The sequence below is a fragment of the Microtetraspora sp. NBRC 13810 genome (genome assembly GCF_030268685.1).
Classification (GTDB): Bacteria; Actinomycetota; Actinomycetes; order Streptosporangiales; family Streptosporangiaceae; genus BSRQ01.
Genome location: NZ_BSRQ01000008.1, coordinates 113,314 through 169,611, shown reverse-complemented (window position 1 = coordinate 169,611; position 56,298 = coordinate 113,314). Strand labels below are relative to the sequence as shown.

Below are 56,298 nucleotides of genomic sequence, written 5' to 3'. Positions count from 1 at the left end.
GACACCGCTCCCTCCCCCGAACACGTCTTCGTAATGACTCGGTCACGCAACGTGAAGATTGCGGTTAAGCTGGGGCCCCAGAGTCGCATGCGAGAATGAGACTTCACCGACACTGAGAGTGGTGAGCCACGATGGCGATGCCTGCGCAGACCTCGGAGGCGCCCGTGAATGCCGACAAGCCGGCCGGAAGGCCGTTCACCCTCTGGCAGACGCCAGGAGAGCTCAGTGTCGACGAGTGGATCGAGCTCAATGCGCATGGCGACGGAAGCCGCTACGAGCTCATCGACGGGAGCCTCATCGTGTCCCCCGCCCCACCGCCCCAGCATCAATGGATCGGCGACAATCTGCGCCAGTTGCTCCATACCGCGATCGGCGACGAGCTGGCGGCCATCACGGCGACCGGAGTGCTGCTCGACGACAGCCCCGGCGTCATCCCCGACGTCATCGTCGTGGAGCGGCAGCCCATCCGTGACGGCGCCAGGCTGATCTCGTCCGGCTGGGTGCACCTCGCCGTGGAGATCGTGTCCAAGTCGACGACGGTGACCGACCGGCGAGTCAAGCCGATCAAATATGCAGAATCGGGCATTCCGCACTTCTGGCGCATCGAGATGCTTCCCTTCCGCGGCCAGATGAACAGGCGGCTGCCCGTCATCTACACGTACGCCCTGGACAAGGAAACCGGATACCAGTTGACCCATCAGGTGGCGGCGGGCGAAACGGTGGAGTTGACCGATCCTTTCAAACTGACTCTCGACCCCGCGAAACTGGCCGAGATCTGACCTCTTTGACTAGCCGACCAGTCCACACAACGTGACCCGATCGGTACCCCTTGGTTAGTCACGAGTGGCCTAACGTGCATAGCCTTGATCACCATGAAGAACGGGGACGCGGTTCCGCTCGTCAAGCTGGAAAACGTCAACAAGCACTTCGGTGAGCTCCATGTGCTGCGGGACATCCACTTGACCGTCGACCGGGGTGAGGTCCTGGTGGTGATCGGGCCTTCCGGCGGGGGCAAGTCGACGCTCTGCCGGACGATGAACCGGCTGGAGACGATCGACAGCGGTGTGATCACCTTCGACGGCCGGCCGCTTCCCGCGGAGGGCAAGCCGCTGGCGAAGCTGCGGTCCGAAGTCGGCATGGTGTTCCAGTCCTTCAACCTGTTCGCGCACAAGACGATCCTGGAGAACGTCACGCTGGGGCCGATCAAGGTCCGCGGGCAGGACAGGAAGGCCGCCGAGCAGCGCGGCCTGGAGCTTCTCGAGCGCGTCGGCATTGCCTCCCAGGCGGGCAAGTATCCCGCCCAGCTCTCCGGCGGTCAGCAGCAGCGCACGGCCATCGCGCGCGCCCTGGCGATGGATCCCAAGATGATCCTGTTCGACGAGCCCACCTCGGCGCTGGACCCGGAGATGGTCCAGGAGGTGCTGGACGTGATGATCGGCCTCGCCCGTGACGGCATGACCATGGTCGTCGTCACGCACGAGATGGGCTTCGCCCGCCGCGCCGCGAACCGGGTGGTCTTCATGGCCGACGGTCAGGTCGTGGAGGAGAACACGCCGGACGAGTTCTTCACCAACGCGCGCACCGACCGGGCCAAGGACTTCCTCTCCAAGATCCTTACGCACTGAGCTCGCATCCCGGGCACCCCCGGTACAGAGACTTCACCGTTGCACGGTTCCCCCTGGAAGAAGAGGTAAGGAAATGCGGGTAGGACGTATCAGTGCGACGCTGGCCGCGGCCGGCGCGCTCATCTTGGGGCTGGCGGCCTGTGGCGGCGGCGGCGAAACCAGCGCCGCCCCCTCCGGGGACGGTTCGGTCGTCGACAAGGTGAAGAACACCAAGCAGGTTGTCGTCGGCACCAAGTGGGACCAGCCCAGCCTCGGCCTGAAGGCCGGCGGCGGCGATCCCGAGGGCTTCGACGTGGACGTGGCGAAGTATGTGATCAAGGAGCTGGCCGGCGGCCAGGACGTGCAGATCCAGTTCAAGGAGTCCGCGTCCTCCAACCGTGAGCCGTTCCTCGCCAACGGCACCGTTGACATCATCTTCGCCACCTACTCGATCACCGAGGAGCGCAAGTCCAAGGTGACCTTCGGCGGGCCGTACATCGTGGCGCACCAGGACACCATGGTCCGCGCCGACGCCACGAACATCGCCAAGGCCACCGACCTGGCCGGCAAGCGCATCTGCCAGGCCGCGGGCTCCAACTCCTACAAGCGGATCACCGACCCGCCGCCGGACGGCGAGCTCGACCTCGACGCGCAGCTCGTGGGTGCCAACACCTACTCCGAGTGCGTGTCGAAGCTGAGCGGCAACAACCTGGACGCGGTCACCACCGACGACCTCATCCTGGCCGGCTTCGCCCAGCAGGGCGGCGGCAACTTCAAGATCCTCGGCGACCCGTTCACCGACGAGAAGTACGGCGTCGGCCTGAAGAAGGGCGACGTCAAGACCTGCGAGGCCGTCAACGCCGCGATCACCAAGATGTACACGGACGGCACCGCCGCCCAGCTCTTCGCCAAGTGGTTCGGCAAGGCGCAGGGTCTGACCGCGCCGACCGCCGCGCCGCAGTTCGAGACGTGCGCCTAGCAATCCTTGTCGCACCGCAGGCAGCGGCCGGTGACCCGGCCTCCGGGTCACCGGCCGCCGCCGTTTCCGTAAGTGGAGCACGATGAACGAACTGATCGAATACGGCCCGGCCCTGTGGGAGGGCTTCGTCCAGAACCTGAAGCTCTCCGCGGTGTGCGCGATCATGGCCCTGGTCCTCGGCACCGTCCTGGTGAGCATGCGGGTCTCTCCCACCCCCGTGCTGCGCGCCGCCGGAGCCGCCTACGTCAACATCGTGCGCAACACGCCGCTGACGCTGGTGCTGGCCTTCTCGGCGCTCGGGCTGAGCGACCAGGTGGGGCTCGTCTTCTCCGACGACCCCGCGATCAACGGCTTCTGGCTGGTCGCGCTCGGACTGTCCCTCTACACGGCGACCTTCGTCTGTGAGGCGTTGCGGGCGGGCATCAACACGGTGCCGTTCGGGCAGGCCGAGGCGGCGCGGGCGATCGGGCTCACGTTCTTCCAGTCCCTGACCCTGATCATCCTGCCGCAGGCGTTCCGGGCCGTGGTGGCGCCGCTCGGCAGCGTGATGATCGCGATGATCAAGAACACGACGGTCGCCGTCGCGGCCGGCTACCTCGCCGACGTGGCGTTCGTGATGAAGGACACCTTCGACACGACCGGTGTGTCCATCCCGATCTTCCTCGGGATCGTCGTGGCGTTCATGGCGGTCACCCTGCCGATCGGGTTCTTGACCGGCTGGCTCTCCCGGCGGCTGGCGGTGGCCCGATGAGCGGGCGGGCGAACGTCCTCTTCGACGCGCCCGGCCCGCGGGCCCGGCTGCGCAACAACGCGCTCACCCTCGTCGCCGCGATCGTCCTCATCGGACTGGCCTACTTCGTGTACGCCAGGTTCGACGAGAGGGGCCAGTGGCGCTGGGAGATCTGGCAGCCGTTCGTCGAGGCGGACACCTGGGTCAACTTCATCATCCCCGGTCTCATCGGCACGCTGAAGGCCGCGGCGCTCGGGGCGGTGTTCGCGCTGCTGTTCGGCGCGGTCTTCGGCCTGGCCCGGCTGTCCGACCACCGGTGGATCCGCGTCCCGGCGGGCGTCGTCGTGGAGGTCTTCCGGGCGATCCCGCTGCTGCTGCTGATCTTCTTCGTCTTCTACCTGGCGCCCTCGCTCTTCGGCGGCGGCGACTACACCCTGATGGCCGTCGTGATCGGCCTCACGCTGTACAACGGGTCGGTGCTGGCCGAGGTGGTCCGGGCGGGCGTGCTCTCCGTGCCCAGGGGCCAGTCGGAGGCGGCGTACGCGATCGGGCTGCGCAAGACCGGGGTGATGACCCTGGTGCTGCTGCCCCAGGCGATCACCGCGATGATGCCGGCGATCGTCAGCCAGCTCGTCGTCCTGCTCAAGGACACCGCGCTCGGCTACATCATCGCCTACGTCGACCTGCTCAACATGGGCTTCAAGATCATCCCGGCGAACCACTTCGGCAGCCTCGTCCCGGCCGCCATCGTCATCGGGATCATCTACATCGGCCTGAACGCCCTTCTCAGCGCGCTGGCCACCTGGCTGGAACGGCGCAGCCGGCGAAGCCGCAAGACCTCGGCCCGTCCCGTCGCCCCGCCCACCGCGATTCCCAGCGCGGCGGGCCCGAGCCTCCCGGACTAGGGCCACCTGGGGCGGCCGCCGGACCGGTGGCCGCCCCACCCGATGCCCGTAACCCGGGTGACCTGCGTCTCGATCCGATACCGGAAGCCCGCCGAAAACCCGCCGAATCGCGTGCCGACCGGTCGCCGCACCCAAGATGAACGCCTCATCGGCACCACGAGGCGAGAGTTTCCTGGCAGGATGCGACTATGTCCCCCGAGCACCGGCCGAGCCGAACGGCAGTGCCGTACTCCGCCTGGCCGTCGCCGATCGCCACCTCAGACGTCGCCCGCGCCGGGCTGCGCCTCGGCTTCCCCACCGTGCTGGGCGAGGAGGTGTGGTGGACCGAGGACCGCCCCTCGGAGGGCGGGCGCACCACCATCGTCCACCGCGCCGCCGACGGCACCCGCCGCGAGCTGCTCCCCGCGCCGTGGAGCGCGCGCAGCAGGGTCCACGAGTACGGCGGGCGGTCCTACGCCGTCGTGCCGGGCACCGGAGTCGTCTTCGCGCACCACACCGACCAGCGGCTCTACCTGCTGCCGCCGGGCGGCGAGCCGCGACCGCTCACTCCGGAGCCGGAGATCGCCGCCGGGCTGCGCTATGCCGACCTGGTCGTGCGCGACGGCTGGATCTGGGCCGTGCGCGAGCGCCACGACGGCGAGGGCAAGGTGGTCCGGGCGATCGTGTCCGTCCCGCTGGACGGCGGGCGGGAGCGCGAACACGTCACCGGCAGCGACTTCTACGCCTTCCCCGCCGTCTCCCCCGACGGCGTGCATCTGGCCTACGTCTGCTGGAACCATCCGGACATGCCGTGGACCGGCACCGAGCTCCGCGTCACCCGCATCGCCGACGGCACCACCTGGACGGTCAAGGGCGGCTCCACCGAGTCGGTGCTCGCCCCCTGCTGGCGTGACGAGCGCACCCTCTACCTGGTCTCCGACTGGTCCGGCTGGTGGAACCTCTACCAGGTGGACGTCTTCGGCATGGCCCCGCAGGCGCTCTTCCCCGCCGAGGAGGAGTTCGCCGGTCCGCTGTGGCAGCTCGGCGCCAGGCCGTACCAGGTGCTCGGCGACGGGCGGCTCGCGGTCCTGCACGGGCAGGGGGACCTGCGCCTGGCCGTCCTCGACCCGGCGACCGGCGTCCTGACCGGCCTCGACGTGCCCTATGACGGGTGGAGCCCGTCACTCGACGCCGACGGCTCCACCCTGGTCGGCATCGGGTACGGCCCGGCGACGCCCGCCTCGGTGGTCCGGCTGGACACCGTCACCGGGCGCGTCGAAGGGCTGCGCCGCGACGTGGACGAGCTGCCCGACATCGCCTATCTGCCGACGCCGCGCCCGGTGCAGATCGAGGGCGGGTTCGGCCGGCCGGTGCACGCCGTCCTGCACGCGCCCGCCAACCCGGAGGCCGCCGCCGAGGGCCCCGCGCCGTACGTCGTCTTCGTGCACGGCGGGCCGACCGGGAACAGCACGTCCGCGCTGGACCTGGAGAAGGCGTTCTTCACCAGCCGGGGCATCGGCGTGCTCGACGTCAACTACGGCGGCTCCACCGGGTACGGCAGGGCCTACCGTGAGCGGCTGCGCGGGCAGTGGGGCATCGTCGACGTGGAGGACACGGTCGCCGCCGCCGAGTGGCTGGCCGAACAGGGGCTCGCCGACCCCGCGCGGATCGCCATCAGGGGCGGCAGCGCGGGCGGCTGGACGGTCATGGCGGCCTGCTGCGCCTCCGGCACGTTCGCCGGCGGGGTGTCCTACTTCGGAGTGAGCGCGCTCGCCCCGCTGGTCGCCACCACCCACGACTTCGAGTCCCGCTACGTGGAATGGCTGGTCGGCCCGGAGGACCCCGAGCTCTATCGCTCCCGCGAGCCGCTCGGCCGGGTGGACGGCGTGACCTGCCCGATGCTGCTGCTGCAGGGGCTGGAGGACCCGGTCGTGCCCGCCTCGCAGTCGGAGGCGTTCGTCACCGCGCTCGCCGAGCGCGGTGTGCCGTGCACCTATCTCACCTTCGAGGGCGAGTCGCACGGGTTCCGGCGGACCGAGACCCGCAGCGCCGCCCTCGCCGCCGAGCTGGCGTTCTACCAGCAGATCTTCACCGTCTGAACCGCTCTCTCAGCGGGCGAACTCGATGGCGCGGGACTCGCGGACCACCGTGATCCGGATCTGGCCGGGGTAGGTCAGCTCCTCCTCGACCTGCTTGGCGACGTCCCGGGCGATCACCTGGGCCTGGATGTCGTCCACCGAGTCGGGCTTGACCATCACCCGGATCTCCCGGCCGGCCTGCATGGCGAAGACCTTCTCCACGCCGTCGTAGGACTGGGCGATCTCCTCCAGCCGCTCCAGCCGCTTCACGTAGGCCTCAAGGGACTCCCTGCGGGCGCCGGGACGGCTGCCGCTGATCGCGTCGGCGGCCTGGGTGAGCACCGCCTCCACCGTGCGCACCTCGACCTCGTTGTGGTGCGCCTCGATGGCGTGCACGACGTCCTCGTGCTCGCCGTACCGGCGGGCGATCTCGGCTCCGATGAGGGCGTGGCTGCCCTCCACCTCGTGAGTGAGGGCCTTGCCGATGTCGTGCAGCACGGTGCAGCGCTTGAGCAGCATCGCGTCCATCTTCAGCTCGCTGGCCATGATGCCGGCGATGTGGGCGGACTCGATGAGGTGCTTCAGCACGTTCTGCCCGTAGGAGGTGCGGTAGCGGAGCTGGCCGAGCAGGGTGATCAGCTCGGGGTGCATGTCGGTGATGCCGAGCTCCACCAGCGCGTCCTCACCGGCCCGGACGCACAGGTCGCGCACCTCGCCCTTGCTGCGCTCGTATGCCTCCTCGATGCGCTGGGGGTGGATGCGGCCGTCCAGGACGAGTTTCTCCAGGGTGAGCCGGGCGGTCTCGCGGCGGACCGGATCGAAACACGACAGGAGCACGGCCTCCGGGGTGTCGTCGATGATGAGGTTGACGCCGGTGGTGGTCTCGAAGGCCCGGATGTTGCGGCCCTCGCGGCCGATGATCCGGCCCTTCATCTCGTCGCCGGGCAGGTGCAGCACGCTCACGACGGACTCGGCGGTCTGCTCGGTCGCCACCCGCTGCACGGCCAGGGTGACGATCTTGCAGGCGCGCTTCTCGCCCTCCTTGCGGGCGGCGCTCTCGATCTCCCGGACGATGAGCGCGGCCTCGCGCTTCGCCTGGTTCTCGATCTCCCTGACCAGGTCGGCCTTGGCCTGGTCGGCGGTGAACCCGGACACCCGCTCCAGGATCGCCCGCCGCTCCGCCTCGGTCTTGAGCAGCTCCTCGCGCCGGTGGGCGAGCTCGGTCTCGGTCTCGGCCAGCTTGCGGCCCCGCTCGGCCTGGCGCCTGGCGTCCTCGTCGAGCCGCTGCTCGCGCTCGGCCAGGCGGTTTTCTCTGCGCTCCAGGTCGGAACGGAGCTCCTTGAGCTCGCCCTTGAGGACCCGGCTCTCCTCCTCGACCTCCTTGCGTATCTGGAGGGCGGTCTTCTCCACGGCCTCGGACCGGCTGAGCGCCTCGCCCGCCTCGGCCTCCGCCTTGGCCCGGATCTCGGCGGCCTGCCGGCGGGCTTCTTCGAGCTCGGCGTTGACCTCTTCGAGTTGCTCCGGTGTGGGGGCCGCCACGCGTGGACTCTGGGCTCCGGTGCGGCGCACGAGCACGACGAGAGCGGCGATCGCCACGAAGGCGAAAACGAACACCGCCACTGTCAGTGCGACCACAACCGCAGTTTCCATGCGCGCCGAACCCTCCTCGCGTCGCAGCACTCAACAGCGAGGTGCCACAAACACGGCGCGGGAAAACCAACCGGTGGCTTCACCAGGACAAATATCAACCCGCAATGGACTGGGCACCGATCGTGACGACCGGCACCGTGTCTTCTTCATCCAGTCGAGCTTGCTCGTCCGAAGTTCACCGTTATGGCAATCCGCACAGCGCGGAGTAACTCCTCACTGCCGTCGAGATTAGGTGTCAAACAGGCCACGAGCAAGCAAAGGAAGCCTGACGGGGCAGTTTCCCACGGTTCCGCTCCTTGGAACGGCACACCTCAAAGGAGACATCTGGCCACACCCTAACCTGCGGCGACCTTTGGATCTTCGCACCGTGAAACCTTGATGAAACCGTGTCTCTCTCACTCTCCGTCACTCGAAGAATTCATCCTCGGCGACTTCGGCTCCTTCGCTCTCCAGTGCCTCGCGGACCACCCGGAAAGCCAGCCCAGCGGAATATCCCTTTCGGGCGAGCATCCCGACGAGGCGGCGAGTGCGCGGCGCGGGGTCAAGGCCGCGAGTTGACGCCATCTTGCGAGCGACGAGCCGCCTGGCCGTCTCCACCTCCTGGTCGGGGTCGAGACGGTCCACCGCGTCGCGCACCGTGTCGTCGTCCACGCCCCGGTGGCGCAGCTCGGCGGCGAGGGCCCGCCGTGCCAGGCCGCGCCCGGCGTGACGCGAGCTCACCCAGGCGTCGGCGAACGCCGCGTCGTCGATCAGGCCGACGTCGGAGAAGCGGGCGAGCACCGCCTCGGCCGCGTCGTCGGGCACCTCCCGCTTCCGCAGCGCCTCCGCGAGCTGTGCCCGGGTCCGCGGCGCCATGGTGAGCAGCCGCAGGCAGATGGCCCGGGCCACGGCCTGCGGATCACCGTCTTCTGGCCGATCCGCCCCCGCTCCCCCGCGACGCCGTGACCGGCCGCCTCCCCAGCCGTCCCCTTCGGCTCCCCGCTCTTCGACTCCCCAGTCCTCGACTCCTTGTACCTTCGCTCCCCGGTCTTCGACTCCCCGCGCTTTCGCTCCCCGGCCGCGTCGCGACCTGCCGGTTTCCCGAGCACCGTCCCGCGCGCCCGCGTCGCCACCACGCCACAAGCCACCGGCATCACCGGCCTTCGCACGACCGGCCTGTGCTCCGCCACCCGCGTACTCGTCGGCTCCGAACTCCCCGGCTCCAGGCTCGCCGACTCGGGGCTCGGCGGCTTCGTCCCGGCCGAGGAACGCGTCCCACGCGCGGGACGTACCCCGCCCCGGGGTTCCCTCAGGCGCGGACCCTCGGCCACGGGCCGTCCGGCGGCCCTTGCGCTGTCTCTCCGGCTCCGGACCGGCGGCGCCCTCCCCCGGCCCGCCCCATCCGAGACCACCGCGTCCGGGGCCACCGCGTCCGGGGCCACCCCATGCGTCCGGCCTCGGCTCGTCCCACCCCGGCTCGTCCCACCCCAGCGGACCCTGTGGCCACGCCGGGGCCGAACCCTCCGGGTCGTCCGAGTCGGCCAGGTCGGCCGGGGCGTCTCGGGTTATGGGAGCCGTGGGGCCCGGTGGGATGTCGGGCCATGCTCCCCAGTCCCGTGGCCCTGTCTCGTCAGAGGGGCCACGGGGATCGCTCACCGCCATCTACGGTCACGCCGATCAGACGTCACCCGGCTTGGGCGCCGTCGCGGCGGCGGCAGCCTTGCCACGTGCGGCCGCGGCGGTGGCCCGGGGGGCTGCCGTGGCCGTGGAGGTCGCTCCGGCGGCCGGCGCGGGGACCGGCTCCGCGGGGGCGTCGATGCGCGGGCCTACGCCGAGCTTCTCCTTGATCTTCTTCTCGACCTCGTTGGCGATGTCGGGGTGGCTCTTCAGGAAGTTACGCGCGTTTTCCTTGCCCTGGCCGAGCTGGTCGCCCTCGTAGGTGTACCAGGCGCCGGACTTGCGCACGAAGCCGTGCTCCACGCCCATGTCGATGAGCCCGCCCTCACGCGAGATGCCCATGCCGTAGAGGATGTCGAAGTCGGCCTGGCGGAAGGGGGGTGCCATCTTGTTCTTGACGACCTTGACCCGGGTGCGGTTGCCGACGGGCTCGGTGCCGTCCTTCAGCGTCTCGATGCGCCGGACGTCGAGCCGGATGGAGGCGTAGAACTTGAGCGCCTTGCCACCGGTCGTGGTCTCCGGGCTGCCGAACATGACGCCGATCTTCTCGCGGAGCTGGTTGATGAAGATGGCGGTGGTGCCGGTGTTGTTGAGGGCGCCGGCGACCTTCCGCAGGGCCTGGGACATCAGGCGGGCCTGGAGGCCGACGTGGCTGTCGCCCATCTCGCCCTCGATCTCGGCCTTGGGCACCAGCGCGGCCACGGAGTCGATGACGATGATGTCGACCGCGCCGGAGCGGATCAGCATGTCGGCGATCTCCAGCGCCTGCTCGCCGGTGTCGGGCTGGGAGACCAGGAGGGCGTCGGTGTCGACGCCGAGCTTCTTGGCGTATTCGGGGTCGAGGGCGTGCTCGGCGTCGATGAACGCCGCGATGCCGCCCGCGCGCTGCGCGCTGGCCACCGCGTGCAGGGCGACGGTGGTCTTACCGCTGGACTCGGGCCCGTAGACCTCCACGATCCGGCCACGAGGGAAACCGCCGATGCCGAGCGCCACGTCGAGCGCGATGGAACCGGTCGGGATCACCTCGATGGGAGCTCGTGTCTCGTCACCGAGGCGCATGACCGAGCCTTTGCCGAACTGGCGCTCGATCTGGGCGAGTGCCGTCTCAAGGGCCTTCTCGCGGTCGTTGGCTGCCATTGGATGCCCCCAGGAGGGTCGTGGTCTGTCGTTTCCGTCGCGTGAAAGCTACGGGGTGCCACCGACATTTTCCGGCGGGCACCGGAGTCGGCCTCCCCCAATATAGCCGAACGGCTGTTCGATCGTCCGCCGAACACGCACTCCGGGACCATCCGCGGAGCGACATTCCCGGACATTGTGCTCCCGGCTGTTGTAAGCGGGCTGAGCTGGGGAGATCCTTAATGGAGACGACCTTGGGGTGCCCACGTGACCAGCACGTTCGCCGAGCAACGCCGTGTCCATCTACAAGCCTTGGCCGCCCGTCTCCCCGATCGCGGGCTCGTCGGCCGGATGCTCGGGGGCGAGACGGCCCCCGTCCTGTGGATCTGGTGCCCTGGCACGGGCAGGCAGACCATCGTCTTCGCCACTCCCTCGGCGGACGGCTGGCTCTTCCTGTGGTCGCCCGACGGCCAGGAGGGCACCGGCAATCCCGGGCAGACCGCCGATCTGATCAGGAAACTGCTCTCCGACAGGCCGTGAGCGGTCAGCGCAGCCTGGGGTCGACGTCGGCCACGGCGCAGACCGCGCGCCACACGGTCTTGGCCGACTCGCCCTCGGCCAGCGCCTGCGACACGGTGCGCCCGCCCAGCTCGGAGAGCACGAAGTCACGAGACCACGACTCCGCGTACGTCTCACCGAAGTGGGTGTTCATCCGGTTCCAGAAATCCGTCAGGCGCATCCTTCAAGTATGGGTCCGGCCGCAACGTGAAAGGGCCGTGACCCGGGACGCCTCGTGTCCGTTTCGCGGGCTTCGCGGGGCCGTTCTCGCCCGCCGTCGGAGTACGGCAGGCTTGAGGCGGGCCGCTTGGAGGGTAGACCCCACCCATGCCGAAACCGTCGCTCACAGGTGTCCTCTTCGCGATCGCCTTCTCCCCCGCGACCAGGCTCACCCGCGTGGAGAGGCTGGGGCGCCGGGCGCGGCGGCGGAGGTTCACCGCGCAACTGCGCGACGGGGTGGCCCGGGCGAAGGCCGAGCGCGCCGGGCGGCGGGCCGCCGATCCGGAGGGGGCCGGGCGGCGCTCCCGCCGCTGAGGGACGCCGGCGGGAGCGATGAGCCCGGGGGACGAACCGGGACCGGCCGGGCCGTCCGAGCCGCCGGAGGGCTCGGCGGCGGGTCAGAGCACGTGCGAGCCGTACATCTCGCCGAGGGGGTCGGCGAGCAGCTCGACGCGGGCCCCGTCGGGGTCGCGGAAGTAGATCGAGGCGCCGCTCTCGATCTGGTGCGGCAACCCGGCCGCCTCCAGCTTGCCGCGCAGCCGCTCCCAGGTGGAGGGATCGACCGAGATCGCGATGTGGTGCAGCCCGCCGAGGACCTCCTGGTAGGGGCCGAGGTCGAGACCGGGGAAGTCGAAGAACGCCAGCAGGTTGCCGTTGCCGATGTCGAAGAAGAAGTGGTTGGAACCGGGGTAGTCACGGTTTTCGAAGATCTCGGTGAGGGGGAATTCCAGGAGGTCCTGGTAGAACTCGATCGTCCGCTCGACGTCGGAGCAGACAAGGGCGAAATGGTGGAGTCCTCGCGCGCTGCTTCGTGATCGGTGGCCGTTCAGGCGTCTTGCCCTGATCCGGTCACGCGATGCCGCTATGGCCTCGTAGTCGATGCTCATACCCGAGCTGTATGTCCGCGATCGTGCTCGACGAACCTCTCAGCGTCGTGACAATCTCCTCCGCGCCCCTCCCCGTACGGCCGGCGGCCGTTTCTGTCGGTGGCGCGTTGCATGATGAAACGGTGACCGGATCGGCGCTCGACCACTTCACCGAGATGACCAGGGCATGGTTCACCGGTGCCTTCGCCGCGCCCACGCCCGCCCAGGAGGGGGCCTGGGCGTCGATCGCGCGCGGCGACAACACGCTCGTGGTGGCGCCCACCGGTTCGGGCAAGACGCTGGCCGCGTTCCTGTGGGCGCTCGACCGGCTGGCCGCCGAGCACGCCGCCGGGGAGGCGGAGCGGGAGGCGCGGCGGGGCTGCCGGGTTCTCTACGTGTCGCCGCTCAAGGCGCTCGCGGTCGACGTGGAGCGCAACCTGCGCGCGCCGCTGACCGGGATGAAGCAGACGGCGCGGCGGCTCGGCCTGCCGGTGCCGGAGATCTCGGTGGCGATCCGCTCGGGCGACACGCCCGCCGAGGACCGCAGGCGGTTCGGGGCCAGGCCCTCCGACGTCCTCATCACCACGCCCGAGTCGTTGTTCCTGCTGCTGACCAGCCAGGCGCGCGAAGCGCTCGGCACCGTGGAGACGGTGATCGTCGACGAGGTGCACGCCGTGGCGGCGACCAAGCGCGGCGCGCATCTCGCGCTGAGCCTGGAGCGGCTCGACGCGCTGCTGGAGCGACCGGCGCAGCGCATCGGACTGTCGGCCACCGTGCGGCCGGTGAGCGAGGTGGCCGCGTTCCTCGGCGGCACCCGCCCGGCGACCGTGGTGCAGCCTCCCTCCGACAAGGTCATCGAGGTCGACGTCATCGTCCCGATCGAGGACATGACCGAGCTCGACCGCCCGGTGGAGTCCGGCGCCCCCGGCGAGGAGGGGGATGCCTGGCGGCCCGAGTCCGGTCGCCGTTCCATCTGGCCGCACGTCGAGGAGCGGCTGCTCGACCTGATCGAGGCCCACCGTTCGACCATCGTGTTCGCCAACTCGCGGCGGCTCTCCGAGCGGCTGTGCACCCGGCTCAACGAGCTGGCCTGGGAGCGCACCGGCGCGGGCGGGGATGATCCGCCGCCGGAGGCGGGGCCGCCGCGGCCCCGCGGGTCGCTCGGCACGCCCGCGGAGCTGATGGCGCAGGCGGGGGCGAGCGGGGGCACCCCGCCGGAGGTGGTGCGCGCCCACCACGGGTCGGTGTCCAAGCAGGAGCGGGCGCAGATCGAGGAGGCGCTGAAGTCCGGGCGGCTGCCCGCCGTGGTGGCGACCTCCAGCCTGGAGCTCGGCATCGACATGGGCTCGGTCGAGATGGTGGCCTGTGTGGAGGCGCCGCCGAGCGTGGCGAGCGGCCTGCAGCGCATCGGCCGGGCGGGCCACCAGGTGGGCGCGGTGTCCCGTGGGGTGATCTTCCCCAAATACCGCGGCGACCTGGTCCAGACGGCGGTCGTCGCCGAGCGGATGAAGACGGGTGAGATCGAGGAGCTGCGTTACCCGCGCAACCCGCTCGACGTGCTGGCCCAGCAGATCGTGGCCATGACCGCACTGGAGGAGTGGACGGTCGACGACCTGGAGGCCGTCATCAGACGCGCCGCGCCCTACTCCACGCTGCCGCGGAGCGCGCTGGAGGCCACGCTCGACATGCTGGCGGGGCGTTATCCGAGCGAGGAGTTCGCCGAGCTGCGCCCGCGCGTCGTGTGGGACCGGGTGACCGGCACGCTGCGCGGCCGTCCCGGCGCACAGCGGCTGGCCGTCACCAACGGCGGCACGATCCCCGACCGCGGCCTGTTCGGGGTGTTCCTCGTCGGGGAGAAGGCGTCCCGGGTGGGCGAGCTCGACGAGGAGATGGTGTACGAGTCCCGGGTCGGCGACGTGTTCGTGCTGGGGGCGACGTCGTGGCGGATCGAGGACATCACGGCCGATCGGGTGCTCGTCTCGCCGGCTCCCGGGCAGCCGGGGAAGCTGCCGTTCTGGCACGGTGACGCCCCGGGCAGGCCGGCCGAGCTGGGCCGGGCGATCGGCGCGTTCCTGCGCGAGGTGTCCGGCGGCGGTGAGGATCGGCTGCGCGCCGCCGGGCTCGACGACTACGCCGTGGGCAACCTGCTCTCCTATCTCACGGAGCAGCGTGAGGCGACCGGTTACGTGCCCGACGACCGCACCCTGCTGGTCGAGCGTTTCCACGACGAGCTGGGCGACTGGCGGATCGTGGTGCACTCGCCGTACGGGGCGCGGGTCCACGCGCCGTGGGCGCTGGCGATCGGCCGGCGGCTGCGCGAGCGGTACGGCACGGACGTGCAGACGGTCCACTCCGACGACGGCATCGTCCTGCGCGTTCCGGACACCTTCGACGGCGCGCCGTCGGACGTGGCGGCGTTCGACGCCGAGGAGATCGAGCAGATCGTGGTCGAGGAGCTGGGCGGGTCGGCGCTGTTCGCCTCCAGGTTCCGCGAGTGCGCGGGCAGGTCGCTGCTGCTCCCACGCCGGACGCCCGGGCGGCGTACCCCGCTGTGGCAGCAGCGCCAGCGCGCCGCCCACCTGCTCAACGTGGCCTCGGCCTACGGCTCGTTCCCCGTGGTGCTGGAGACCATGCGCGAGTGCCTGCAGGACGTGTTCGACGTGCCCGGCCTGGTGAGCCTGATGCGTGACATCGCCGCGCGCAGGGTGCGCCTGGTGGAGGTGGAGACCACGCAGGCGTCGCCGTTCGCCGCGTCGCTGCTGTTCGACTACATCGGCGCGTTCATGTACGAGGGTGACTCTCCGCTGGCCGAGCGGCGGGCGCAGGCGCTCGCGCTGGACACGAGCCTGCTGGCCGAGCTGCTCGGCCAGGCCGACCTGCGGGAGCTGCTCGATCCCGACGTGGTCGGCGACACCGAGCGCGAGCTGGCCCGGCTGGACCGGCCGTTGCGCGACACGGAGGATCTCGCCGACCTGCTGCGCTCGCACGGCCCGCTGCTCGCGGCCGACGTGAGCGTGCGGGAGGGCGATCCGGGCTGGCTGGAGGAGCTGGAGCGGGCGCGCCGGGCGATCAGGGTCCGGGTGGCCGGGCAGGAGCAGTGGGCCGCGATCGAGGACGCGGGACGGCTGCGCGACGCGCTGGGGGCGCCGCTGCCGGTCGGGGTGCCGCTGGCGTTCCTGGAGCCGGTGGCCGATCCGCTGGGCGACCTGGTGGCCCGGCACGCGCGCACCCGGGGGCCGTTCCCGGCCGGCACGGCGGCGGCGAGGTTCGGGCTCGGCGTCGCCGTGGTCACCGACGCGCTGCGCCGCCTGGCCGCGACCGGCAGGGTGGTGAACGGCGAGTTCCGGCCCGGCGGCCGAGGTGAGGAGTGGTGCGACGCGGGCGTGTTGCGGCTGCTCAGACGCCGCTCGCTGGCCCGGTTGCGCAAGGAGGTGGAGCCGGTCGCGCCGGAGACGCTGGCCGATTTCACGCCCGTGTGGCACGGCGTCACGGTGGATCGCGGCGCGGGGGGCGCCAGGGCCGCGGCCGGGGCCGGGCGGGCGATGGACGCGCTGGTGGCGGCGATCGAGCGGCTTCAGGGCGCGGCGGTGCCCGCCTCCGCGCTGGAGACGCTGGTGCTGCCCTCCCGCGTCCCCGGTTACTCTCCCGCCCTGCTCGACGAGCTGACCGCGTCGGGTGAGGTGATCTGGGCCGGGCAGGGGTCCCTGCCCGGCGGGGACGGCTGGGTCGCGCTCTACTTCGCCGACACCGCCCCGCTGCTGCTGCCCGTGCCGGTCGAGATCACCATGACGCCGCTGCACCGGGAGGTTCTCGACCTTCTGGGCGGGGGCGGGGCGCTGTTCTTCCGTGAGCTGTCCAACCGGCTGCTCTCCGCGTCGTTGCACGGCGGGGACGCCTCCCCGGCGCGGGCGACGGCACCCGATGACGGGGCGCTGACCGCCGCGTTGTGGGATCTCGTGTGGGCGGGGCTGGTCACCGGGGACACGCTGGCTCCGCTCCGGGCGACCCTGGGCACGGGCCGGCCCGCTCATCGACCGGCCTCGACCCGGCGGCGCAGAGCCGTGCTGCCGACCCGCAGCGGGCCGCCGACGGTGAGCGGCCGATGGTGGCTGCTGCCCGAGCCCGGCGCGGACGCCACCCAGCGGGCGCACGCACAGGCCGAGGTGCTGCTGGAGCGGCACGGCGTGGTGACCAGGGGCGCGGTCGCCGCCGAGCGCCTTCCCGGCGGGTTCTCCGCCGTCTACCAGGTGTTGCGGGTGTTCGAGGAGAGCGGGCGCTGCCGCCGGGGGTATTTCGTCGAGGGTCTCGGCGGCGCACAGTTCGCCCTGCCGGGCGCGGTCGACCGCATGCGCGCCATGAGCACGTCGCTTCCCCGCCCGGGAGGGGGCGAACGTGGCGGGCTGTCCGGTGCCGAGGCGGCCGGCGGCGGGGCGGCCGACGGCGGGGCGGCCGACGGCGGGGCGGCCGACGGCGGGGCGGCCGGCGGCGCGGCCGGGGGCGGCGAGGATGACCGGGGCAGGCCGTGGGGCGGTGAGCGTGACCAGGGCGAGCCCTGGAGCGGCGGACCTGGTCGGGGCGAGCCGTGGGGCGGCGGGCTTGAGCAGGGCGGGCCGTGGGGCCGCGGGCCTGATCGGGGCGGGCCGTCCGGTGGTGTCGGGCGGGGTGGGACCGGGGTTTCCATGCCTGGGAGCGGGGTTCCCCTGCCTGGAGAGGTCGTGCGTGGCGGGGGCGGGTTCGATGATCCTTGGGCCGGGGCGTTGCCTCCGGGGGTGCCGGGTGGCGGTGCGGGGGTCGGACCGGCCGGGGGGCGGCGGGCTCGTCGGGTGGTGGTGCTGGCGGCGGCCGATCCCGCCAATCCGTACGGGGCGGCTCTGCCCTGGCCCGGGCATCCGGGTGAGGTGACCCACAAGCCGGGGCGCAAGGCCGGAGCGCTGGTCGTGCTGGTCGACGGGCACCTGATCCTTTACGTGGAGCGGGGCGGCAAGACGCTGCTGTCGTTCACCGAGGACGAGCGCGTCCAGCCCGCGGTGGACGCGCTCGCCCTCGCGGTCCGCGACGGGGCGCTGGGCAAGCTGACCGTGGAGCGGGCCGACGGCGGCGCCATCGCCGACTCGCCCCTGGCCGCCGCCCTGGAGGCCGCCGGTTTCCACCCCACGCCCCGGGGCCTGCGAATCCGCGCCTGACGGCACACCCGGCGGGGCGCCGCACCGCGTTCTGGACGTGGGCCCGGTGTCCGGTGGGTGATTGCGCCACGTGGGCTGAACTCGGTGTCGAGGGTCGGGTCGGTCGCGGGATCGGGGAGTGGGGTGGGGGGTGTGGCGATCACCTCGTCGCCCGGGGCGTACCTCCACGATCCGAGTGTGTGAGGCCAGGAGCGGGGTGGGTGAGGCCAGGGGGGGGTGGGAGGAGGGTGGTGGAAGTTCGATGCTGGGGGTCAGGTCACAGGGTCAGCAGGTGACGGGGGCAGGTCACGGGGTCGGAGGGTGTGGGGTCAGGTGACGGGGTCGGAGGGTGCGGGGTCAGGTCACGGGGTCGGAGGGTGTGGGGTTAGGGGGTGGGGGGTTAGGTGGTGGTGGCTTTGATGAGGTCGTCTACGACGTCGGGGAGGCTGGCGCGGCGGGCGTAGGCGCGGCGCTGGCGGGCGGCGCCGGAGCCGCGGGTGAGGAGGCGGTCGATGCCCTCCGCCACGAGGGGCAGGTCGCCGATCTCGGCGAGGGCGGGGCGGACGTGGTCGAGGAGCCGGCGGACCAGCAGCTCGGCGGGGACCAGGGTGGCGTGGTGCAGGTCGAGCCCTTCGCCGCGCAGGCCGTCCCTGGCCGCGCGCCAGTACGCGGCGCGCAGCACCTCGCCGGGGATCGGCGGGCCGAGGTCGCCGCGGGCGATGGCGGTCAGCGCGGTGACCACCAGGCCGCGGACGAGTCCGACGACGGTCATGCTGTCGGTCAGGTCGGGCGGCACGTCGGCGACCCGGATCTCGATGGTGGGCAGGCGCGGCGAGGGCCGTACGTCCCAGAAGACGGTGCCGCGGTCCATCAGCGCGCCCGACTCGGTGAGGGCCGCCAGCGAGTTCTCGTAGTCGGCGAAGGACGAGAAGTACGGCGGGGCGCCGGCGACCGGCCACCGGCTCCAGCTGATCACCCGCCAGGAGGAGTAGCCCGTGTCACGCCCGAGGAAGTACGGCGAGTTGGCGGTCAGCGCGATGAGGATCGGCAGCCAGGGGCGTAAGTGGTTGCCGACGTAAACGGCGTGCTCGGGGTCGGGGACGTCCACGTGCACGTGCAGCGCGCAGATGCTGATCTCGTCGTTGAGGGCACCGTAGACGCGTAGCCCCCGCTCGTAGCGGTCGCCGTCGCTGAGCGGCGGCGGCACCACCGGGCCGAGCACCGGGATGCCGCAGGCCATGACCGCGAGGCCGCGGGAGGCCGCCGCTTCCGCCACCTGTCTGCGGGTGTGTTGCAGCCGGTTGGCCAGCTCGGCCAGGTCGGCGGACGGCGGGGTGCGCGCCTCGACCTGGAGGCGGGTGATCTCCTTGGCGACGTCGTCGCCGAGGAGCGGGGCGGCGGCGCGCAGCACCTCGTGGGCGGCGGGTACGACGTGCCGGCTGCACGGGTCCACCACCAGGTACTCTTCTTCGATTCCGAGCAGAGGAAGGGCCTCGATCATCAGGTGCCACCTCTCGGCAGAAGCGGGGTCCACCTGAGATGTTCCCTTTACGACCCTTCCTCAGCCCTTGTCACGATATGTACGGCTGTGCGAATGGGCCGTACAGCGCGGCGCCGACACCGGTGGTCATCGCCCAGTAGCGGTCGCCGTAGGACCAGTGCCACCACTCGGTGGGATAGTTGACGAGCCCGGCCGCCGCCAGGGCGTCGCCGAGGATCTTGCGGTTCGACCGGGCCTCGGCGGAGATGTTCGGGGCGCCGGTGTAGCAGGCGCCGTCGCTCTCCTCCGGATTGGCGTTGACCGCGGTGCCCATGTCCAGCTCACGCGGCTCGGCGCCGTCGAGGACGCACAGCGTCAGGTCCACCGCGGCGCCGGCGGTGTGCGGCGCGACCTCGATCGGGGAGACGTACCGGCTGGCCGCCCTGTGCAACTCCTCGGGCGACATTTCAGGAAATGTCGCAGCCAAGCCGTCTTTGTAGTCGTTGAAGTACTTCAGCTGCAACGAAGACGGCCGATACCCCTCGACCACCATCAACCGGTACCCCTCGGGCAACCGGCGGTCGGCGTCCAGCAGCCGGCTGACGAGTCCTTCACGCAGATGCGCGTAGGCGCCCTGCTCGTCGGCGAGACGGTCATCGACCAGCAGCCGCCCGCGCACGTCGAGCAGTGGCTCCCCCATCTCCTCGACGGGTATCGCGGTCACACGGGGATCGGAGATCAGGACGATGTCGCGCATGGTCCGCCATTCTCACACAGCGCGGTTTCTACCAGCCCTCCAGCGTGCCGCTGAACACCTCTTCACGGGCGCGCTCCAGGGCGGCGAGCAGCGCGCCGCGCAGGACGGGGTTGCCCTCGACCTCGGTGACGGCGACCCGGGGGCGGCTGGGGCAGATCCGGGCCACGGCCTCCTCGACCCTGGCGGCCAGCTCGGCCCCGCCGGCCTTGCCGACGGCGCCGGACAGGACGATCAGCCCGGGGTCGAGCACCACCGCCACCGCCGCCACGCCGATCGCCAGCCGTCCCGCTAATTCATCAAGAAACGCCCCATAAGGGGCAGGAGGAGGGAGAATAGAGACTGCTGTGGCGATATGGGTAGTTATGGGAGCGGTGGGAAGATCGTGGGCGGCGGCGAGGTCGGCAAGGGCTTGAGCCCCTACCAGCCGCTGGAACGAGCCCGACTGGGGTTCGGTGACGTTCACCGGGAGCGGCTCGCCGGGCACGGGCAACCAGCCGATCTCGCCGGCGCCGCCGGTGCTGCCCCGGTGCAGCCGGTCCCCCAGCATGACGCCGAGCCCCTGCCCGATCCCGGCCCACATCAGCACGAAGTCCGGCACCCCGCGCGCCGCGCCGTACGCCCGCTCGGCCATCAGGGCGAGGTTCACGTCGTTCTCGATGGTCACCGGCCGCTGGAGGGTCTCGCTCAGCGCGGCGAGCACGCCCTCGTGCCAGGCCGGCAGGTCGAAGGAGAATCGCACGTCTCCGGTGCGCGGATCGACCACGCCCCGGGTGCCGATCACGCAGGCGCGCAGCCGGGTCATCTCCACCCGCGCCGTCTCGCACACCTGCCGGACCGCGCTGTGCACCACCTTCACCGGGTCGCCGTGACCGTTCGGATCGACGGTGATCTCGGCGATGACCTCCCCCGTGATGTCGGCCACGCCGGCCGTGACGCTGTCCGGCAGGACCTCCAGCCCCGCGACGTACGCGCTGGAGGGCACCAGCCCGTACAGTGCGGCGTTGGGGCCGCGCCCGCCGACCTGCTCGCCGACCACCGCCACCAGGCCGTGCGCCTCCAGCCGGGAGAGCAGCTGACCGGCCGTCACCTTGGAAAGGCCCGTACGTTCGCCCAGCTCAGAGCGGGTGAGCGGCCCGGCCGCGAGCAGCAGTTCCAGGGCGGCTCTGTCGTTGAGCTGACGCAGCAGCCTCGGTGTGCCAGGGCGTTGGGGCAAGGATCGGCTCCCCTCTCGTCACGATCCGCTAACGGGCGTTTTTTTTAAGAAAGTTTCTTGTTAGTTTAGCGGCAGTCAGCCCGCAGGCAAGCATCCGGCCTCGGGATGTCACGGCGCCGACCGCCAGCGGAGGGTGCCTTCAACAAGGCGCGCGCCGCCTCCGCCGGGCGTGCGCCCCCGATGAGCGCGACCCCCGACGCGAAGCCGGGAAGGGAGAACAACCCACAGTGAAGATCTCCAAGATCGCCATTACCACGGCCACCACGGCCGCCCTCGCCCTGGGTCTTGCCGCCTGTGGCAGCGGTGAATCCGCCACGGAGCCCCAGGCGGGCGCGACCGCCTCCGGCACCGGCCCCAAGTTCGCCGGTCAGAAGCTGACCGTGTGGCGACTGGGCGCGCCCAACGAGGTGTTCGAAAAATACATGACCGACCTGAACACCAAGTTCACCCAGACCACCGGAGCGACGGTGGACCTGCAGTGGATCCCCTGGCCGGACGCCCAGAACAAGTGGACCACCGCCCTCGCCAGCGGTGAGGGTCCGGACGTCACGGAGTTCGGCAACGACCAGGTCGCCGCGTGGGTGGCCCAGGACGCGCTCACCGACATCACCGACGTCGTCAAGTCCACTCCCGACTTCCAGCAGATCCCGCAGAACCTGTGGAGCTACGAGACGATCGACGGCAAGATCTACGCCGTGCCGTGGGGCGGCGGCACCCGCGCCGTGCTCTACCGCAAGGACTGGTTCGAGGAGCTCGGCATCTCCGAGCCCAAGAACTGGGATGAGCTGCGCGCGGCGGCCAAGAAGATCGTGGACGAGAAGGGCTCCGACGTCGACGGCTTCGCCTTCAACGGCGGCTCCGACGCCAACATGTCGCTCTCGCCGTTCGTCTGGTCGGCCGGCGGCGACTTCGCCGCCTTCGAGGGCGGCAAGTGGGTCGGCAAGCTCACCCAGCCGGGCTTCAAGGAGGGCTTCCAGTTCTACACCGACCTGGTCGCCAAGGACGGCGTGTCCGGCAAGTCCCGGCTCACGCTGAACTCCGTGGACATCTCCCAGCGGTTCGCCGCCGAGAAGGTCGGCATGTACGTCACCGGCGGCTGGGACATCGCGACGATCGAAGAGCAGAGCAAGGGCAAGGTCGACGCGGCCAAGATGGGCTTCTTCTCCCTCCCGGCCAAGGACGGCAGCGGCCCGGCCCCGGCCTTCCAGGGCGGTAACGACATCGCCGTCTGGAAGGACACCGACGCCCCCGAACTGGCCGCCGAGTACGTGAAGCTCGCCGCGGGCAAGGAGTTCGGCGGCCGGTACGCCAAGGAGAACGGCCTGCTCCCGCTCTACCCGGAAGCCCTCGCCGAGTACGCCAACGACCCGGCGCAGAAGGCGTTCGCCGACACGTTCGCGGTCGCCAAGGGCTTCCCGGCCGACTCCAACTGGGCCGAGGCCAACGACACCAAGGCCGTCCTGCAGAACGCGGCCCGCGCGGTCATCGGCGGGGACAAGGACATCGACACCGCGCTGGCGGACGCCAACAAGGAACTCGAAGACATCCTGAACCAGCAGTAGTCATGGCGCAGACACCAACCATCGCCCGGGGCGGAAACTCCTCCGCCCCGGCGCGGGGCCCCCGCAACCGGGCTGCGCGCACCCGCCGCCTGTCCCCCCGGGCGATCCCGTACCTCCTGCTCGTCCCCTGCCTGCTGGTGATCGCGGCGCTGCTGCTCTACCCGCTGGTCCAGATGCTCCAGATGTCCTTCCAGGAGGTCGGGCTCCGGCAGTTCCGGGCCAGGAACCCGCTGCCCGCCGAATTCGTGGGCGTGGACAACTTCCGCCAGGTCCTCGAATCGGAGCTGTTCTGGACCTCGCTGCGCAACACCGTGCTGTTCGCGCTGGTCGCGGTGACGATGACGCTGGTGTTCGGCACGCTGGTCGGACTGCTGATGCACAAGCTCGGCCCGAAGATGTCCATCTTCGTGGTGGTGGGCACCATGGCCGCCTGGGCGGTGCCGCCCACCGCGCAGGCCATCATCTGGAAGTGGCAGTTCGACGCCGACGCCGGCATCGTCAACTGGGCGCTCAACCTGCTGCCCGACTGGCTCTCCCAGGCGGTCTTCGGCCGCGCCGACTGGACCGGGCAGCCCTGGCTGAACGACACGCTCTCGATCTACTTCGTGCTGGTCGTCGCCGTCGTCTGGGCGTCCTTCCCGTTCATCGCCGTCTCGGTGCTCGCCGGGCTGAAGAGCATCCCCTCCGAGCTCTACGAGGCGGCCAGGGTGGACGGCGCCGGCGCCGTCCGCACCTTCTGGAAGATCACTTTCCCGCTGCTGCGGCCGGTCTTCGCGGTGCTCGTGGTGCTCTCGATGATCTGGGACTTCAAGGTCTTCACCCAGCTCTTCCTGCTCGCCGGAGGCACCAACATGCCGCGTGACGCGTTCAACCTCTCGGTCTGGAGTTACGTCGAGGCGTTCAACCCGCCGGCGGACATGGGACTCGGGGCGGCGATCGCGATCGTGCTCACCGTGATCCTGCTCCTGATCACCTCCGTCTACGTACGGCAGATCGTGAAGTCGGAGGACGTGCGATGAGCCCGACCGCCCGTAAGCGCCTGGGCCGGGTCGCCCTCAACACCGCCGGGGTCGCGGTCTTCCTGTTCGCGGTGTTCCCCGTCTACTGGATGGTCGCGACCGCGTTCAAGCCGAACAACGAGATCTTCACCACGGACTTCATCCCGTTCCCGCTCGACCCCACGTTCGAGCACGTGGAACGGGTGTTCACCAGGGGCGTGGCCGGGCACTCCATCTGGCGGTACCTGCTCAACAGCATGATCGTCTCACTGGGCGCCGTGCTGGTGGGCGCGGTCATCGCACTGCTCGCCGCGACCGCGGTGGCCCGCTTCCGGTTCCGGTTCCGCACCTCCTTCCTGATTCTGCTGCTCATCGTGCAGATGATCCCGTCCGAGGCGCTGCTGATCCCGCTGTTCCTCATGGTCAGGCGGCTCGGCCTGTACGACCAGCTGCTCGGCCTCGTGGTGATCAACATCGCGCTCACGCTGCCGTTCTCGGTCTGGATGCTGCGCACCTTCGTCGCCGCGGTGCCGAAGGAACTGGAGGAGGCGGCGTGGATCGACGGCGCGGGCCGGACCGCCACCTTCTGGAAGGTGCTCTTCCCGCTCGTCGCGCCCGGCCTGGTGGCGACCAGCATCTTCGCCTTCATCACGGCGTGGAACGAGTTCGTCTTCGCGCTGACGCTGATCAACGACTCGGGCAACTTCACGATGCCACGGGCCCTGACGTTCTTCATCGGCCAGAGATCGACCGACTGGGGCGCCATCATGGCCGCGTCCACGCTGATGACGATCCCGGTGATGGTGTTCTTCCTCCTGGTCCAGCGGCGCATGGTCTCCGGCCTGGTCGCCGGCGCCGTCAAGGGCTGACCTGCGGTACGGCTCCCGCCCACCCGGGCGGAGCCGTGCCATCCACGACTCACAGCAAAGGTGAGGAGCCATGCTCGATCTTCCCCCGGTCTCCGGCGATCGGGGACTGCGCCGTCTCGCGGCGGGCACCCTGCTGGCCGCCTTCCGCGGTACCACCGCCCCGGACTGGATCCTGCGCGAGGTGGAGGACGGCCTCGGCGGCGTCACCCTCTTCGGTTTCAACGTGGCCGACGCCGGCCAGCTCGCCGCGCTCACCGGCAAGCTCGGCACGGCGGGCGACCTGATCGTCTCGCTGGACGAGGAGGGCGGCGACGTCACCCGCATCGCCTACCACGCCGGCAGCCCCTACCCGGGCAACGCCGCGCTCGGCGTGGTGGACGACGTGCTGCTCACCCGCGCGGTCTACCACTCGATCGGCGGCGAGCTGCGGCGCTGCGGCGTCAACCTGGACATGGCGCCGGACGCCGACGTGAACACCGCCGACGACAACCCGGTGATCGGCACCCGCGCGTTCGGCGACGACGCCGCGCTGGTCGCCAGGCACACCGTCGCGGCCGTGGAGGGGCTCCAGTCGACCGGCGTGGCCGCGTGCGTCAAGCACTTCCCCGGCCACGGCGCCACCCGGCAGGACTCCCACCTGGAGATCCCGCTGGTGGACGTCGACCTCGGCCTGCTGCACGACCGCGAGCTGGCGCCCTTCCGGGCCGCCATCGAGGCGGGCACCAAGTCGATCATGACCGCGCACGTCCGGGTGCCCGCGCTCACCGGCACCGCCCCGGCCACCCTCTCCCCGGCCGCCCTGACCGAGCTGTTGCGGGGCGAGCTCGGTTTCGACGGCGTGGTGATCACCGACGCGCTGGACATGCACGCGATCACCAAGAGCGTCGGCCTGGTCGAGGGCGCCGTGCTGTCCCTCGCCGCCGGTTCCGACCTGCTCTGCCTCGGCCCGTTGCCGACCCACGACGACATCAGGGGGATCATCGACGGGGTCGTCGAGGCGGTGCGGGCCGGGCGGCTGCCGCTGGCCCGCCTGGAGCAGGCGGCCGAACGCACCGCCCGGCTGCACGAGTGGCTCGCCGGACCGCACGACGGCACCGCCGTCTCCGCCGAGGTGGGCCTGACCGCCGCGCGTCGCGCGATCAGCCTGCGCGGCGGCAGGGCGCCGCTGGTGAACCCGCTGGTGCTGGAGGTGGAGACGCCGCCGACGATCGCGGTGGGCGAGGTGCCCTGGGGGTTCGCCCCCTGGCTGCCCACCGCCGAGATTCTGCGGGTCAAGCCTGACGGCGGCCTCGCCGAGTCCCTGCTGGCCCGTGCCACGGGCAGGTCCCTGGTCATCGTGGTCAAGGACGCCCACCGCCACGAGGCCGGCCGTACGTTCGTGTCCGCGCTGCTGGCCGAGCGTCCGGACGCCACCGTGGTGGAGATGGGCCTGCCCATCTGGCGCCCGCCGTCCGCCGCGTACATCGCCACGTACGGCGCCGCCCGCGCGAACGCCCAGGCCGCCGCCGAACTGCTGACCGCCTGAACCCCGCCCCCCCTGGACCGGGTGCCGCTCAGGAGGAGAAGACCTCCTCGCGGGCCCGGTCCAGGGCGGCCAGCACGGCGCCGCGCAGCACCGGGTTGCCGGTCACCTCGCTGACCACCACCTGGGGCCGCACCGGGCAGATCCGGGCCACCGCCTCCTCCACCCGTGAGGAGAGCGCGGCCCCGCCCGCGCGGCTCACCTCGCCGGCGAGCACCACCGTGCCCGGGTCGAGCACCACGCACACCGAGGCCACGCCGAGCGCCAGCCGTGCGGCGATCTCGTCCAGCAGGGGCTCCCCCGCGGCGCCCGCCTTGACCGCGGCGGCCACGCCCTCGGCCTTGCTCGCCCCGGTGAAGCCGTAGCTCCCGGCCAACTCGGTCACCGCCTTCATGCTGACCAGCGCGGCCAGGCCGCCGGCGAGCGAGGGCGGCTTGCCGGGGAGGGCCCGCACGTCCTCGGCCAGCGGGACGCCGGGCACCGGCAGCCAGCCGATCTCCCCCGCGCTGCCCGAACGCCCGCGGTACAGCCGCCCGCCCAGCATGATCGCGAGACCGAGTCCGCGGCCCACCCAGACCAGGACGAAGTCGTCGGCCCCCTTGGCGGCGCCCGCCGCGTGCTCGGCGAGGGCCGCGAGGTTGACGTCGTTCTCGATCACGACCTCGTGCCGCAGGTCGGCGGCGAGCGACTGGTGCATGCCCTCGTGCCAGCCCGGCAGGTCGAAGGAGTACCGCACGTCGCCGCTGCGCGGGTCCACCACGCCGGGCGTGCCGATGACGACGCCGCGCAGCTTGCCCATGGCGACCCTGGCCGACCGGCACGCCTTGACCAGCGCGGTGTGCACGGCGGCGATCGGGTCGTCGTGGCCGCTCGGGTCGATGGTCACCTCGGCGGCGATCTCACCGTTGATGTCGGCGACGGCGGCCGTGACCAGCTCCGGCTCGACGTCGAGCCCGGCCACGTAGGCCGAGGAGGCGACGACGGCGTAGAGGGCGGCGTTGGGACCCCGGCCGCCGCCCTGCTCGCCGACCACCTCGACGAGGCCGCGCTCCTCCAGCCTGGCCAGCGTCTGGGACGCGGTGACCTTGGACAGACCGGTGAGCTCCCCGATCTGGCCGCGGGTGAGCGGGCCGGAGGCGAGCAGAAGCTCCAGGGCCGCCCGGTCGTTGATCTCTCTCAGCAACCGGGGCACCCCGGGACGTCGCTCCATACCCACTGCTCTCCGTCGCCGTCCGCCCGCCGTTTTCCCACCAGGTTAGCGGGGAGAACCGTCAATAAAGCTTCTTGAGAGTTTAGCCCCCGGCCGAAGGGCTTCCCGGCCCCGAACGCCCCGTCCGGGCAGCCCCTGAGCACGGCCTTCCCACTCTGCCACGCCGATCCGCCGAGGTGGGAGCACCGCGGCGGCGGGACTTCCGGCGTGAGTTGCGTGACCACGCGCCTAACCACTGTTGGCCAGGCGGGATAATTGACAACATGCGCCTATCCGCTCGAGTCGACTACGCCCTTCGTGCCGCCGCCGAGCTCGCCGCCGCGGGTGACGGCCCGACCACCGTGGGTGAGCTGGCCAAAGAGCAGGACATGCCACCCAAGTATCTGGAGAACATCCTGCTCCAGATGCGCCGAGCAGGGCTCGTGCGCGGCCAGCGTGGCCCAGAGGGTGGATACGTCCTGGCCCGCCCGGCGGGTGAGATCTCGCTCGCCGACGTCATCCGCGCCGTCGACGGCCCGCTGGCCAACGTGCGGGGCGAGCGCCCCGAGCACGTCGGCTACCGCGGCGCCGCCGAGTCGCTGCAGGAGGTGTGGATCGCGCTGCGCGCCAGCGAGCGCGCCATCCTGGAGGAGGTCACACTCGACAGCGTCGCCTCCGGCACCCTGCCCGACCGCGTCCGCAAGCTCGCCGCCGACCCCGCGGCCTGGGACTGACCCCGCCGGGCGTCGCGCCATGCCCGAGGGGGACGCGGTCTACCGGACCGCCCGGCGCCTGCGCCGGGCGCTCGACGGGCGGGTGCTGACCCGGTCGGACTTCCGGGTGCCGCGTCACGCGAGCGCCGACCTGACCGGCCGCGGCGTGCACGAGACCGTGTCCAGGGGCAAGCACCTGCTCACCCGGGTGGAAGGCGGCCTCACCGTGCACACGCACCTGCGGATGGACGGCTCCTGGCGGGTGCTCCCCGCGGGCGCGCGGCTCCCCGCGGGTGATCTGAGGACCGACGCGATCAGGCTTATCCTGGCCAACGCCGAGTGGCTCGCGGCCGGCGTACGGCTCGGCGTGGTGGATCTGCTGCCCACCGCCGAGGAGGACCGCGTCGTCGGCCATCTGGGGCCTGATCTGCTCGGCCCGGACTGGGATCTCGCCGAGGCGGTGCGCCGGCTGTCGGGAGCTCCGGCCGAGACGATCGGCGTGGCGCTGCTCGACCAGCGCAACCTCGCCGGGATCGGCACCATCTACCGCGCCGAGACGCTCTTCCTGGCCGGGGTGTCGCCGTGGCGGCCGGTGGGCGCCTTCAAGGACGCGGCATCTCTCGGCAAAGTGGTGGACCTCGCCCATCGTCTCCTGACGGCGAACCGGGACAGGGCGGGCATCGTGACCACCGGCGACGCGCGGCCGGGCCGGAGCACGTGGGTTTACGGCAGGCCGGGGCGCTCCTGCCACCGGTGCGGCACCCGGATCAGGACCGGGTCGCTCGGCGGGGTCGGCCCGTCCGAGCATGGGTGGCCGCGCAGCGGTCAGCGGCCTTCGTCATCCGAGGAGTCACGGGAGGAGTCACGGCCGGATGAGTCACGGTCATCCGAAGAGTCACGCGCTGGTGTCCGGGGCGGCATGCGGCGCACTCCGCACCAGGACCCCGTCAAGGACACACGTGGCGGGCGGCCGTCTCAGGAGCGGCTGATCTACTGGTGTCCCAGCTGCCAGCCGGCCTGACGGGCCGTCTTGCCGTGGGCCGCGACCTCAGGCCGCGACCATGTCCTTGACCTCGGGGAAAACGGTGTCGCCGATCGTGCCCGGGACCGTCTCCGTCATGGGCAGGCGCTCGCGCTCCGGCACGTCGGCCAGCACGGGGGCCGCCTGGAGCTCGGCGAGCGCGAACTGGTCGGACACCTCACGAAGCACCTGGGACAGGGGAACCCCAAGCGCACCACAGATCGACGCGAGCAACTCCGAAGACGCCTCCTTCTGACCGCGCTCCACCTCGGACAGGTATCCGAGTGAGACGCGCGCCAAAGTGGACACTTCTCTCAGAGTGCGGCCCTGCCGCACCCTCAGCCGCCGCAACACGTCACCGAGCAGCTGACGCAGCAAGACCATCTGTCGCTCCCTCCCCGGCGCGGAAGCCTTCATCACACCCCGCGCGATCGGTTCGTGCCGCCCATCCTTCGACCTACCTTCGTGCATGCTCCTCGCCGTCATCACCGTTCTCGTGGGCCCGCCGGCCGGGCTCCCGCTGTATTCGCTTTTCGCCGATGGCTTACGGACCTCACTCACAGCTCCACCGTACCCGCATCCACCGACAGCGCGGCAGACCGCGGTGAGCATGTTCGCTGGGGACGTAACACGGTAATCACCCGAAATGTTCCCTCATGTTCGCCTCCAGCACGCCGTGTAATAGATCAACCGCCTCTTTTACCGTCTTTACCCGGATCTGATCGCGTGATCCATCCAAGCGGACATTCCTGTGCCAGACGTGGCCGCCGGGTCCGCTCACGGCCACGTGGACCGTGCCCACCGGGCGGCCGTCCTGCGGCTCCGGACCGGCCACCCCCGTCACGGCGACGCCGTACGTGGCGTGTGTGAGGTTGCGCACTCCGGTCGCCATGGCGGCCGCCACCTCGGGGTGCACGGCTCCCTCGCGGGCCAGGAGGTCGCCGGGGACGCCCAGCAGGCCCTCCTTGAGCTCCGTGGCGTAGGAGATGACGCCGCCCCTGAAGGCCGCCGAGGCGCCCGGCACGGCTGTCAGCGCCGCGCCCAGCAGGCCGCCGGTGAGCGACTCGGCGACGGCGACCGTCGCACCCTGGCCCACCAGTAGCGCAAGCACCTCAGCCTCGGTCGTCACCCGCCCGTGCCCTCCTGGCCACCTGGCGCAGCCGGATCGCCCGGATCACGTAGTCGACGCCGGTGACCACCGTGACCGCCAGCGCCAGGCCCATCACGACCCAGCGCACCGGGTCCGGCACGCCGGGCAGGATGAACAGGCCGATCGCGAGGATCTGCAGCACGGTCTTGACCTTGCCGCCGTAGCTGGCGGGTATGACGCCGTGCCTGATCACCGCGAAGCGCAGCACGGTGATGCCGATCTCCCTGACCAGGATGACGAGCGTCACCCACCAGGGCACCTCGCCCAGGATCGACAGGCTCACCAGGGCGGCGCCCATCAGCGCCTTGTCCGCGATCGGGTCGGCGATCTTCCCGAAGTCGGTCACCAGGCCGTAGCGGCGGGCCAGCTCGCCGTCGAGCAGGTCGGTCAGCGAGGCCAGCACGAAGACCACCAGCGCCGTCGCCCGCCAGCCGTCGCCCGGCAGGAAGAGGAACGCCACGAAGAACGGCACCAGCACCAGGCGGACGACGGTCAGCACGTTGGCGATGTTCCAAGGGCTGACGCCACGGCCCTTCGCCGACGAGGTCGTGCCTGGCGGCTCTGTCATGGACCGGCCTTGATCCGGGCGATCAGGTCGACGCCCTCGGCGTCCATCACCACGGCGCGGACGATCTGGCCGGGGACCAGCCCGATGCCCTGGACCGTCACCGACCCGTCGACCTCGGGGCCCTGGTGGGCCGCACGGCCCTCGTAGCCGCCGTCGCCGAGGTCCTCCTCGATGAGGACCTCCACCTCGGCTCCGATGCGCTCCTCGGCCCGCTGGGCGGTCAGCTCCTCGGCCAGCTCGGTGAGGGCGGCCACCCGCGCGTCGACGACCTCCTGGTCGAGCTTGCCGTCGAAGGAGGCGGCCTCGGTGCCCTCCTCGTCGGAGTAGCCGAACACGCCGATCACGTCGAGTCTCGCCTCTTCGAGGAAGCCGACCAGCTCGGCGAACTCCTCCTCGGTCTCGCCGGGGAAGCCCACGATGAAGTTGGACCGCACGCCCGCGTCCGGCGCCTCGGCGCGGATGCGCTCCAGCAGCTCCAGGAAGCGGCTCGGGTCGCCGAACCGGCGCATCCTGCGCAGCACGCCGCCGCTGGCGTGCTGGAAGGACAGGTCGAAGTAGGGCGCCACGCCCTCGGTGCCGGCGATGGCCGACAGCAGCCCGGGGCGCAGCTCGGCCGGCTGGAGGTAGCTCGCGCGCACCCGCTGGATCCCGTCGACCGCGGCCAGCGAGGGCAGCAGCTTCTCCAGGGCCCGCAGATCGCCGAGATCCTTGCCGTAGGACGTGGAGTTCTCGCTCACCAGGACCAGCTCGCGGACGCCCTGGCCGGCCAGCCAGGCCGCCTCGTCCACCAGCTCCTGCGGCGGGCGGGACAGATAGGCGCCGCGGAAGGCCGGGATGGCGCAGAAGGAGCAGCGCCGGTCGCAGCCGGAGGCCAGCTTGAGCGAGGCGACCGGGCCGGTGCCCAGGCGCCTGCGCAGCGGCGCGCGCGGCCCGCTGGCCGGAGCCAGCCCCTCGGGCAGGTCTCCGTGCCCGGGCACGGAGACCTTCGGCGCAGCGCCGCGCTCGACCGGCGAGATCGGCAGCAGCAGCCGCCGGTCCCGCGGGCTGTGCGGCACGAGCGGCCTGCCCTCGACCACGTCGTCCAGACGGTCGCCGATCTCGGCGTAGTCGTCGAAGGACAGGACGGCCGCGGCCTCGGGCAGCGCGTCGGCGAGCTGGTCGCCGTAACGCTCGGCCATGCACCCTGCGGCGATCACCTTTGCCCCCGAGTCGGCGGCGGCGAGCAGGGTGTCGATGGAGTCTTTCTTCGCCGATTCGATGAAGCCGCAGGTATTGACGACGATCACGTCGGGATCGTCGTCCCCCAGCTGCCAACCGGCAGCCTCAAGTCGCGCGGCGAGCTCTTCGGAGTCGACCTCGTTGCGCGCGCAGCCCAGTGTGATCAGCGATGCGGTTCGGCGGGATGACATGGTGAACACTACGGTATCGGGAGTTGGCCACTACCCGCCCCACTCCCCCACCCTCTCAGGCTCGCCAGGGTGGGAAACACTCCCGAAACCGTGCCTCATCCCGGGGTCACCGCGGCTTCGGAGCACCGGGCCCGAAGGAGCGGCGCACCGTCTCTCCCGGGGCTCCCGGCACACCGAGGTCCTTTCCGTTGACCTTGAGCGTGACCCCGCCCGCGTTGCCGATAACGATTCGGACCTTGTCCCGTGCCTTCCACGTCGACGTCTTGCCCGCCGGCAGGGTGCCGGTGAACAGGCGGCGTCCCTTGGCGTCCACCACCCTGAGCCAGGACGGCGCCGTGGTCCTGACGCTCACCTCGACCATGCTCGCCTGCCCGGCCGGCGCCGCCGCCGCGGGCCGGGGAGGTGCACTCTGTCCGGCCGAGGGAGCCCCCGGCCGCTGCCGTACGTCGGCCGAGCGCTCGCCTTCGCCGCCCATGACCCGGACGATGCCGAAGATCACCACGATGGCCAGCGCGACCAGCAGCGCCATCGACCAGTTGGGTGAACGCCGCTCGCGTAGTTTGATGGGATTGTCTGCCTGGAAGACCTTGGCCGCGCGCACCGGTCCCGGCACGCCGCCCTGTATCTCGTCGTATCGCGCGACCGTGGCGTCCGGGTCGAGCCCGACCGCCTTCGCGATGTTCCTGACGTGACCTCTGGCATAGAAGTCGCCGCCACACTGGGAGAGGTCGTCGCGCTCGATCGCATAGATGAGCGCCTCCCTGATCCGTGTCCGTGCGCTCAACTGGCTCACCGTGAGACCGGCCGCTCGCCGTGCCTCCGCCAGAGTCGCCCCGATGCCCTCGCTACGCACATTCATAACCACGCCTCCCGCCCCCCGACGTTGCGTAGTGAGTCCTATTCAATCAGTAATTGACCGCAGAGCGTGCAGCGGGGGTCACTCGCCGCGCAGATCGGCTATGAGACCGGGCAGATCGTCCGGTTTCACGATCACTTCGCGGGCCTTGGAGCCCTCGCTCGGGCCGACGACGTTCCGGCTTTCGAGCAGGTCCATGAGCCGTCCGGCCTTGGCGAAGCCGACCCGCAGCTTGCGCTGGAGCATCGACGTCGAGCCGAACTGCGTGGTCACGATCAGCTCGGCCGCCTGGATCAGGAGGTCGAGGTCGTCGCCGATGTCCTCGTCGATCTCCCGCTTGGCGGTCGCGGCCGCCGCCACGTCGTCGCGGTACTCGGCCTGCATCTGGCTCTTGCAGTGGGCGACGATCTCGGTGATCTCCTTCTCCGAGACGAACGCGTTCTGCAACCGCATGGGCTTGCTGGCGCCCATCGGCAGGAAGAGCGCGTCGCCCTGGCCGACCAGCTTCTCCGCGCCCGGCTGGTCGAGGATGACCCGGGAGTCGGCGAGGGAGGAGGTGGCGAAGGCGAGACGCGAGGGGACGTTCGCCTTGATCAGGCCGGTGACCACGTCCACCGACGGGCGCTGGGTGGCGATCACCAGGTGGATGCCGGCGGCGCGGGCGAGCTGGGTGATGCGGACGATGGAGTCCTCCACGTCACGCGGGGCGACCATCATCAGGTCGGCCAGCTCGTCCACGATGACCAGCAGGTAGGGGTAGGGCTGGTAGACCCGCTCGCTGCCCGGCGGCGGCACCAGCTTGCCCGCGCGCACCGCCTTGTTGAACTCGTCCACGTGCCGGAAGCCGCTGGCGGCCAGGTCGTCGTAGCGGCGGTCCATCTCGCCCACGACCCATTCCAGGGCTTCCGCGGCCTTCTTCGGGTTGGTGATGATCGGCGTGATGAGGTGCGGGATGCCCTCGTAGACCGACAGCTCCACCCGCTTGGGGTCCACCAGCACCATGCGCACCTCGTCCGGGGTCGCGCGCATGAGGATCGAGCTGATCAGGCCGTTGACGCAGACCGACTTGCCCGCGCCGGTGGCGCCGGCGATGAGCAGGTGCGGCATCTTGGCCAGGTTGGCCACGATCGTGCGCCCCTCGACGTCCTTGCCGAGGCCGACGATCATCGGGTGGTGGTCCGCCTGAGCCACCTGGGCGCGCAGCACGTCGCCGAGCGCGACCAGGTCCTTGTCGGTGTTCGGGATCTCCACCCCGATCGCCGACTTACCCGGAATAGGCGACAGGATCCGGACATCTGCCGACTTGACGGCGTAGGCGATGTTCTTGGTGAGCGCGGTGACCTTCTCCACCTTCACCGCGGGGCCCAGCTCGATCTCGTACCGGGTGACCGTCGGCCCCCGGGTGAACCCGATGACCTGCGCGTCGATCGCGAACTGTTCCATGACGCTGGTGAGCGCGTTGACCACCACCGTGTTGGCCTTGGTCTGCGGCTTGGGCGCGGTGCCCGGCCGCAGCGTCTGCAGGTCCGGCAGCGCGTACGGCCCCGCCTGCGGGGACAGCACGAGCTGCTCGACCTTGCGCGGCGCCGGGCTGGGCGCGGGCGGCTCCGGCTTGCGCTCGGCGGCCGGCGGCTCCTCCTCCTGGATCAGGCCCGGCACGATCTCCGGCGAGTGCTCCTCCCGCTTGTCGGTGAGCACCGGCGTGTCGTAGGGCGGCTCGCCCTCCCGCTCGGGCAGGCCGTCGTCCTTCTTCTTCTCCCGCCGTTTGCGCTTCGGCGCGGCCTGCTTGGCGCCGTCCGGGCTCCCGCCCTTGTTGAAGAGCATGTGCTGGATCTCCGCGAGCCGCTCGGGGATCCGGTGCACGGGCGTGGCCGTGATGACGAGCACCCCGAAGCCGGACAGGATGAGCAGCAACGGAATCGTGATGAAGGCGGGCAGGATGCTGGACGGCGGCGCCGAGACGATGAACCCGATCATGCCGCCGGCCGCGGAGATCCGGTTCATCCCGTCGTTGGGCCCGCCCGACGGGTAGGGCGTGCCGTTGGCCACGTGCACCACGCCGAGCACGCCGACCACGAGCGCGCCCCAGCCGATGCTCATCCGCGTCGTGTCGTCGTTCTGGTCCGGGTGCCGCAGCAGCCGCCAGGCGAGCAGCGCGAGCAGGATCGGCACGGCCCAGGCCAGCGAGCCGAAGACCCCGCGCACCACCGCGTCGACGACGGTCGCGACGGCGCCCCTGGTCTCCCGCCAGATCATGGCCGCGAGCACGATGGCGCCCGCGAGGACGGCGAAGCCGAGCCCGTCGCGGCGGTGGGCCGGGTCCAGGTCGCGCGCGCCCTGCCCGATGGCCCGCGCCACTCCGCCGATGCCGTGCGCGAAGACCAGCCACACGCCGACGATCAGCCTGGCGATCAGCGTGAAGACCATGCTGATCGGGTCCTTGTGCAGCGCGCCGGAGCCGCGCGGCGGCGGCGTGCTCCTGCCTCGCGCCGCGGGAGCCCGCTTGGCGGGGGCCGCACGCGTCGTAGGTGCCGGGCGCTTCGCGGACCCCCTCTGAGAGCCTTTGGGGGTGCCCTTGGACGTACGGGTGGCCATGATGGCCAAGGTACGGGGGAGGCGCTCCGCGGGGTACGTGACACGCCGAAGAGCGGACATCCCGGGCCGAAAGCGAACGGCCGACCCCCACGTGAGAGGCCGGCCGGAGGATCCGCCGGTCAGGGGCTGATCCTCCCCACACCCGCGCCGCCGGTCACGACGGACCTGACCGAGCTGGGCGTGTCCAGGCTGTGACGGCGCCTTCGTAGCCGTCACTGAGGGTGTTGTGGTCGATCCACACCCGGATGGAGTACTGCACGTTGATCGCGTCGTCGTTCCAGCCCCTGAAGGTCAGGTTGCGGATGATCACGTTGGACGCGCGGGACACGTTGAGGCCGCAGCCGGTGATGGTCGCGCCGGAGTTGCCGGGATGGTCTTGTTCGAGCCAATGTCGATCATGCCGGAGCAGCTGATGGCGCCGGAGACCCGGACCACCGCCGCGTCGGCGCCGGAGGCGGGGGCGGCGCGCCAATGCTTGCTTCCCCGTGCTATTTGTCCGACTCCAGGGTGCCCCCGTTGGCGACGTCGGACTTCTCGATCTCCCAGAAGACGATCCGGACGGACTCCCGCCTGGCCTTGAGGATGTCCACGGCGGCCTCCGTCACCGCGGCCACGAAATCCCTGCGCTGGTCCATCGTCCGGCCGGAGAGCATTTCAACGGTGATGTTAGGCATAATGTCCTCCATTAGCATCGTTGCACGACATAACACCATATTTCACTACATGGAACAAGGAGTGATTCGTGGACGTCGTGGTGCTGGGCGAGCCGCTCGTGGAGTTCTCCGCCGACCGGTCGCTGAACGACGCGGAGCAGTTCCGCCTGTCGTTCTCCGGCGACGCAATGAACGCCTCCGTGGCCGCCGCAGCCGCCGGGGCGCAGGTGGCCCTGGTGACCCGGGTGGGCGATGACGAGTTCGGCGAGCGGCTCATCGCCTTCGCGGCCGAGCGCGGCGTCCTGACCGGCTGGATGGCCAGGGGTGAAGGGCACACCGGGGCGTACGCGGTCGGCGCCGACCCCTCCGGCGAGCGGGCGTTCTCCTACATGCGGTACGGCAGCGCCGCCTCCAGGATGACCCCCGCCGACGTGGACCGCGCCCCGCTGGCGCAGGCCCGCGTCGTTGTGCTCAGCGGCATCACCGCGGCCATCTCCGCCACCTGCGCGCAGGCCGTGCCGTACGCCGCGCGGGCCGCCTCCGGGCGGGTCGTCTACGACCCCAACTACCGCGCCAGGCTCACCGGCCCGCGGGAGGCGCGCGAGACGCTGGCGGCGGTCGCCCCGCACGCCGCACTGATCAAGATCTCCAGCCCCGGCGACAGCTCCGCGCTGCTCGGGGAGACCGAGCCGCGCGAGGTGGCCCGCGCCTGCCTGCGCCTGGGCGCGGCGGCGGTGGCCGTGACCATGGGCGAGCACGGCGTGCTGCTGGCCGAGGGCGAGGCCGAGCCGGTGGCGATCCCGGCCATGCGGACCGAGCTGATCGTCGACCAGACCGGCGCGGGCGACAACTGGACCGGCGCCCTGGCCGCCTGGCTGGCCCGGGGACGGCCGCTGGCCGAGGCCGTGCGCGCGGGCACCGCCGCGGCCACGGTCAGCCTGGCCGGCCAGGGCGGCACCGGCAGGGTCGCCGACAGGGCCGAGATCGAGCAGCTCATCGCCTGAGAGCCGCGGCGCCACCGCTCAGCCGACGGGGGCACCGAGGGCGAGGGACACCTCGCGGGCGGCCTTGACCACCTCCGGGGCGAGCGCCTCCAGCCCGGAGCGGTCCAGGTCCATGGCGAGCGCCGAGATCGAGATGCCGCCCAGCACCTGGCCGGTGTGGTCGAAGACCGGCGCGCCGACGCACAGGATGCCCGGAACGTTCTCCTCGTCGTCGATGGCGTAGCCCGCCGAGCGGACCCCGGCCAGATGGGCGATCAGGTCGTCCTCCGCGGCCAGCGTGGCCGGGGTCTGCCGGGGCACCCCGGTGCGCCCGGCGATGGCGCGCACCTCGTCCTCTGCCAGGTGGGCGAGGATGGCCTTGCCGATCGCCGTGCAGTGCAACCGCAGGCTCATCCCCACCCGCGAGGGCATCTGGTACGGCCGGCGGCCCTCCAGCTTGTCCACGTAGACCGCCTCGTCACCGCTGCGGATGGCGAAGTGCGTCGTGTAGCCGGTGCGCTCGTGCAACGCGCGCAGGGCGCTCGCGGCCTGGCGGGCCGGGTCGAAGCGGGTCATCACCCGGCCGGCGAGGGTCAGGATGCGCGGGCCCGGCTCATACCCCCCGGCGCCGTCGCTGCGCGCGAAGCCCCATTCGACGAGCGACTGCAGGATCCGGTGCACGGTCGACTTGGAGACGCCGGTCACCGCGGCGATGTCGGTCACGCGGTGGTGCTCGGCGATCGCCTCGAGCACCGCCAGCGCCTTGTCGATGGAACTGCCTTCCCTCACCACGCTCAAGAGCCTACTAACGAGCGAGCCACCCGCCGTCGACCGCCAGCACGTGTCCGTTGACGTAGTCGGCGGCGGAGGAGGCGAGGAAGACGGCGGCGGTGGGGCGCGTGGCGTGCGCGGGCGGCGAGACGAAGTAGAACGCGCCACCGGCGAAGGCGACCTCCCGCGCGCCGCGCCCGGCATAGAGGCACTCCCTCAGGCTCTCGGTGTCCATCCCGGGAATCTGGTCGGGCGCGGTGGCGTGCCGTACCTGCATCCGAACTCCTGTTTCGCTACATAGGACATAGCGTTGCTACATAGAACATACAGGAGCGGACAGGTGACGTCACTCCACGCGCGCCCGAAGGAGACCTCAAGGACGACAGGGATTCACGGGCTAACGTCGCGACTCCCGCCGGCCGCCGCGCGGCACCGGGGGGATGGCGGCGAGCGCGCACAACACCTGGTCGAGGTCGCGGCCCTCCTTGCCGTCCCGCCCGGGGGCGAGCTGCCCGCGGCCGGGTGCGGTGCCGAGCATCTGGGCCAGCTCCAGCAGCGTCTCGCCGTGCCGCATGCCGGCGGCGACGGCGTCGACCGCGGACAGCAGGTCGGCGCACACCTGCGAGGCGCGGTCGGCGGACATCTCCTCTCCCCGGCGCGGAGCGGCCCCCGGCTCGCCGGTCAGGGTCTGGTGCGGATCGGTGCGCCGGTGGTCCACCCGGTCGATGATCGCCCGGTCGGGCGGCCGGTAGGAGGCGTAGACCTCACTGGAGACGAGGTTGCGCGCGGCGGTGCGATAGATCCTGGCGAAGACGCCGACCGCCCTGGCCGGGGGCCGGCGGCCCGCCTCCGGCCAGGCCTCGTAGTCGTACAACCTGGCCCTGCGCAGGGCGGCCATGTCGGCCGCGTTGTAGGCGTCGACCACGTCGCCGGCCGTGCGGCCGTGCGCGAAGCGATAGAGCCGGAGCGGGCTGACCGGGTGGTCCAGCGCGAACACGGCGGCTATCTGGTCGAAACTGAGCCCCTGCTCCCGCAGGATGCCGCTGCGTCTGCGGCATTCGAGCAGCGTGCGGTAGCCCTCGCCGGACATCGGCCCCTCCTCCAACCAAGAAACAATGACGATCCGTTACCAACGATATACTCTTGGCCACGGGATCGGTGCTACGGGTTGGTCACACAGGGCCACCAGCCGCCCCATCGACACCACGGGAGTCGCCCGATGTCCGCGCGTCCCGGCGTTCCGCAAGCTCCCGGCGGCTGGCCGGGCATCGGCCACGCGATCCCGCTGCTCCGCAGGCGGCTCGAGTTCTTCACCTCGCTCGCGGCGCTCGGCGACGTCGTGGAGGTCAGGCTCGGCCCGACCCCGGCCTACGTCGTCACGCATCCGGAGCTGGTGCACCGGGTCCTGGTCACCCACGCCAGGGACTACGCGCGCGGCCGGTTCTTCGACCGGCTCACGTCGCTGATCGGCGAGGGCCTGGCGACCACCTCGGGCCAGACCCACCGGCGGCTGCGGCGGATGGTGCAGCCCGCCTTCCACCACTCCCGCTTCACCGCCTACGCCGAGGTCATGCGCGAGGCGGCGGAGACGATGACGGCCTCCTGGCGTCCCGGCCAGACGATCGCCGTCGACCGCGCGGTGAACGACCTGTCCCTGCGGGTGGTGGCCAAGACGCTGTTCGCGTCCGAGGTGGGCGAGCAGGCCGCCGCCCGGATCGAGCGCAGCATGCCGATCGTGATGCACGGCGTGCTGCTGCGCACGATCCTGCCCACCGTCTGGGGCCGGCTGCCCACGCCCGGCAACCGCCGCTACGACCGGGCCATCGCCGAGATCACCCGGGCCGTGGGCGAAACCATCGACGCCTACCGCGGCGGCGGCGTCGACCACGGCGACGTCATGTCCATGCTGCTCGCCGCGCGTGACGAGGGCGGTCGGCCGCTGTCCGACGAGCAGCTCCGCGACCAGGTGCTCACCCTCTTCATCGCCGGCGCCGAGACGACCGGCGCCGAGCTGGCCTGGGCGCTGTGGGAGCTGGGCCGCCGCCCCGACGTGGAGCAGCGGGTGCACGCGGAGCTGGAGGCGGTGCTCGGCGACAAGCCGCCCGCCTGGGAGCATCTGCCCTCGCTCGACTACACCGCGCGGGTCATCGCCGAGTCGCTGCGGCTGCACTCGTCGTGGCTCATCATGCGCCGCACGCTGCGCGAGACCTCCCTCGGCGGCGTCACGCTGCCCAAGGGCGCCGAGGTGATCTACAGCCCCTACATGCTGCACCACGACCCGCGCTGGTTCCCCGACCCGCTGCGTTTCGACCCGGACCGCTGGCTGCCCGGCATCGACGGGGGCGCCCCGAAGTGGGCGCACATCCCGTTCGGCTCGGGGGCGCACAAGTGCATCGGCGACTCGTTCGCCAGCGCCGAGATGCTCATCGCCATGGCGGTGATCTGCTCCCGCTGGCGGCTGCGCCCCGACCCGGCCCGCGCGCCCAAGGAGGTCGCGACCGTCACCGTCCGCCCCGACCGCCTGCCGATGACCGCCGAGCTGCGGGTTCCCGCGCCCAGCCGGGCCCGGTGACCCGCGCGGCGGGCGTCACGCCGTGGCGAGCGGCGGGCGTCACGCCGTGGAGAAGCGGTAGACCGTCGTCGAGCGGTACTCCTCGCCGGGCCGGAGCACGGTGGAGGGGAAGTGCGGCTTGTTCGGGGAGTCGGGATAGTGCTGCGTCTCCAGGCACAGCCCGGCGCGCCTGCCATACGGCGTCGCCCCCGGGTCCAGGGAGTTGCCGGTGTAGAACTGCACGCCTGGCTCGGTGGTGAACAGTTCCATGATCCGGCCGGAGCGCGGGTCCTCGACCCTGGCCTTGACGCCGTCGCCGGGGTTGAGCGCCCAGCAGTGGTCATAGCCGTCGCCGATCACGAGCTGGGGATGGTCCTGCCCGATCCGCTCGCCCACCGGGTGCGGCCGGGTGAAGTCGAACGGCGTGCCGGCCACCGGCGCGACCGCGGCCGGGATCTTGTCCTCGTCCACCGGCAGATAGCCGTCGGCGTCGATGGTGACCACGTGGCCGAGCACGTCGCCGGAGCCGGCGCCCGCGAGGTTGAAGTAGGAGTGGTTGGTGAGGTTGATCACGGTGGGCGCGTCGGTGCGGGCCTGATAGTCGATCCGCAGCTCGTGCCCGGTGACCGTGTAGGTGACGGAGACGGTCAGGGTGCCCGGGTAGCCCTCTTCGCCGTCGGGGCTGACGTAGCCGAGCCGCAGCCGCCCGTCGCCGGCCTCCTCGGCCCGCCACAGGCGCTTGTCGAAGCCGCGCAGGCCGCCGTGCAGGCTGTTGGTCCCCTGGTTGCGGGCCAGGTCGTAGGTCCGGCCGTCCAGGGTGAACCGGCCGCCGGCGATGCGGTTGCCGTACCTGCCGACGAGCGCGCCGAAGTAGCGGCTGCGTTCCAGGTAGCCGGGCAGGGTGGCGCAGCCGAGCGCCACGTCGGCCCGGCCGCCCGCGGCGTCGGGGGCCTCGACCGACTGGATGATCGCCCCGTAGGTGAGCACGCTCACCCGCAGCCCGTCCCCGGTGCCGAGGATGTGACGCTCGACGGGCTCGCCCGACGGGAGGGTGCCGAATTCTTCCTTCACGACGACCTCTCGATCGATGGTGGTGGCGCGGTCGACTCCCTGACCACCAGGCTGGTCTCCAGCGTGGTCAGCGCCGGTGTCGCGGCGTCCTTCGCCCCGACCGCCTGGAGCAGCAGATCGACCGCCGTACGGCCGGCCGCCGAGGTGGGCATGGCGACCGTGGTGAGCTTCGGCCGGTTGAGCCGGCCGGGCACTATGTCGTCCACCCCTATCACGCTGACGTCGCCCGGCACCCGCAGGCCACGCTCGTACAGCCCTTCGATGAGGCCGATCGCGACCATGTCGTTGTAGGCGAGCACGCCGGTCACGCCCGCCTTGACCACGTCGCCGGCGGCGGCCAGGCCGCCCTGCTCGGTGGGCGGGTTGGGCCCGAGGATGGACAGGTCGAGCCCGGCCTCGCGGGCGGTCGCGGCGGCGGCCTCGCGCATCTCGCCGCTGGTCCACGAGCCGCTCGGCCCGGCGACCAGGCCGATCCTGCGGTGGCCCAGCGAGGCCAGGTGGGCGACGGCGAGACGGGCGCCGTGCCCGACGTCCATGAGTACGGTGCTCATGCCCTTGACCCGCCGGTTCACCACGACGAACGGCACGTCGGCGCCCAGCCGCTCGATCGCCCGGTTGCTGAGCCGGGGGCTGCACAGCAGCACGCCGTCCACCTGCTTGGTGAGGGTCTGGATGAGCTCCTCCTCCACCAGCGGGTCCTCGTCGGTGTCGGCGACGAAGACGTGGTAGTCGCGCTCCCTGGCGTGTGCCTGGGCCGACTTGATCAGCGGCGGGAAGAACGGGTTGGCGATGTCGGCGACGATCAGCCCGAGGTTGTGGGTGCGGCCGGTGGTGAGCGCGCGGGCCGCCCGGTTGGGCCGGTAGCCCAGGTCCTCGGCGGCGGCCAGCACCCGGTTGCGGGTCTCGGTGTTGACCAGATGGGGCGCCGAGAACGTGCGGGACACCGTGGAGACGTGCACGCCGGATGCCCGTGCCACGTCCCGGATCGTCGCTGCCACCGAGCCCCTCTCCCCCTCCGCCGCGCGTCCACGCGCTTTCCGCCTGCACAATAATGCAACCGGTTGCAGCCATGTCAATCATGGAGACCGACCACGGACACCCCCTCCGCCCCACTTTAGGGGGAAATATCCCGCTAAGTCGCCCGCTATCCATTCCGGGCAAGCGTTTACCAAACTGAGTCTTGACGGTCTCGTCACACGGCTGAAATCTTGCGTGCAAGCGGTTGCAGCCCCTGGAAACACTCACCTGTTAAGGAGTCGCCGGCCATGGCAATCGCCCAGGCGTCGCTGGAACGGCGCCGACGTCGCCGGCCCGGCCATCGGCCCCGATCCCCTCGGACGCCCTACGTGCTCATCGCGCCCGCCGTGGTCGCGATGCTCGGGTTTCTGGTCTATCCGATGGCCAGCGTCGTCTACTACAGCCTTCAGCACTACAACGTCACCCAGCCGTGGGACAACGGCTTCGCCGGCCTGGACAACTTCCGCACCCTGCTGTTCGAGGATCCGCTCTTCTGGCAGAGCCTCGGCTTCAGCGTCAGATGGGTGGTCGTCGAGGTGGTGCTCCAGCTGCTGTTCGGGCTGGCGCTGGCGCTGATCGTCAACGAGACCTTCGTCGGCCGGGCCGTGTCCCGGGCGCTGGTCTTCTCCCCGTGGGCCGTCTCCGGCGTGCTCACCACGGGCATCTGGGTGCTGCTCTACAACCCGCAGACCGGCGTCTCCCGCTATCTCGCCGACCTCGGCCTGATGGAGTACGGCGCGGCGCCGCTGGCCGACCCGGACACGGTCTTCGCCGCGGCGGTGCTCGCCGAGCTGTGGCGCGGCGTGCCGTTCTTCGCCATCCTGCTCCTCGCCGACCTGCAGACCGTCTCCAAGGACCTGTACGAGGCCGCCTCGGTGGACGGCGCGAGCCGGATCCGCAGGTTCTTCCACATCACGCTGCCGCACCTCAAGGACGCGATCATCCTGTCCACGCTGCTGCGGGCGGTATGGGAGTTCAACAACGTGGACCTCCTCTACACGCTCACCGGCGGCGGCCCGGCCCACCAGACGACGACACTGCCGCTCTACGTGGCGGCCACCGCCGCCCAGTCGCACGACTTCGGCTACGGGTCGGCGCTCACCACCGCCGCCTTCCTCATCCTGACCTTCTTCTCCATCGCCTATCTGCGGCTGAGCAAGTTCGGAGCCCGCTGATGACGACCCAGACCGCCCCGCCCCGGCACGACGCGCCGCCCGCGCCGCCCCGGCCGCGGCACCGGCCCGCCTCCGCCCAGCGGGTCAGCCGCTGGCAGATCTATGTACCGCTCGGCCTGTACCTGCTGTTCACCCTGGTCCCCTTCTACTGGATGCTGGTCTTCGCGCTGCGCCCGCGCGGCTCGTCCTCGCTGATTCCCTGGCCGATCACGCTGGAGAACTTCGCGACCATCTGGAACGGCCTGGGCTTCGCGGTCTTCTTCCGGAACAGCCTGCTGGTCGGCGCGGCCTCGCTGGTGGCCACCACGGTGATCGCGCTGGCCGGGGGGTACGCGCTGGCCCGCTACGACTTCCGCGGCAAGCGGCTGTTCATGGTCGCGATGCTGTGCACGCAGTTCATCCCGGGCGCGATGATGCTCATCCCGCTGTTCGAGATCTTCCGCACGCTCGGCCTGGTGAACACGCTGTGGAGCCTGGTCATCGCCGAGACGGTGTTCCAGCTTCCGCTCTCGCTGATCCTCATCAGCGGCTTCATCAAGAACATCCCGATGGAGCTGGAGGAGGCCGCCTGGGTGGACGGCTGCACCCGGCTGCGCGCGTTCTTCGCCGTGGTGCTGCCGATGCTGCGTCCCGCCCTGGTGGCGGTCGGCTCGTTCGCCTTCATCCACAGCTGGAACAACTTCCTCTTCGCGCTGATGTTCATCAGCGACCAGGAGAAGTTCACCGTGCCCGTCGGGCTGGCGTACACGCTGGGCGAGTTCAGCGTCGACTTCGGCGCGCTGGCCGCCGGCGGCGTCGTGGCCGCGCTGCCCGTCGTGCTCGTCTTCGCGGTGATCCAGCGCTACCTGGTGCAGGGCATGTCCGCCGGGGCGGTCAAGGGATGACCACGAGGGAAGGGACGATGACGCTGGAAGCCGGATCGCGGATCCTGGTCACCGGGAGCGCGGGCAGGTTCGGGCGCAGCGTCGTGCGGGCGCTGGCGCAGGCCGGGCACGAGGTGCTCGGGGTGGACACCGCGCCGGGCACGCCGCCCACCGACATGCCGGCGGGTGTGGCGACGCTGCCCGCCGATCTGACCGACCTCGGCGAGGCGTTCGAGGTGATGGCGCGGTTCCGGCCGCGGGCCGTGGTGCACCTCGCCGCGGTGGCGACGCCGTTCAGCCGCACCGACGCCTTCACCTACCGGGTGAACACGCAGCTCGCGTTCAACGTGTGCGAGGCGGCGGCCCGGACCGGCGTGGAGCGCGTGGTGGTGGCGAGCAGCCCGACGGTCATCGGGTACGGCGCGCCCGGCGGCTGGGAGCCGGCCCGGCTGCCGATCGACGAGGGGCACCCGGTCGCGCCGTGGAACGCCTACAGCCTGTCCAAGCTGATCGCCGAGGAGGTGATGGCGTCCTTCGCGCGCAGCTCCCCCGGCACCGCCTTCGCCGCCGTGCGGCCGTGCTTCGTCATCGCCCCGGAGGAGTGGGAGGGCGCTCCGACGCAGTCCGGGCACACCGTGCGCGAACGGCTGGACCGTCCCGAGCTGGCCGGGGTGTCGCTGTTCAACTACGTGGACGCCAGGGACGCCTCCGAACTGGTGCTGACGCTGCTCGACCGGCTGCCCGGACTGCCCCCGGGTGAGGTGTTCTTCGCCGGGGCGGCGGACGCGCTGGCCCGCGAGCCGCTCGCCGAGCTGCTGCCCCGGATCCTCCCCGCCACCGCGGGACACGTGGCCCGCCTCACCGGGACCGCGCCCGCCTTCTCCTCCGCGAAGGCCGAGCGGCTGCTCGGCTGGCAGGCCAAGCGCAGCTGGCGCACCGAGATAGGAGAGATCTAGATGGACCTCAGCGGCGTCCTCTTCTTCCCCGTCACCCCCTTCACCGCGCGGGGCGGCCTGGCCGGCGACGTGCTCGCCGAGCACATCGGGCGCGGTCTGGCCCACCGTCCCGGCGGCGTCTTCGTGGCCTGCGGGACCGGGGAGTTCTCGGCACTGTCGGAGGCCGAGCACGCAGCGGCGGTGGGCGTGGCGGTGCGCGCCTGCGCGGGCGCGGCGCCGGTGGTGGCCGGGGCGGGCGGCCCGCTCGGCGCGGCGCTGAACCAGGCCGCGGCGGCCCGCGAGGCGGGCGCCGACGGGCTGCTGCTGATGCCGCCCTATCTGGCGCAGGGCCCGGCCGGCGGGCTGACCGCCTACGTCAGGGAGATCGCCGGGGTCGGCCTGCCGGTGATCGTCTACCAGCGCGGCCCGGTCGTGCTCGAGCCGGAGGCCGCGGTCGAACTGGCCCGCATTCCCGGCGTGGTCGGGCTCAAGGACGGCGTGGGCGACATCGACCGCATGCAGCGGATCGTGCTCGCCGTACGCGAGGAGATCGGCCCGGAGTTCACCTTCTTCAACGGGCTGCCGACCGCCGAGCTGACCATGCCCGCCTACCGCGGCCTCGGCGTCGAGCTGTACTCCAGCGCGGTGTTCGCCTTCGCCCCGGAGATCGCCACCGCCTACCTGAACGGCGACCACCGGCTGCTCACCGCCTTCTACGCCCCGCTGGTACGGCTGCGCGCCAAGGTGCCCGGCTATGGCGTCTCCCTGGTCAAGGCGGGGGTACGGCTGCGCGGGCTGGACGTGGGCCGGGTGCGCCCGCCGCTGGCCGAGCCGCTGCCCGAGCACCTGGCGGAGCTGGACCGGCTGATCAAGTCCGGTCTGGAGCTGGTGGGGGCGGCCTGATGCGGATCAGCGAGGTGCGGGTGAGCGCCCGCACCGTGCCGCTGCCCCGGCCGTGGGGGCCGGACGTGCCGGTCAACCATGTGATCGTCTGCGAGGTGGGCGCCGACGACGGGCGCACCGGGGTCGGGTTCTCCTGGACGCCGCAGATCGGGGCGGGCGCCGTCCGCGCGATGCTGGAGTCGGAGTGCCGTCCCGCCGTGCTCGGCCTGCCCGCCCATCCCGAGCTGGTGTGGGACCGGCTCTGGCGGCACCTGCGCGAGGCGGGCGGCGGCGGGGTGACCACGATCGCGATGGCCGCGATCGACATCGCCCTGTGGGACCTGCGCTGCGGCGAGCGCGGCCTCGCCGACGTGCTGGGCCGGCGGCGCGACAGCGTGCCCGTGTACGGGAGCGGCGTCAACCGGCACTACTCCCCCGAGGAACTGGTCGCCCAGGCGGAGCGCTGGGCCGCGGCCGGATACCCGGCGGTGAAGATCAAGGTGGGCAGGGACGACCTGCGCGAGGACGTCGAACGGGTGGCCGCGGTCCGCAGGGCCGTCGGGCCGGACACGCTGCTCATGGTGGACGCCAACCAGCGCTGGGACCTGCTGCGCGCCCGCCGGGCGATCGCGGAGCTGGAGCCGTACGGGCTGCACTGGGTGGAGGAGCCGCTGCCCGCCGACGACCTGGCCGGGCAGGTGCGGCTGCGGGAGAGCGTGCGGGTGCCGATCGCGCTCGGGGAGAGCCTGTACACCGTCTACGAGTTCCGCGACCTGCTGACCGCCGGGGCGTGCGACGTGGTGCAGCCGAACGTGGTGCGGGTGGGCGGCATCACGCCGTTCCTCCGGATCGCCGAGCTGGCCAGGGCGTTCGACGTCCCGGTGCATCCGCATCTGCTGCCGGAGATCTCCGGCCAGCTCGCCCTGGCCCTGCCGCTGCCGCCGATGGTCGAGGACGTGGAGGACGCGTCCTTCGCGGCGCTGGGGCTGCTGGCGGAGCCGTACCCGGTGCGGATCGCGGGCGGCGTGCTGCGGGCGGGCGGGCATCGCGGGCACGGGCTGGTGTTCTCCGCCCTCGACGGCGAAGGAGGCGGCCGATGACGGAACCCGTTCGCGTCGTGCTGGCGGGGGCGCACGGGCACGGCTGGTGGCACCTGGAGAACCTGCGCCGGCTGACCGCGTCCGGGCTGGTCCGGCTGGCCGGGGTGTGCGACGTGCGGCCGGTGGAGCCTGCGCTGCTCGCCGGGCTCGGCTCCCCCGAGCAGTCGGCCGACCTCGCCGAGCTGGTCGAACGCACCCGGGCGGAGATAACGATCCTGGTCACGCCCATCCACACGCATGCCGACCTCGCCGTCCAGGCGCTCGCCGCCGGGTCGCACCTGCTGCTGGAGAAGCCGCCCGCGGCGACGCTGGCCGACTTCGACCGGATCGCCATCGCCGTCGCGCGCAGCGGCCTGGCCTGCCAGGTGGGTTTCCAGAGCCTGGGGTCGCACGCGATCCCGGCGGTGCGCGAGCTCATCGCGGGCGGCGCGGTCGGCCGGGTGCGCGGCATCGGCGTCGCCGGGGCGTGGGCGCGGCCCGCGTCCTACTACACGCGCACCGCGTGGGCCGGGCGGCGGCGGCTGGACGGGGTGGAGGTGGTGGACGGCGCGCTGACCAACCCGTTCGCGCACGCCGTGGCCACCGCGCTGGCGCTCACCGACGCCCCGGTCGCCCGGACCGAGGTCGAGCTGTACCACGCGAACCCGATCGAGGCCGACGACACCTCCTCCATCCGGCTCCGGCTGGCCGACGGGACGGTGGTGACGGTCGCCGTCTCCCTGTGCGCCCCGCAGCGGCACGAGCCGTACGTCGTCGTGCACGGCGAGGAGGGCCGGATCACGCTGACGTACACGACGGACGAGGTACGCGTAGGCGACGGACCGGTCATCGGGCACCCCAGGACCGACCTGCTGGAGAACCTCGTCGCGCACGTGCGCGGCGGCGCCGAGCTGCTGGTCCCGCTGCACCGCACCACCGGGTTCATGGGGGTGCTGGAGGAGATCCGGCGGGCGCCCGCGCCGGCGGCCGTGCCCGAGGAGTTCCAGGAGCTCACCGTCGAGGACGGGGCCGTGGTGCGACGCGTGCTGCCCGGCGTCGCCGCCCTGACCGCCGAGAGCGCCGAGCGGCTAGCGCTGTTCTCCGAACTCGACGTGCCCTGGTCGGCCCCCGGCCCGGCCCTGCGGGTCGCCGGCCGTACGGTGGCCCGTTACGCCTTCCGGCCCGACCTGCCGGTGACCCTCTCCCCCCGGCCCTACCTGCACCCGGTGCGCACCCTCGGCGGGACCACGGTGACCGAGACCCGGCCCGCCGACCACGTCCACCACCTGGGAGTGAGCGTGGCGATCGCGGACGTGGCCGGGCGCAACTTCTGGGGCGGCCGGACCTGGGTGCCCGGCCGGGGCCCGGCGTGGCTGGACGACCACGGCGTGCAGCGGCACGTGCGGTTCCACCGGCGGGCGGACGACGGCTTCACCGAGCACCTGTCGTGGACCGCGCCGGACGGCGCCGAGGTGGTCCGCGAGGAGCGGACGGTGACCGCCCGGCCGGTGACCGGCGGCTGGGCACTGGACGTGACGTTCGCGCTGACCGGCGCGGACGACGCGCCCTTCGAGATCAACAGCTCCGGCTCCAAGGGCCGGACCGGGGCCGGATACGGCGGCTTCTTCTGGCGGGCCCCCGGCTCCTCCACCGGGCGGCGCGTCTACACCCGGGACGCGGAGGGCGAGGCCGCCGTGCACGGCTCCCGCGCCCCCTGGCTGGCGCTGTCCGGCACCGGCGCCGCGCCGGGCCGCCCGGACTGGACCCTGGTCTTCGTCCAGCCCGGCACCGGGACCGGCGGGCCGGAGCCGTGGTTCGCCCGGATCGGCGAGTACCCCGGCATCGGGGTGTCGCTGGCCTGGGACCGGCCGCTGACGGTGGAGCACACGCTGGTGCGCCGGGTCGTGACCGTGGTGGCCGACGGCCGGATCGACCGGGAGGAGGCGGCCGCCCTGGCCCTGGAGGCCGGCGCGAGCCGTACCTGAACGCAATCGGGGACCGACGAAAGAAAGGTAGACGGCAATGCTTGGACGCCATTCGAGGCGCCTGCTGACCTCGGCGACGGCGCTCGCCGTGGGGGCATCCCTGGCGCTCGCCGGGTGTGGTTCCGACGACTCGGGTACGGCCGCCGGCGGCGACACGGAGATCACCTTCTGGGACGACAACGGCGGCCCGGCCCGCACCCCGGTCTGGCAGCACATCATCGCGGAGTTCCAAAAGGCCAACCCGACGATCAGGGTGAAGTACGTCGGCATCCCGATCGCCCAGGCCCAGCAGAAGTACGACACCGCGATCGCCGGCGGCGGCCTGCCCGACATGGGCGGCATGACGACGGCGATGCTCGGCAACCTGGTCGCGCAGAAGGCGGTGGACCCGCTGGACGACCGGATCGCCGGCGGCGCGCTGAACGGCAAGCTGAACGAGCAGGTGGTGACGACGGTCAAGGCGACCGTCCCGGACGGCAAGACGTACATGGTGCCGATGTCCACGAACATGGGCGTGTTCTGGTACCGGACGGACTGGTTCAAGGAGGCCGGTCTGGAGGCGCCCAGGACCTGGAGCGAGTTCTTCACCGCCGTGGACCGGCTGACCGACAAGGCGAACAACCGGTTCGGCTTCACCATCCGCGGCGGCGCCGGCTCGATCGCGCAGATGCTGGAGGTCGTGTACGGCCAGTCGGGCGTCACCGAGATGTTCGACGCCGCCGGCAGGTCCACGGTCAACGATCCGCGCAACGTCGCGGCGCTGGAGAAGCTGGTCGCGGTCTTCGGCAGGAACACTCCCGAGGCCGACGTGAACAACGACTACGTGAAGATGGTCGCGCAGTTCGACGGCGGCAACATCGCGATCATGCAGCACAACCTGGGCTCCTACACCGACCACGTCGAGGCGCTCGGCGCGGACAAGGTCGCGGCGATGGCCGTGCCCAGGTCCGACTCCGGGGTGCAGGCCGTGCTGTCCAACCCGGTCGCCGGCATCGGCGTGTTCTCCTCCGGCGAGAAGAAGGACGCGGCGTTCAGGTTCGCCGAGTTCGCCGCGTCGAAGGCGATGAACAGCTACTGGTCCGAGAAGACCGGCGTGCTGCCGGCCAACGTCGACGTGAACGGCGAGGCGTGGCTGACCGGCCTCCAGCACGTCGCCGAGGCCAACCGGGTGCTCAACGACCCGGCGACGAAGGTGGTCCAGATGCCCTACTACCTGCCGGAGTTCAACGCGATCACGAAGACCGACTCCGAGCCGCAGTTCCAGAAGGTGCTGCTGGGCGATCTCGGCGCCAAGGAGTTCCTGGACGGGATGGCCGGCGCGCTGACCGAGGCGCAGGCGGCGTACAAGCAGCGCAACGGGGGCTGAACCGCACAGGGTGCGTCCCGGCCTGACCCCGGGGCTCACCCTGCCCTTCTCCGCAAGAGAGGCTCCGTCCGGCGCCTCCCTCCCACCTGACCTGTGGAGGAAAGACCATGAGACGACTCGCCGTGCTCACCGCCGTCCTGTCGCTGGCCGTCGTGGCCGGCCCGCCCGCGCCGGCCGCCGCCGGGACGCCGCTCGCCCGCCAGACGCTTCCCGCCGGAGACGGCTGGGCCGCGGAAGGGCCGGGCACCACCGGCGGCTCGGCCGCGCCGCCGGCCAACGTGCACACCGTGTCCACCCGCGCCGGGCTGGTCGCCGCCCTCGCCGCCCCCGGCCCGCGGATCATCCAGGTACGCGGCACCGTCGACGCCCACACCGGCCCCGGCGGGACGCCGCTCAGCTGCGCCGACTACGCGCAGGACGGCTACACCCTGGCGGGCTACCTCACCGCCTACGACCCGGCCGTCTGGGGCAGGGACCGCGAGCCCGCCGGTCCGCTGGAGGACGCGCGGGCGGCCTCGGCGGCCCGGCAGACCGCGCAGATCAAGCTCAAGGTCCCCGGTGACACGACGATCGTCGGGCTGGGCGGCTCGGCGACGCTGCGCGGGGTGAACCTGCACGTGGACAGGGCCGACAACGTGATCATCCGGAACCTCGTCTTCGAGGACGCGGCCGACTGCTTCCCGCAGTGGGACCCGACCGACGGCGAGGAGGGCAACTGGAACTCCCTCTACGACAACATCTCGGTGACCGGTTCGACACACGTCTGGGTGGACCACAACACCTTCACCGACGGCGACAACCCGGACTCCGCGCAGCCGCGCCACTTCGGCCGCCCCTACCAGGTGCACGACGGCCAGCTCGACGTCACCAACGGCGCGGACTTCGTCACCGCCTCGTGGAACGTCTTCTCCGGGCACGACAAGACGATGCTCATCGGGTCCACCAACAACCCGGCGGCGGACGCGGGCCGGCTCAACGTGACCGTGCACCACAACCACTTCGACGACGTGCTCCAGCGGCTGCCGCGGGTGCGGTTCGGCAAGGTGCACGTCTACAACAACTACTACGAGATCCCGGACGCCTCGACGTTCGTCTACGCCCTCGGGGTCGGCGTCGAGTCGAAGATCTTCTCCGAGGCCAACTTCTACCGTCTCGGCCGGGCGGTGGACCCCGCCGCGCTGCTGCACGACTGGGGCGGCACCGCGCTGACCAGCCGTGACGACGTGCTCCGGGTGGGCGGGAAGGTGCGCCCGTTCGACGCCGTGGCCGCCTACAACGCCGCCCACGATCCCGACCTGGGCTCCGACGCCGGTTGGACCCCGGTCCTGCACACCGGCGTGGACCCGGCGGAGTCGGTCCGGCTGTCGGTCTCCCAGAGGGCCGGGGCGGGCCGCCTGGGCTGAACCATCCGGCCGCAGTACGGGCCCGCCTGGGCTGATCCATTCGCAGGGAGTACGGGCCCGCTTGGGCTGATCAACCGGAGGGGGTGCGGGCCGCCGCGCCCCCTCCGGCGTGCGGTCAGGACTCCGCGCGGCCGTCGACGCGGCGTGGGAGGGCGAGCGGGTTGGCCTCGCGCAGGGCGTCGGGGAGGAGTTCCTCCGGCCAGTCCTGGTAGGCGACGGGGACGAGCCAGCGGGCGATGGCGGCGGCGCCGACCGAGGTGTGCGCCGGCATCGTGGAGGCGGGCCAGGGTCCGCCGTGGTGCATCGACCAGTTGACGGCCACGCCGGTGGGCCAGCCGTTCCAGACGAGCCGGCCGGCCGTACGGGTGAGGACCCGGGCGACGTCGCGGGCCTCGGCGGGGTCGGCGGCGTGCACCGTGGCGGTGAGCGAGCCGGGCACCCGGGCGAGGACGGCGGGCAGGTCGGCGGGGTCCTGGTAGGTCACCACGACCGAGGCGGGGCCGAAGCACTCCTCGGCGGTCAGCGGCAGCCCCTCGGCGAAGGCGGCCAGGTCGGTGTGGAAGACCTTGGGGGTGGCTCCCCACGGGCCGGGGCCGGGCGTGCCCTCGGCGAGGAGCTTCATCCTGCCGAGGCGTTCGAGGCCGTGCTCGAAGCCCTCGTTGATCCGGGCGCTGAGCATCGGGCCGCCGGCGGTCCGGGTGACGGCGTCCGCGATCGCGGCGCGCAGGCCCTCGTCGTCGGGCGCGAACAGCAGGCCGGGGTTGGTGCAGAACTGCCCGACGCCGAGCGTGAGGGAGGCGGCGAAGCCCTCCGCGAGCGCGGCGGCGCCGCCCGCGACGGCCGAGGGCAGCACCACCACGGGGTTGACGCTGCCCAGCTCACCGTAGAACGGGATCGGGTCGGGGCGTTCGGCGATGAGCCCCTGCACGGCCCTGCCGCCGGGGATGGAACCGGTGAACCCGACGGCGGCCACCGCCGGGTGCGTCACCAGCGGCCGGCCGGCCGCCAGGCCATGCACGAGGCCGAGCAGCGCCGGGTCCGGCAGCGCCGAGCGGATCACCGAGGCGCTCAGCTCCGAGGTGCCCGGGTGGGCCGGGTGCGCCTTGACCACGACCGGGCAGCCCGCGGCCAGCGCGGAGGCGGTGTCCCCGCCGGCGACCGAGAAGGCGAAGGGGAAGTTGCCGGCCGCGAAGACGGCGACGACGCCGGGCAGCGGGTGGTTCATCCGGCGCACGTCCGGGCGGGGCGGCGTGGCCCCGGCGTCCCCGTGGTCGATCACCACGCCGGCGTACGCGCCGTCCCGCAGCACCTGGGCGAACAGCCGGAACTGTCCGGCCGCCCGGCCGACCTCGCCGCGCAGCCGGGTCTCGCCGAGCGCGGTCTCGGCGTCGGCGGACCGCCACAGTTCTCCGGCGTGCGCGGTCAGCGCGTCGGCGACGGCCTCCAGCACGCCGGCCCGGTCGGCCGCGGGCAGCGCCCGCCACGCCTCGCCCGCCGCCCGCGCGGCCTCGCCGGCCGCGGCCACCTCGGGCCCGGTCGTCTCCGCCAGCGCCTCGCCGACCGGCTCCCCGGTCCGCGGGTCGTATCCGTGCGTCATCACTTCACCTCTCGCATCTCCAACACCGGCCGCACACGTGGACCGGCTCACACCGCTCCGGTGCGCAGCAACTCGGTGATCCGGTGGGCGGCGCGCATCAGCGCGGCGACGATCCGCGCGCGGTGGGCGTCGTCGAGCCTGGCCAGCGGCACGGACACGCTGAGCGCGTCGGTCACCGGCCGCCGGTACGGCAGCGCCACCGCGAAGCACCCGAGACCGGGCACGTTCTGCTCCCGCTCGGCGGCGTACCCGTGCTCCGCGGCCTCGGCGATCTCCCTCAGCAGCAGGTCGCGGTCCACCACCGTGTGCGGGGTGAGCGCGGCGAGCGTCTCGGACAGCAGGTCGGCGGCGTCGGGCCGGACCGACAGGACCGCCCGGCCGAGCGCCGTGGCGTACGCGGGCTGGCGGCGGCCGACCCGGGAGGCGGAGCGCAGGTGGTGCCCGGACTCCCTGCTGGCCAGGTAGACGACGTCGTGGCCGTCCAGCCTGGCCAGGTGCACGGTCTCGTCGACCTCGGCCCTGATCTCCTCCAGCACGACCACGCCCGCCCGGACCACGGGGTCGCGGTCCAGGTAGGACGTGCCGACGAGCAGGGCGCGCACGCCGATGCCGTAGGCGGCGCCGGACTCGTCGCTCTCCACCCAGCCGCGCCCGACCAGGGTGCGCAGCAGCATGTAGAGGCTCGACTTGGGATAGCCGAGGTCGCGTTGCAGCTCCGCGAGGGTGAGCCGCCGCTCGGCGCGGGCCAGCGCCTCCAGCAGTTCGACGGTGCGGTCGGCCGATTTGACAGGAGATCTTCCGGGCACCGTCTCGGGCGACGTCATCCGCGCTCCCCTCGCCACGCTCCCAGGTACGGCCACCGTCCACCGGACCGGCACAGATTCTCCCAGCCGCCCGATTCGTTCACAAGTGTGACCGGTGGTCGTATTCGTGAATCCCCGTCGATCGGCCCGCGTGCGGCCTCCCCAGCCAGCTTGCGCCCGGCGGGGCGGGGAATCCAGCCCCCGGAAGGCTCACGTCACCTTCGCGAGCCAGCTCAGATGCGTCCCGTCGAAGGGCGGGCGGCGCCCGGTCACCGCCGCCATGAGCCAGCCCGCCGACTCCTCGGCCGCGGCGATGATCTCCGGTGGGTAGCCGAGGGCACGCTGGTGCTCCTCGAACTCGTCGGCGTCGTCCAGGAAGACGTCTCCGCCGCGGGGCCGGATCACGTCGAGGTCGAGGTCCACCATGGTGACCTCGCCGTCACGCCACTCGGGCACGGTCGTGACGTCGCAGTAAAGCTCGTTGGTGTGCGGCTCGGGGTTGAAGGACGCCGTCCACCAGGCGTCTCGCGGGAAGAGCAGCACGGCGGGCAGCTCCCAGACCACCGGCGGCTCCAGCCCCCGGCGCCCCACGGTGCCCGCGGCGAATCCCAGCCAGACGCCGTGCTCGTCCTCGCCCAGCCGCCGCGCCGCGTGATGCCAGTGCAGCGCCCCGCCGTACTTTCGGTAGACAACCTTCACCTCAGACACGAGCGGGACGCTACGGGACCTCAGACCTCCACGACAACCGGGATAATCATCGGCCGGCGGCGGTAGGTGTCGCTCACCCAGCGGCCCACCGTGCGGCGGACCAGCCTGCGCATGAGCTGCACGTCGGCCACCCCGTCGGCGGCGGCCTCCTCCAGGGCCTGTTCCAGTTGCGGGATCACCTGCTCGAAGGCGTCGAGGTCGATGCCCGAACCGCGGGCGTGCACCTCCGGCCCGCCGGTGAGCTTGCCGGTGGTGGAGTCGACGACCACGACGATCGAGATGAAACCCTCGTCGCCCAGGATGCGCCGATCCTTCAGCGCCACGTCCGTGACACCGCCCACCGAGCTGCCGTCGACGTAGACGTAACCCGCCTGGACGGCGCCCACGATCCGCGCCCTGCCGTCGAGGAGGTCGACGACGACGCCGTCCTCCGCGATGACGATGTGGTCGTCCGGCACACCGGTCAGCTCGGCCAGCTTGGCGTGCGCCCGCAGGTGCCGCCATTCGCCGTGGATCGGCATGAAGTTGGACGGGCGGGTCAGGTTGAGCACGTAGAGCAGCTCGCCGGCCGCCGCGTGCCCGGAGACGTGCACCTTGGCGTTGCCCTTGTGGATCACCCGGGCGCCCCAGCGGGTCAGGCCGTTGATGACCTTGTTGACCGCCGTCTCGTTGCCCGGCACCAGCGAGGACGCCAGCAGCACCGTGTCGCCCTCGGCGATCCTGATCGCGTGGTCCCGGTTGGCCATCCGGGACAGCGCGGCCATCGGCTCGCCCTGGGACCCCGTGCAGATCAGCACGACGTCCTCCGGCGGCCACTCCTCGATCTCCCTGGGATCGACCATCAGCCCCGGGGGGACCTTCAGGTAGCCCAGGTCGCGTGCGACGCCCATGTTGCGGACCATCGAGCGGCCCATGAGCGCCACCTTGCGCCCGTGCGCCGCCGCCGCGTCCAGCACCTGCTGCACGCGGTGCACGTGCGAGGCGAAACAGGCCACGATGATGCGCTTGTCCGCGCCGCGGAAGACGTCGTCGATGACCGGCGCGATGTCCCG

The 56,298-nt window shown here is 71.7% G+C and carries 51 protein-coding genes (1 of these 51 only partly in view); 25 read left to right on the top strand and 26 right to left on the bottom strand.

What is annotated here, in order from left to right; genetic code table 11:
- Window positions 1–131 precede the first annotated feature (131 nt).
- The 6 genes from QSK26_RS18075 to QSK26_RS18050 all read left to right on the top strand — a co-directional run bounded on the left by QSK26_RS18075 (window position 132) and on the right by QSK26_RS18050 (window position 6,296).
- Entirely contained in the window at window positions 132–779 is a 648-nt protein-coding gene (locus QSK26_RS18075) for a Uma2 family endonuclease (protein WP_285776331.1), read from the top strand.
- A 93-nt stretch (window positions 780–872) separates the two neighbouring features.
- On the top strand, window positions 873–1,625 hold the full coding sequence (locus QSK26_RS18070; RefSeq protein ID WP_285776330.1) for an amino acid ABC transporter ATP-binding protein: 753 nt from the start codon (window positions 873–875) through the stop codon (window positions 1,623–1,625).
- Window positions 1,626–1,698: 73 nt separating this feature from the next.
- Window positions 1,699–2,583 carry a glutamate ABC transporter substrate-binding protein gene (locus QSK26_RS18065; protein ID WP_285776329.1) on the top strand — a complete coding sequence of 295 codons (885 nt, stop codon included), beginning with the start codon at window positions 1,699–1,701 and terminating at the stop codon, window positions 2,581–2,583.
- Window positions 2,584–2,665: 82 nt separating this feature from the next.
- The gene (locus QSK26_RS18060) at window positions 2,666–3,334 is read left to right on the top strand and encodes an amino acid ABC transporter permease (RefSeq protein WP_285776328.1); all 669 of its coding nucleotides are present in this window, start codon (window positions 2,666–2,668) and stop codon (window positions 3,332–3,334) included.
- Complete coding sequence (locus QSK26_RS18055) at window positions 3,331–4,218, top strand: amino acid ABC transporter permease (protein ID WP_285776327.1); 888 nt, start codon at window positions 3,331–3,333, stop codon at window positions 4,216–4,218. Before QSK26_RS18060 ends, QSK26_RS18055 begins: the two co-directional genes overlap by 4 nt.
- A gap of 188 nt (window positions 4,219–4,406) precedes the next feature.
- On the top strand, window positions 4,407–6,296 hold the full coding sequence (locus QSK26_RS18050) for a S9 family peptidase (protein ID WP_285776326.1): 1,890 nt from the start codon (window positions 4,407–4,409) through the stop codon (window positions 6,294–6,296).
- A 9-nt stretch (window positions 6,297–6,305) separates the two neighbouring features.
- On the opposite strand, the gene rny is transcribed toward QSK26_RS18050, so the two are convergent.
- The 3 genes from rny to recA form a co-directional block, all read right to left on the bottom strand.
- A complete protein-coding gene (gene rny, locus QSK26_RS18045) occupies window positions 6,306–7,925 on the bottom strand; it encodes a ribonuclease Y (RefSeq protein WP_285776325.1) in 1,620 nt (539 codons plus the stop codon).
- Between the two features lie 405 nt (window positions 7,926–8,330).
- Window positions 8,331–9,566, bottom strand: a complete 1,236-nt coding sequence (recX, locus tag QSK26_RS18040; protein WP_285776324.1) for a recombination regulator RecX — start codon at window positions 9,564–9,566, stop codon at window positions 8,331–8,333.
- A 15-nt stretch (window positions 9,567–9,581) separates the two neighbouring features.
- Window positions 9,582–10,718 carry a recombinase RecA gene (gene recA, locus QSK26_RS18035; RefSeq protein ID WP_285776323.1) on the bottom strand — a complete coding sequence of 379 codons (1,137 nt, stop codon included), beginning with the start codon at window positions 10,716–10,718 and terminating at the stop codon, window positions 9,582–9,584.
- A gap of 246 nt (window positions 10,719–10,964) precedes the next feature.
- Between recA and QSK26_RS18030 the strand changes: the two genes are divergently transcribed.
- Complete coding sequence (locus tag QSK26_RS18030; protein ID WP_285776322.1) at window positions 10,965–11,237, top strand: hypothetical protein; 273 nt, start codon at window positions 10,965–10,967, stop codon at window positions 11,235–11,237.
- Window positions 11,238–11,241: 4 nt separating this feature from the next.
- On the opposite strand, the gene QSK26_RS18025 is transcribed toward QSK26_RS18030, so the two are convergent.
- Complete coding sequence (locus QSK26_RS18025) at window positions 11,242–11,436, bottom strand: DUF3046 domain-containing protein (protein WP_285776321.1); 195 nt, start codon at window positions 11,434–11,436, stop codon at window positions 11,242–11,244.
- A 146-nt stretch (window positions 11,437–11,582) separates the two neighbouring features.
- Here QSK26_RS18025 and QSK26_RS18020 point away from each other — a divergent pair, with 146 nt between their 5' ends.
- On the top strand, window positions 11,583–11,789 hold the full coding sequence (locus QSK26_RS18020) for a hypothetical protein (RefSeq protein WP_285776320.1): 207 nt from the start codon (window positions 11,583–11,585) through the stop codon (window positions 11,787–11,789).
- A gap of 83 nt (window positions 11,790–11,872) precedes the next feature.
- Here the strand turns inward: QSK26_RS18020 and QSK26_RS18015 are convergent, their stop codons facing one another.
- A complete protein-coding gene (locus QSK26_RS18015; RefSeq protein WP_285776319.1) occupies window positions 11,873–12,361 on the bottom strand; it encodes a VOC family protein in 489 nt (162 codons plus the stop codon).
- A gap of 155 nt (window positions 12,362–12,516) precedes the next feature.
- Between QSK26_RS18015 and QSK26_RS18010 the strand changes: the two genes are divergently transcribed.
- Window positions 12,517–17,523, top strand: a complete 5,007-nt coding sequence (locus QSK26_RS18010) for an ATP-dependent helicase (protein ID WP_502888722.1) — start codon at window positions 12,517–12,519, stop codon at window positions 17,521–17,523.
- A gap of 379 nt (window positions 17,524–17,902) precedes the next feature.
- Here QSK26_RS18010 and QSK26_RS18005 read toward each other — a convergent pair whose 3' ends face one another.
- From QSK26_RS18005 to QSK26_RS17995, 3 genes are all read right to left on the bottom strand, one after another.
- Window positions 17,903–19,003: a carboxylate-amine ligase gene (locus QSK26_RS18005; RefSeq protein WP_285776317.1), complete on the bottom strand. Its 1,101-nt coding sequence runs from the start codon at window positions 19,001–19,003 to the stop codon at window positions 17,903–17,905.
- Between the two features lie 70 nt (window positions 19,004–19,073).
- Window positions 19,074–19,739: a M15 family metallopeptidase gene (locus QSK26_RS18000; protein WP_285776316.1), complete on the bottom strand. Its 666-nt coding sequence runs from the start codon at window positions 19,737–19,739 to the stop codon at window positions 19,074–19,076.
- A 28-nt stretch (window positions 19,740–19,767) separates the two neighbouring features.
- Window positions 19,768–20,952: an ROK family transcriptional regulator gene (locus QSK26_RS17995; protein ID WP_285776315.1), complete on the bottom strand. Its 1,185-nt coding sequence runs from the start codon at window positions 20,950–20,952 to the stop codon at window positions 19,768–19,770.
- Window positions 20,953–21,179: 227 nt separating this feature from the next.
- Between QSK26_RS17995 and QSK26_RS17990 the strand changes: the two genes are divergently transcribed.
- The 4 genes from QSK26_RS17990 to QSK26_RS17975 all read left to right on the top strand — a co-directional run bounded on the left by QSK26_RS17990 (window position 21,180) and on the right by QSK26_RS17975 (window position 25,906).
- Window positions 21,180–22,514 carry a sugar ABC transporter substrate-binding protein gene (locus QSK26_RS17990; protein ID WP_285776314.1) on the top strand — a complete coding sequence of 445 codons (1,335 nt, stop codon included), beginning with the start codon at window positions 21,180–21,182 and terminating at the stop codon, window positions 22,512–22,514.
- 2 nt (window positions 22,515–22,516) lie between these two features.
- The gene (locus QSK26_RS17985) at window positions 22,517–23,533 is read left to right on the top strand and encodes a carbohydrate ABC transporter permease (RefSeq protein ID WP_285776313.1); all 1,017 of its coding nucleotides are present in this window, start codon (window positions 22,517–22,519) and stop codon (window positions 23,531–23,533) included.
- Window positions 23,530–24,381 carry a carbohydrate ABC transporter permease gene (locus tag QSK26_RS17980; RefSeq protein WP_285776312.1) on the top strand — a complete coding sequence of 284 codons (852 nt, stop codon included), beginning with the start codon at window positions 23,530–23,532 and terminating at the stop codon, window positions 24,379–24,381. Before QSK26_RS17985 ends, QSK26_RS17980 begins: the two co-directional genes overlap by 4 nt.
- 70 nt (window positions 24,382–24,451) lie before the next feature.
- The gene (locus tag QSK26_RS17975; RefSeq protein ID WP_285776311.1) at window positions 24,452–25,906 is read left to right on the top strand and encodes a glycoside hydrolase family 3 protein; all 1,455 of its coding nucleotides are present in this window, start codon (window positions 24,452–24,454) and stop codon (window positions 25,904–25,906) included.
- Between the two features lie 28 nt (window positions 25,907–25,934).
- Here the strand turns inward: QSK26_RS17975 and QSK26_RS17970 are convergent, their stop codons facing one another.
- Window positions 25,935–27,113: an ROK family transcriptional regulator gene (locus QSK26_RS17970; RefSeq protein WP_285776310.1), complete on the bottom strand. Its 1,179-nt coding sequence runs from the start codon at window positions 27,111–27,113 to the stop codon at window positions 25,935–25,937.
- 263 nt (window positions 27,114–27,376) lie between these two features.
- Here QSK26_RS17970 and QSK26_RS17965 point away from each other — a divergent pair, with 263 nt between their 5' ends.
- Window positions 27,377–27,826, top strand: a complete 450-nt coding sequence (locus QSK26_RS17965; protein ID WP_285776309.1) for an RrF2 family transcriptional regulator — start codon at window positions 27,377–27,379, stop codon at window positions 27,824–27,826.
- A gap of 19 nt (window positions 27,827–27,845) precedes the next feature.
- A complete protein-coding gene (locus QSK26_RS17960) occupies window positions 27,846–28,826 on the top strand; it encodes a DNA-formamidopyrimidine glycosylase family protein (protein WP_285776308.1) in 981 nt (326 codons plus the stop codon).
- 27 nt (window positions 28,827–28,853) lie between these two features.
- On the opposite strand, the gene QSK26_RS17955 is transcribed toward QSK26_RS17960, so the two are convergent.
- The 8 genes from QSK26_RS17955 to QSK26_RS17920 form a co-directional block, all read right to left on the bottom strand.
- The gene (locus tag QSK26_RS17955; protein ID WP_285776307.1) at window positions 28,854–29,210 is read right to left on the bottom strand and encodes a helix-turn-helix domain-containing protein; all 357 of its coding nucleotides are present in this window, start codon (window positions 29,208–29,210) and stop codon (window positions 28,854–28,856) included.
- Window positions 29,211–29,463: 253 nt separating this feature from the next.
- Entirely contained in the window at window positions 29,464–29,955 is a 492-nt protein-coding gene (locus QSK26_RS17950; protein ID WP_285776306.1) for a CinA family protein, read from the bottom strand.
- Entirely contained in the window at window positions 29,939–30,544 is a 606-nt protein-coding gene (gene pgsA / locus QSK26_RS17945; protein ID WP_285776305.1) for a CDP-diacylglycerol--glycerol-3-phosphate 3-phosphatidyltransferase, read from the bottom strand. Before pgsA ends, QSK26_RS17950 begins: the two co-directional genes overlap by 17 nt.
- A complete protein-coding gene (rimO, locus tag QSK26_RS17940; RefSeq protein ID WP_285776304.1) occupies window positions 30,541–31,953 on the bottom strand; it encodes a 30S ribosomal protein S12 methylthiotransferase RimO in 1,413 nt (470 codons plus the stop codon). Before rimO ends, pgsA begins: the two co-directional genes overlap by 4 nt.
- 106 nt (window positions 31,954–32,059) lie before the next feature.
- Window positions 32,060–32,812, bottom strand: a complete 753-nt coding sequence (locus tag QSK26_RS17935; protein ID WP_285776303.1) for a helix-turn-helix domain-containing protein — start codon at window positions 32,810–32,812, stop codon at window positions 32,060–32,062.
- 78 nt (window positions 32,813–32,890) lie between these two features.
- Window positions 32,891–35,404: a DNA translocase FtsK gene (locus tag QSK26_RS17930; protein ID WP_285776302.1), complete on the bottom strand. Its 2,514-nt coding sequence runs from the start codon at window positions 35,402–35,404 to the stop codon at window positions 32,891–32,893.
- A 154-nt stretch (window positions 35,405–35,558) separates the two neighbouring features.
- Entirely contained in the window at window positions 35,559–35,732 is a 174-nt protein-coding gene (locus tag QSK26_RS17925) for a pectate lyase family protein (RefSeq protein ID WP_285776301.1), read from the bottom strand.
- 160 nt (window positions 35,733–35,892) lie between these two features.
- A complete protein-coding gene (locus tag QSK26_RS17920; RefSeq protein WP_285776300.1) occupies window positions 35,893–36,078 on the bottom strand; it encodes a tautomerase family protein in 186 nt (61 codons plus the stop codon).
- Window positions 36,079–36,146: 68 nt separating this feature from the next.
- On the opposite strand from QSK26_RS17920, the gene QSK26_RS17915 reads away from it, so the two are divergent.
- The gene (locus tag QSK26_RS17915) at window positions 36,147–37,061 is read left to right on the top strand and encodes a sugar kinase (protein ID WP_285776299.1); all 915 of its coding nucleotides are present in this window, start codon (window positions 36,147–36,149) and stop codon (window positions 37,059–37,061) included.
- Between the two features lie 18 nt (window positions 37,062–37,079).
- Here the strand turns inward: QSK26_RS17915 and QSK26_RS17910 are convergent, their stop codons facing one another.
- From QSK26_RS17910 to QSK26_RS17900, 3 genes are all read right to left on the bottom strand, one after another.
- Window positions 37,080–37,829 (bottom strand): IclR family transcriptional regulator, encoded by a 750-nt coding sequence (locus tag QSK26_RS17910; protein ID WP_285776298.1) that lies wholly within the window; start codon window positions 37,827–37,829, stop codon window positions 37,080–37,082.
- Window positions 37,830–37,845: 16 nt separating this feature from the next.
- Complete coding sequence (locus QSK26_RS17905) at window positions 37,846–38,088, bottom strand: hypothetical protein (RefSeq protein WP_285776297.1); 243 nt, start codon at window positions 38,086–38,088, stop codon at window positions 37,846–37,848.
- Window positions 38,089–38,208: 120 nt separating this feature from the next.
- Entirely contained in the window at window positions 38,209–38,901 is a 693-nt protein-coding gene (locus QSK26_RS17900; RefSeq protein WP_285776296.1) for a hypothetical protein, read from the bottom strand.
- A gap of 129 nt (window positions 38,902–39,030) precedes the next feature.
- On the opposite strand from QSK26_RS17900, the gene QSK26_RS17895 reads away from it, so the two are divergent.
- Entirely contained in the window at window positions 39,031–40,383 is a 1,353-nt protein-coding gene (locus tag QSK26_RS17895; RefSeq protein ID WP_285776295.1) for a cytochrome P450, read from the top strand.
- Window positions 40,384–40,422: 39 nt separating this feature from the next.
- On the opposite strand, the gene QSK26_RS17890 is transcribed toward QSK26_RS17895, so the two are convergent.
- Window positions 40,423–41,433, bottom strand: a complete 1,011-nt coding sequence (locus QSK26_RS17890) for an aldose epimerase family protein (protein WP_285776294.1) — start codon at window positions 41,431–41,433, stop codon at window positions 40,423–40,425.
- Window positions 41,430–42,431, bottom strand: a complete 1,002-nt coding sequence (locus QSK26_RS17885; protein WP_285776293.1) for a LacI family DNA-binding transcriptional regulator — start codon at window positions 42,429–42,431, stop codon at window positions 41,430–41,432. The genes QSK26_RS17890 and QSK26_RS17885 overlap by 4 nt, the downstream gene beginning before the upstream one ends.
- A gap of 267 nt (window positions 42,432–42,698) precedes the next feature.
- Between QSK26_RS17885 and QSK26_RS17880 the strand changes: the two genes are divergently transcribed.
- From QSK26_RS17880 to QSK26_RS17840, 8 genes are all read left to right on the top strand, one after another.
- Complete coding sequence (locus tag QSK26_RS17880) at window positions 42,699–43,625, top strand: carbohydrate ABC transporter permease (protein WP_285776292.1); 927 nt, start codon at window positions 42,699–42,701, stop codon at window positions 43,623–43,625.
- On the top strand, window positions 43,625–44,509 hold the full coding sequence (locus QSK26_RS17875) for a carbohydrate ABC transporter permease (RefSeq protein ID WP_285776291.1): 885 nt from the start codon (window positions 43,625–43,627) through the stop codon (window positions 44,507–44,509). The genes QSK26_RS17880 and QSK26_RS17875 overlap by 1 nt, the downstream gene beginning before the upstream one ends.
- A 17-nt stretch (window positions 44,510–44,526) precedes the next feature.
- The gene (locus QSK26_RS17870; RefSeq protein WP_285776290.1) at window positions 44,527–45,444 is read left to right on the top strand and encodes an NAD-dependent epimerase/dehydratase family protein; all 918 of its coding nucleotides are present in this window, start codon (window positions 44,527–44,529) and stop codon (window positions 45,442–45,444) included.
- A complete protein-coding gene (locus tag QSK26_RS17865) occupies window positions 45,445–46,326 on the top strand; it encodes a 5-dehydro-4-deoxyglucarate dehydratase (protein WP_285776289.1) in 882 nt (293 codons plus the stop codon). It begins immediately after the preceding gene.
- Window positions 46,326–47,405 carry a mandelate racemase/muconate lactonizing enzyme family protein gene (locus tag QSK26_RS17860; RefSeq protein WP_285776288.1) on the top strand — a complete coding sequence of 360 codons (1,080 nt, stop codon included), beginning with the start codon at window positions 46,326–46,328 and terminating at the stop codon, window positions 47,403–47,405. The genes QSK26_RS17865 and QSK26_RS17860 overlap by 1 nt, the downstream gene beginning before the upstream one ends.
- The gene (locus tag QSK26_RS41815; RefSeq protein WP_352244341.1) at window positions 47,402–49,369 is read left to right on the top strand and encodes a DUF6807 family protein; all 1,968 of its coding nucleotides are present in this window, start codon (window positions 47,402–47,404) and stop codon (window positions 49,367–49,369) included. Before QSK26_RS17860 ends, QSK26_RS41815 begins: the two co-directional genes overlap by 4 nt.
- Window positions 49,370–49,406: 37 nt before the next feature.
- Entirely contained in the window at window positions 49,407–50,735 is a 1,329-nt protein-coding gene (locus tag QSK26_RS17845) for an ABC transporter substrate-binding protein (RefSeq protein ID WP_285776287.1), read from the top strand.
- A 107-nt stretch (window positions 50,736–50,842) separates the two neighbouring features.
- Window positions 50,843–52,138, top strand: coding sequence for a pectate lyase family protein (locus QSK26_RS17840; protein ID WP_285776286.1), 1,296 nt, complete (start codon window positions 50,843–50,845; stop codon window positions 52,136–52,138).
- A gap of 115 nt (window positions 52,139–52,253) precedes the next feature.
- On the opposite strand, the gene QSK26_RS17835 is transcribed toward QSK26_RS17840, so the two are convergent.
- From QSK26_RS17835 to QSK26_RS17820, 4 genes are all read right to left on the bottom strand, one after another.
- The gene (locus QSK26_RS17835; RefSeq protein WP_285776285.1) at window positions 52,254–53,735 is read right to left on the bottom strand and encodes an aldehyde dehydrogenase (NADP(+)); all 1,482 of its coding nucleotides are present in this window, start codon (window positions 53,733–53,735) and stop codon (window positions 52,254–52,256) included.
- 47 nt (window positions 53,736–53,782) lie between these two features.
- Window positions 53,783–54,559 carry an IclR family transcriptional regulator gene (locus QSK26_RS17830; protein WP_285776284.1) on the bottom strand — a complete coding sequence of 259 codons (777 nt, stop codon included), beginning with the start codon at window positions 54,557–54,559 and terminating at the stop codon, window positions 53,783–53,785.
- A gap of 189 nt (window positions 54,560–54,748) precedes the next feature.
- Window positions 54,749–55,246: a ribonuclease FAU-1 family protein gene (locus QSK26_RS17825; protein WP_285776283.1), complete on the bottom strand. Its 498-nt coding sequence runs from the start codon at window positions 55,244–55,246 to the stop codon at window positions 54,749–54,751.
- A gap of 20 nt (window positions 55,247–55,266) precedes the next feature.
- Window positions 55,267–56,298, bottom strand: the 3' portion of a protein-coding gene (locus QSK26_RS17820) for a ribonuclease J (protein WP_285776282.1). Its footprint extends 654 nt past the window's final position; only the last 1,032 of its 1,686 coding nucleotides appear in the window; the start codon falls outside the window, past its right edge; the stop codon is at window positions 55,267–55,269.

Coding starts and splice junctions, on each gene's coding strand:
- QSK26_RS18020 (WP_285776320.1), top strand. CDS start 11,583: ATGCCGAAACCGTCGCTCACAGGTGTCCTCTTCGCGATCGCCTTCTCC.
- QSK26_RS17845 (WP_285776287.1), top strand. CDS start 49,407: ATGCTTGGACGCCATTCGAGGCGCCTGCTGACCTCGGCGACGGCGCTC.
- recX (WP_285776324.1), bottom strand. CDS start 9,566: ATGGCGGTGAGCGATCCCCGTGGCCCCTCTGACGAGACAGGGCCACGG.
- QSK26_RS18025 (WP_285776321.1), bottom strand. CDS start 11,436: ATGCGCCTGACGGATTTCTGGAACCGGATGAACACCCACTTCGGTGAG.
- QSK26_RS18060 (WP_285776328.1), top strand. CDS start 2,666: ATGAACGAACTGATCGAATACGGCCCGGCCCTGTGGGAGGGCTTCGTC.
- QSK26_RS17865 (WP_285776289.1), top strand. CDS start 45,445: ATGGACCTCAGCGGCGTCCTCTTCTTCCCCGTCACCCCCTTCACCGCG.
- QSK26_RS41815 (WP_352244341.1), top strand. CDS start 47,402: ATGACGGAACCCGTTCGCGTCGTGCTGGCGGGGGCGCACGGGCACGGC.
- QSK26_RS18010 (WP_502888722.1), top strand. CDS start 12,517: ATGACCAGGGCATGGTTCACCGGTGCCTTCGCCGCGCCCACGCCCGCC.
- QSK26_RS17895 (WP_285776295.1), top strand. CDS start 39,031: ATGTCCGCGCGTCCCGGCGTTCCGCAAGCTCCCGGCGGCTGGCCGGGC.
- QSK26_RS18000 (WP_285776316.1), bottom strand. CDS start 19,739: ATGCGCGACATCGTCCTGATCTCCGATCCCCGTGTGACCGCGATACCC.
- QSK26_RS17860 (WP_285776288.1), top strand. CDS start 46,326: ATGCGGATCAGCGAGGTGCGGGTGAGCGCCCGCACCGTGCCGCTGCCC.
- QSK26_RS17920 (WP_285776300.1), bottom strand. CDS start 36,078: ATGCCTAACATCACCGTTGAAATGCTCTCCGGCCGGACGATGGACCAG.
- QSK26_RS17960 (WP_285776308.1), top strand. CDS start 27,846: ATGCCCGAGGGGGACGCGGTCTACCGGACCGCCCGGCGCCTGCGCCGG.
- recA (WP_285776323.1), bottom strand. CDS start 10,718: ATGGCAGCCAACGACCGCGAGAAGGCCCTTGAGACGGCACTCGCCCAG.
- QSK26_RS17935 (WP_285776303.1), bottom strand. CDS start 32,812: ATGAATGTGCGTAGCGAGGGCATCGGGGCGACTCTGGCGGAGGCACGG.
- QSK26_RS18015 (WP_285776319.1), bottom strand. CDS start 12,361: ATGAGCATCGACTACGAGGCCATAGCGGCATCGCGTGACCGGATCAGG.
- QSK26_RS17975 (WP_285776311.1), top strand. CDS start 24,452: ATGCTCGATCTTCCCCCGGTCTCCGGCGATCGGGGACTGCGCCGTCTC.
- QSK26_RS17955 (WP_285776307.1), bottom strand. CDS start 29,210: ATGGTCTTGCTGCGTCAGCTGCTCGGTGACGTGTTGCGGCGGCTGAGG.
- QSK26_RS17880 (WP_285776292.1), top strand. CDS start 42,699: ATGGCAATCGCCCAGGCGTCGCTGGAACGGCGCCGACGTCGCCGGCCC.
- QSK26_RS17835 (WP_285776285.1), bottom strand. CDS start 53,735: ATGACGCACGGATACGACCCGCGGACCGGGGAGCCGGTCGGCGAGGCG.
- QSK26_RS17870 (WP_285776290.1), top strand. CDS start 44,527: ATGACGCTGGAAGCCGGATCGCGGATCCTGGTCACCGGGAGCGCGGGC.
- QSK26_RS17970 (WP_285776310.1), bottom strand. CDS start 27,113: ATGGAGCGACGTCCCGGGGTGCCCCGGTTGCTGAGAGAGATCAACGAC.
- rny (WP_285776325.1), bottom strand. CDS start 7,925: ATGGAAACTGCGGTTGTGGTCGCACTGACAGTGGCGGTGTTCGTTTTC.
- QSK26_RS17965 (WP_285776309.1), top strand. CDS start 27,377: ATGCGCCTATCCGCTCGAGTCGACTACGCCCTTCGTGCCGCCGCCGAG.
- QSK26_RS17905 (WP_285776297.1), bottom strand. CDS start 38,088: ATGCAGGTACGGCACGCCACCGCGCCCGACCAGATTCCCGGGATGGAC.
- pgsA (WP_285776305.1), bottom strand. CDS start 30,544: ATGACAGAGCCGCCAGGCACGACCTCGTCGGCGAAGGGCCGTGGCGTC.
- QSK26_RS17985 (WP_285776313.1), top strand. CDS start 22,517: ATGGCGCAGACACCAACCATCGCCCGGGGCGGAAACTCCTCCGCCCCG.
- QSK26_RS17840 (WP_285776286.1), top strand. CDS start 50,843: ATGAGACGACTCGCCGTGCTCACCGCCGTCCTGTCGCTGGCCGTCGTG.
- QSK26_RS18050 (WP_285776326.1), top strand. CDS start 4,407: ATGTCCCCCGAGCACCGGCCGAGCCGAACGGCAGTGCCGTACTCCGCC.
- QSK26_RS18065 (WP_285776329.1), top strand. CDS start 1,699: ATGCGGGTAGGACGTATCAGTGCGACGCTGGCCGCGGCCGGCGCGCTC.
- QSK26_RS18070 (WP_285776330.1), top strand. CDS start 873: ATGAAGAACGGGGACGCGGTTCCGCTCGTCAAGCTGGAAAACGTCAAC.
- rimO (WP_285776304.1), bottom strand. CDS start 31,953: ATGTCATCCCGCCGAACCGCATCGCTGATCACACTGGGCTGCGCGCGC.
- QSK26_RS17900 (WP_285776296.1), bottom strand. CDS start 38,901: ATGTCCGGCGAGGGCTACCGCACGCTGCTCGAATGCCGCAGACGCAGC.
- QSK26_RS18005 (WP_285776317.1), bottom strand. CDS start 19,003: ATGATCGAGGCCCTTCCTCTGCTCGGAATCGAAGAAGAGTACCTGGTG.
- QSK26_RS17875 (WP_285776291.1), top strand. CDS start 43,625: ATGACGACCCAGACCGCCCCGCCCCGGCACGACGCGCCGCCCGCGCCG.
- QSK26_RS17830 (WP_285776284.1), bottom strand. CDS start 54,559: ATGACGTCGCCCGAGACGGTGCCCGGAAGATCTCCTGTCAAATCGGCC.
- QSK26_RS17980 (WP_285776312.1), top strand. CDS start 23,530: ATGAGCCCGACCGCCCGTAAGCGCCTGGGCCGGGTCGCCCTCAACACC.
- QSK26_RS18055 (WP_285776327.1), top strand. CDS start 3,331: ATGAGCGGGCGGGCGAACGTCCTCTTCGACGCGCCCGGCCCGCGGGCC.
- QSK26_RS17930 (WP_285776302.1), bottom strand. CDS start 35,404: ATGGCCACCCGTACGTCCAAGGGCACCCCCAAAGGCTCTCAGAGGGGG.
- QSK26_RS18075 (WP_285776331.1), top strand. CDS start 132: ATGGCGATGCCTGCGCAGACCTCGGAGGCGCCCGTGAATGCCGACAAG.